Origin of the sequence: Corallococcus sp. bb12-1, assembly GCF_026626765.1 — a bacterium.
Lineage (GTDB): Bacteria > Myxococcota > Myxococcia > Myxococcales > Myxococcaceae > Corallococcus > Corallococcus terminator.
The window spans coordinates 1253976-1311646 of sequence record NZ_JAPNJZ010000001.1 but is presented as its reverse complement, the minus strand read 5'-3'; the positions used below and the strand labels follow the sequence as shown (position 1 = coordinate 1311646).

At 70.1% G+C, this 57671-nt stretch carries 48 protein-coding genes (2 of these 48 cut by a window edge); 27 read left to right on the top strand and 21 right to left on the bottom strand.

Annotated features, from left to right (window positions below):
- The 5 genes from OV208_RS05530 to OV208_RS05510 form a co-directional block, all read right to left on the bottom strand.
- Window positions 1–2155 carry the 5' portion of a hypothetical protein gene (locus OV208_RS05530; protein WP_267572742.1) on the bottom strand. Its footprint begins 572 nt before the window's first position, so only the first 2155 of its 2727 coding nucleotides appear in the window; its start codon is at window positions 2153–2155; its stop codon lies beyond the left edge, outside the window.
- Between the two features lie 56 nt (window positions 2156–2211).
- On the bottom strand, window positions 2212–5562 hold the full coding sequence (locus OV208_RS05525; RefSeq protein ID WP_267572741.1) for a carboxypeptidase regulatory-like domain-containing protein: 3351 nt from the start codon (window positions 5560–5562) through the stop codon (window positions 2212–2214).
- 439 nt (window positions 5563–6001) lie between these two features.
- The gene (locus tag OV208_RS05520; RefSeq protein ID WP_267572740.1) at window positions 6002–6811 is read right to left on the bottom strand and encodes a sigma-70 family RNA polymerase sigma factor; all 810 of its coding nucleotides are present in this window, start codon (window positions 6809–6811) and stop codon (window positions 6002–6004) included.
- Window positions 6792–7283: a DUF6691 family protein gene (locus tag OV208_RS05515; RefSeq protein WP_267572739.1), complete on the bottom strand. Its 492-nt coding sequence runs from the start codon at window positions 7281–7283 to the stop codon at window positions 6792–6794. The genes OV208_RS05520 and OV208_RS05515 overlap by 20 nt, the downstream gene beginning before the upstream one ends.
- Before the next feature lie 19 nt (window positions 7284–7302).
- Complete coding sequence (locus tag OV208_RS05510) at window positions 7303–7728, bottom strand: YeeE/YedE family protein (protein WP_267572738.1); 426 nt, start codon at window positions 7726–7728, stop codon at window positions 7303–7305.
- A 129-nt stretch (window positions 7729–7857) separates the two neighbouring features.
- Between OV208_RS05510 and OV208_RS05505 the strand changes: the two genes are divergently transcribed.
- Genes OV208_RS05505 through OV208_RS05495 form a run of 3 tightly spaced genes read left to right on the top strand, consistent with a single transcriptional unit; the run spans window position 7858 to window position 9775 of the window.
- Window positions 7858–8559, top strand: coding sequence for an MBL fold metallo-hydrolase (locus OV208_RS05505; protein WP_267572737.1), 702 nt, complete (start codon window positions 7858–7860; stop codon window positions 8557–8559).
- Window positions 8560–8593: 34 nt separating this feature from the next.
- Window positions 8594–8911, top strand: coding sequence for a rhodanese-like domain-containing protein (locus tag OV208_RS05500; RefSeq protein WP_267572736.1), 318 nt, complete (start codon window positions 8594–8596; stop codon window positions 8909–8911).
- A gap of 27 nt (window positions 8912–8938) precedes the next feature.
- On the top strand, window positions 8939–9775 hold the full coding sequence (locus tag OV208_RS05495) for a sulfite exporter TauE/SafE family protein (protein WP_267572735.1): 837 nt from the start codon (window positions 8939–8941) through the stop codon (window positions 9773–9775).
- 375 nt (window positions 9776–10150) lie between these two features.
- Here OV208_RS05495 and OV208_RS05485 read toward each other — a convergent pair whose 3' ends face one another.
- From OV208_RS05485 to OV208_RS05475, 3 genes are all read right to left on the bottom strand, one after another.
- The gene (locus tag OV208_RS05485; protein WP_267572734.1) at window positions 10151–13354 is read right to left on the bottom strand and encodes an AAA family ATPase; all 3204 of its coding nucleotides are present in this window, start codon (window positions 13352–13354) and stop codon (window positions 10151–10153) included.
- Window positions 13351–14601: a metallophosphoesterase family protein gene (locus OV208_RS05480; RefSeq protein ID WP_267572733.1), complete on the bottom strand. Its 1251-nt coding sequence runs from the start codon at window positions 14599–14601 to the stop codon at window positions 13351–13353. The genes OV208_RS05485 and OV208_RS05480 overlap by 4 nt, the downstream gene beginning before the upstream one ends.
- A gap of 255 nt (window positions 14602–14856) precedes the next feature.
- Window positions 14857–15318 (bottom strand): hypothetical protein, encoded by a 462-nt coding sequence (locus OV208_RS05475; protein ID WP_267572732.1) that lies wholly within the window; start codon window positions 15316–15318, stop codon window positions 14857–14859.
- A gap of 51 nt (window positions 15319–15369) precedes the next feature.
- Between OV208_RS05475 and OV208_RS05470 the strand changes: the two genes are divergently transcribed.
- On the top strand, window positions 15370–15681 hold the full coding sequence (locus tag OV208_RS05470) for a hypothetical protein (protein ID WP_267572731.1): 312 nt from the start codon (window positions 15370–15372) through the stop codon (window positions 15679–15681).
- A gap of 16 nt (window positions 15682–15697) precedes the next feature.
- Here the strand turns inward: OV208_RS05470 and OV208_RS05465 are convergent, their stop codons facing one another.
- Window positions 15698–17071 carry a sensor histidine kinase gene (locus OV208_RS05465; RefSeq protein WP_267572730.1) on the bottom strand — a complete coding sequence of 458 codons (1374 nt, stop codon included), beginning with the start codon at window positions 17069–17071 and terminating at the stop codon, window positions 15698–15700.
- Window positions 17072–17333: 262 nt separating this feature from the next.
- Between OV208_RS05465 and OV208_RS05460 the strand changes: the two genes are divergently transcribed.
- Window positions 17334–17954: a hypothetical protein gene (locus OV208_RS05460; protein WP_267572729.1), complete on the top strand. Its 621-nt coding sequence runs from the start codon at window positions 17334–17336 to the stop codon at window positions 17952–17954.
- A 3-nt stretch (window positions 17955–17957) separates the two neighbouring features.
- Here OV208_RS05460 and OV208_RS05455 read toward each other — a convergent pair whose 3' ends face one another.
- Window positions 17958–18695, bottom strand: a complete 738-nt coding sequence (locus tag OV208_RS05455; protein WP_267572728.1) for an SAM-dependent methyltransferase — start codon at window positions 18693–18695, stop codon at window positions 17958–17960.
- Between the two features lie 192 nt (window positions 18696–18887).
- Between OV208_RS05455 and OV208_RS05450 the strand changes: the two genes are divergently transcribed.
- Both OV208_RS05450 and OV208_RS05445 read left to right on the top strand, forming a co-directional pair.
- Window positions 18888–19676: an alpha/beta fold hydrolase gene (locus OV208_RS05450; protein ID WP_267572727.1), complete on the top strand. Its 789-nt coding sequence runs from the start codon at window positions 18888–18890 to the stop codon at window positions 19674–19676.
- Between the two features lie 46 nt (window positions 19677–19722).
- Window positions 19723–20157 carry a hypothetical protein gene (locus tag OV208_RS05445; protein ID WP_267572726.1) on the top strand — a complete coding sequence of 145 codons (435 nt, stop codon included), beginning with the start codon at window positions 19723–19725 and terminating at the stop codon, window positions 20155–20157.
- Between the two features lie 3 nt (window positions 20158–20160).
- On the opposite strand, the gene OV208_RS05440 is transcribed toward OV208_RS05445, so the two are convergent.
- Window positions 20161–21402: a radical SAM/SPASM domain-containing protein gene (locus OV208_RS05440; RefSeq protein ID WP_267572725.1), complete on the bottom strand. Its 1242-nt coding sequence runs from the start codon at window positions 21400–21402 to the stop codon at window positions 20161–20163.
- Between the two features lie 168 nt (window positions 21403–21570).
- Between OV208_RS05440 and OV208_RS05435 the strand changes: the two genes are divergently transcribed.
- Window positions 21571–21942 carry a hypothetical protein gene (locus OV208_RS05435; protein WP_267572724.1) on the top strand — a complete coding sequence of 124 codons (372 nt, stop codon included), beginning with the start codon at window positions 21571–21573 and terminating at the stop codon, window positions 21940–21942.
- Between the two features lies 1 nt (window position 21943).
- Here OV208_RS05435 and OV208_RS05430 read toward each other — a convergent pair whose 3' ends face one another.
- Complete coding sequence (locus OV208_RS05430; RefSeq protein WP_267572723.1) at window positions 21944–22648, bottom strand: molybdopterin-dependent oxidoreductase; 705 nt, start codon at window positions 22646–22648, stop codon at window positions 21944–21946.
- On the bottom strand, window positions 22641–23300 hold the full coding sequence (locus OV208_RS05425) for a cytochrome b/b6 domain-containing protein (RefSeq protein WP_267572722.1): 660 nt from the start codon (window positions 23298–23300) through the stop codon (window positions 22641–22643). The genes OV208_RS05430 and OV208_RS05425 overlap by 8 nt, the downstream gene beginning before the upstream one ends.
- A gap of 146 nt (window positions 23301–23446) precedes the next feature.
- On the opposite strand from OV208_RS05425, the gene OV208_RS05420 reads away from it, so the two are divergent.
- From OV208_RS05420 to OV208_RS05410, 3 genes are all read left to right on the top strand, one after another.
- Window positions 23447–23788 (top strand): hypothetical protein, encoded by a 342-nt coding sequence (locus tag OV208_RS05420; RefSeq protein WP_267572721.1) that lies wholly within the window; start codon window positions 23447–23449, stop codon window positions 23786–23788.
- A 153-nt stretch (window positions 23789–23941) separates the two neighbouring features.
- Window positions 23942–26545, top strand: a complete 2604-nt coding sequence (locus OV208_RS05415; RefSeq protein WP_267572720.1) for a right-handed parallel beta-helix repeat-containing protein — start codon at window positions 23942–23944, stop codon at window positions 26543–26545.
- Between the two features lie 204 nt (window positions 26546–26749).
- A complete protein-coding gene (locus OV208_RS05410) occupies window positions 26750–28558 on the top strand; it encodes a penicillin-binding transpeptidase domain-containing protein (protein WP_267572719.1) in 1809 nt (602 codons plus the stop codon).
- A 56-nt stretch (window positions 28559–28614) separates the two neighbouring features.
- On the opposite strand, the gene OV208_RS05405 is transcribed toward OV208_RS05410, so the two are convergent.
- The 4 genes from OV208_RS05405 to OV208_RS05390 are packed head-to-tail and all read right to left on the bottom strand — an operon-like array spanning window position 28615 to window position 32094.
- On the bottom strand, window positions 28615–29415 hold the full coding sequence (locus OV208_RS05405) for a hypothetical protein (protein WP_267572718.1): 801 nt from the start codon (window positions 29413–29415) through the stop codon (window positions 28615–28617).
- Entirely contained in the window at window positions 29415–30002 is a 588-nt protein-coding gene (locus OV208_RS05400; protein WP_267572717.1) for an imm11 family protein, read from the bottom strand. The genes OV208_RS05405 and OV208_RS05400 overlap by 1 nt, the downstream gene beginning before the upstream one ends.
- 12 nt (window positions 30003–30014) lie before the next feature.
- Complete coding sequence (locus OV208_RS05395) at window positions 30015–30971, bottom strand: AHH domain-containing protein (RefSeq protein WP_267572716.1); 957 nt, start codon at window positions 30969–30971, stop codon at window positions 30015–30017.
- Window positions 30972–30990: 19 nt separating this feature from the next.
- Window positions 30991–32094, bottom strand: coding sequence for a hypothetical protein (locus OV208_RS05390; RefSeq protein WP_267572715.1), 1104 nt, complete (start codon window positions 32092–32094; stop codon window positions 30991–30993).
- 554 nt (window positions 32095–32648) lie between these two features.
- On the opposite strand from OV208_RS05390, the gene mgtA reads away from it, so the two are divergent.
- The 12 genes from mgtA (at window position 32649) to OV208_RS05330 (ending at window position 48260) form a co-directional block, all read left to right on the top strand.
- Window positions 32649–35231, top strand: coding sequence for a magnesium-translocating P-type ATPase (gene mgtA, locus OV208_RS05385; RefSeq protein ID WP_267572714.1), 2583 nt, complete (start codon window positions 32649–32651; stop codon window positions 35229–35231).
- A 156-nt stretch (window positions 35232–35387) separates the two neighbouring features.
- On the top strand, window positions 35388–37871 hold the full coding sequence (locus tag OV208_RS05380) for an efflux RND transporter permease subunit (protein ID WP_267572713.1): 2484 nt from the start codon (window positions 35388–35390) through the stop codon (window positions 37869–37871).
- 32 nt (window positions 37872–37903) lie between these two features.
- Window positions 37904–39388: a serine hydrolase gene (locus OV208_RS05375; RefSeq protein WP_267572712.1), complete on the top strand. Its 1485-nt coding sequence runs from the start codon at window positions 37904–37906 to the stop codon at window positions 39386–39388.
- Between the two features lie 88 nt (window positions 39389–39476).
- Window positions 39477–40049, top strand: coding sequence for a glutathione S-transferase family protein (locus tag OV208_RS05370; RefSeq protein WP_267572711.1), 573 nt, complete (start codon window positions 39477–39479; stop codon window positions 40047–40049).
- 35 nt (window positions 40050–40084) lie between these two features.
- Window positions 40085–40297 (top strand): SDR family oxidoreductase, encoded by a 213-nt coding sequence (locus tag OV208_RS05365; RefSeq protein ID WP_267572710.1) that lies wholly within the window; start codon window positions 40085–40087, stop codon window positions 40295–40297.
- 97 nt (window positions 40298–40394) lie between these two features.
- The gene (locus OV208_RS05360) at window positions 40395–42302 is read left to right on the top strand and encodes a M23 family metallopeptidase (protein WP_267572709.1); all 1908 of its coding nucleotides are present in this window, start codon (window positions 40395–40397) and stop codon (window positions 42300–42302) included.
- Window positions 42303–42417: 115 nt separating this feature from the next.
- On the top strand, window positions 42418–42963 hold the full coding sequence (locus OV208_RS05355; RefSeq protein ID WP_267572708.1) for an RNA polymerase sigma factor: 546 nt from the start codon (window positions 42418–42420) through the stop codon (window positions 42961–42963).
- A complete protein-coding gene (locus tag OV208_RS05350) occupies window positions 42960–43667 on the top strand; it encodes a hypothetical protein (RefSeq protein WP_267572707.1) in 708 nt (235 codons plus the stop codon). The genes OV208_RS05355 and OV208_RS05350 overlap by 4 nt, the downstream gene beginning before the upstream one ends.
- Before the next feature lie 62 nt (window positions 43668–43729).
- Entirely contained in the window at window positions 43730–44236 is a 507-nt protein-coding gene (locus OV208_RS05345; protein WP_267572706.1) for a hypothetical protein, read from the top strand.
- A 1-nt stretch (window position 44237) separates the two neighbouring features.
- Entirely contained in the window at window positions 44238–47147 is a 2910-nt protein-coding gene (locus tag OV208_RS05340) for a CHAT domain-containing tetratricopeptide repeat protein (protein ID WP_267572705.1), read from the top strand.
- Window positions 47093–47473, top strand: coding sequence for a hypothetical protein (locus OV208_RS05335; protein WP_267572704.1), 381 nt, complete (start codon window positions 47093–47095; stop codon window positions 47471–47473). The genes OV208_RS05340 and OV208_RS05335 overlap by 55 nt, the downstream gene beginning before the upstream one ends.
- Window positions 47466–48260 carry an ABC transporter ATP-binding protein gene (locus OV208_RS05330; RefSeq protein ID WP_267572703.1) on the top strand — a complete coding sequence of 265 codons (795 nt, stop codon included), beginning with the start codon at window positions 47466–47468 and terminating at the stop codon, window positions 48258–48260. The genes OV208_RS05335 and OV208_RS05330 overlap by 8 nt, the downstream gene beginning before the upstream one ends.
- 25 nt (window positions 48261–48285) lie before the next feature.
- Here OV208_RS05330 and OV208_RS05325 read toward each other — a convergent pair whose 3' ends face one another.
- Window positions 48286–49791: a M12 family metallopeptidase gene (locus tag OV208_RS05325; protein ID WP_267572702.1), complete on the bottom strand. Its 1506-nt coding sequence runs from the start codon at window positions 49789–49791 to the stop codon at window positions 48286–48288.
- Between the two features lie 252 nt (window positions 49792–50043).
- Here OV208_RS05325 and OV208_RS05320 point away from each other — a divergent pair, with 252 nt between their 5' ends.
- The gene (locus tag OV208_RS05320) at window positions 50044–50781 is read left to right on the top strand and encodes a TetR/AcrR family transcriptional regulator (RefSeq protein ID WP_267572701.1); all 738 of its coding nucleotides are present in this window, start codon (window positions 50044–50046) and stop codon (window positions 50779–50781) included.
- A gap of 13 nt (window positions 50782–50794) precedes the next feature.
- Here the strand turns inward: OV208_RS05320 and OV208_RS05315 are convergent, their stop codons facing one another.
- From OV208_RS05315 to OV208_RS05305, 3 genes are all read right to left on the bottom strand, one after another.
- Window positions 50795–52198, bottom strand: a complete 1404-nt coding sequence (locus OV208_RS05315; RefSeq protein WP_267572700.1) for an amidohydrolase family protein — start codon at window positions 52196–52198, stop codon at window positions 50795–50797.
- Window positions 52199–52285: 87 nt separating this feature from the next.
- Window positions 52286–52924 (bottom strand): M23 family metallopeptidase, encoded by a 639-nt coding sequence (locus tag OV208_RS05310; protein WP_267572699.1) that lies wholly within the window; start codon window positions 52922–52924, stop codon window positions 52286–52288.
- Complete coding sequence (locus tag OV208_RS05305) at window positions 52921–53787, bottom strand: TolB family protein (RefSeq protein WP_267572698.1); 867 nt, start codon at window positions 53785–53787, stop codon at window positions 52921–52923. The genes OV208_RS05310 and OV208_RS05305 overlap by 4 nt, the downstream gene beginning before the upstream one ends.
- 461 nt (window positions 53788–54248) lie before the next feature.
- On the opposite strand from OV208_RS05305, the gene OV208_RS05300 reads away from it, so the two are divergent.
- From OV208_RS05300 to OV208_RS05290, 3 genes are all read left to right on the top strand, one after another.
- Entirely contained in the window at window positions 54249–56327 is a 2079-nt protein-coding gene (locus OV208_RS05300) for a molybdopterin-containing oxidoreductase family protein (protein ID WP_267572697.1), read from the top strand.
- A gap of 130 nt (window positions 56328–56457) precedes the next feature.
- Window positions 56458–56988: a type II toxin-antitoxin system HipA family toxin gene (locus OV208_RS05295; protein WP_267572696.1), complete on the top strand. Its 531-nt coding sequence runs from the start codon at window positions 56458–56460 to the stop codon at window positions 56986–56988.
- 79 nt (window positions 56989–57067) lie between these two features.
- Window positions 57068–57671, top strand: partial view of a Vps62-related protein gene (locus OV208_RS05290; RefSeq protein WP_267572695.1) — the beginning only. Its footprint extends 1157 nt past the window's final position; 604 of the gene's 1761 nt are visible here — the first part of the coding sequence; it begins with the start codon at window positions 57068–57070; its stop codon lies beyond the right edge, outside the window.

Here is a 57671-nt window from a genome sequence, read left to right as displayed (position 1 = left end):
GCTGCAACGTGTGGCGCGCATCCGCGCCCGGCTCGCCCGCGTTCAGCAGGGCGTCATAGGCCAGGTTGCGGATCTCCTTCGCGTCCGAATCCGCCAGCTCGTACACCCGCGTCTGGTAGCCCCACGCGCGCAGCTCCGAGCGGGCGATGGTCAGCGCGAAGCGGCGCACGTCGTCGCGCGCATCGAACAGCGCGGGCCACAGCTTCTCCGGCGTGTACGCCTTGCGAGGCGCCCGGGGCTTGATGTCGTAGGACTTCGACTCCGGCTGCTCCGGCCCGATGCCCGGATGGTGGCAGCGCAGGTACGTCTGCGCGAACGTGCGCACCGGGGCCGGCTGCTTCGCGCCCAGCGCCAGGTCGAACAGGCGCTCCAGGCCCTGCGCCGCGTCGCCCGTGTCGCTGAAGTCCGCGGGCACCACGTTCTCCAGCAGGTAGCGGTGCCCGAAGTCGTGCAGCGTCGGGTCCGCCCTGCGCGCCAGCGCCAGCAGCCAGGGCACCGTGAGCTGCCGCGCGGTGAAGAGCTTGCGGTTGCCCAGGAGCGCCAGCGCCGTCTCGCGGTGCTTCGCGCTGAACACCAGCGCCTTCACCCGCTCCACGTCCAGGCCCGGCAGGCTGTCCGCGCGCGTGAGCCACTGCGCCGCCTGACGGCCCAGGCGCGGATGCGACACGAGGTCCAGCAGCCACTCCGGTCCGATGTCCGCCGGCTTGTACGTGCCCAGCGCCTTCATCGCCGCGTCCTCCACGATGCGCGGACGCTTCGAGCGCTTGGCCTCCGTCAGCGTCTGCTTCCAGAACGACGCGGGCATCTCCCCGGCGGCGTACTTGGACGCGATGTAGCCCGTGGCCCACTTGAGCTGTTCCTGCTGCCCGAAAAGCTGCTCGCGGAGGAAGTCCTGGGTGATTTCCGCCCGGTCGAAGGACTGCTCCAACGCCTTCGCCGCGAAGCCCGCCGTGGCCTTCGTGACGAGCAGCCGGCCCAACAGCTCCAGCCCCAGGTCGCGCGGCTTGCGCTTCTCCAGCGTGGCGGCGGCGAAGGACACCACGTCGTCCTCACCGTTCTCCACCAGCTCCGCGAGCCTCTCCGCGGACATGTCCTGCGCGTGGCCGCGCGCGTACTCGATGGCGTACGCCCGGGCCTTGTCGCTGGGGGACTCCAGGAGCGCGAGCACCGCGTCGTGCAGCCCGACGGCGCGCAGCTTGCCCTGGTGGAACTCCGGCGAGCCCTGGAGCGTCTCCACCAGGAAGTCGTGCGCGGTGCCCAGGGGCCGGCGCGCCAGCCGGTCCAGCCACGCGGGCGTCACCTTGCGCAGCGCTTCCGGGAAGTCCTTGCGCAGGCCCTGGATGGCGAACTTCGCGGCCGGGTCCGAACCGCACGTGTCCAGCAGGCGCATCAGCGCGTCCGGCGAGCGCTTCCACGCGTCCGGGTACATGCGCTGCTTCACCATGTCCGCGGGCGGCTGGATGGGGAAGCGCGTCGCGGAGTAGTTGCGGCTGTTGTGCGCCCAGACGTGGTGCGCCACCCAGCAGGACGACCACGAAGTGTCCGGCTGGTAGTGCCGCAGCACCTCCACCGCGAACTGCGGGTAGAGCTCCGGGACGGCCGCGCCCAGGTGGCGCAGGAAGCGCCATGCGCGGCGCTGGAGGTAGGTGAGGGTGCCGCTGCCCACCTCACGCGAGCGGTGGCTGCCGCGCTCGGTGTCGAATCTCCACGCCAGCACGCCGAACATCTCCGCGTCGTGGCGCGCCTCGGCCAGCTTGTAGATGCGCTTGAGGCCGGCCCAGAGGCCGAACTTCAACGGCGCTTCCTTCACCAGCGTGAAGAGCGCGGCCCGCGCGGGCTCGCTGTTCTTCTCGTACAGGGACACCAGCATGTCCGCGAGCGCGAAGCGCGCGGGCATGGGCACGTCCTTCTGCGCGAGGAAGCGCTGCCACGCCTCATGCGAACCCTGGCGGCGGCCGGCCTTCTCACCGCGCTGCTGCGCCTGCGTGAGCAGGGACTTCAGCGCGTCGAAGTCGAGCGCGCCCTGCGGCAGCGGCGTGTCCGACGTCTTGTCCGGCTGGTCCAGGAAGGCCAGCACGGCCTCGGCGAGGTCGGGTGCCTCCGCCCTGGCCAGACGTTCGAGGTCCGTTGCGCTCAGCGCGTCGCTCGGGGTCATGGGTCCGGGGGTTTAACACAGCTCTCCATCACCAGAAGGCCCTGATGACCCAGGCATCACCAGGTGATGGTGGGCACCTGCACCTCCTGCTCGGCGGCGGTCCCCACCGTCACGTCCTGCCGGTACGTCAGCCACTTCCCGTTGCCCCGGTGGTGCAGCACCATCAGCGTGTAGGGCCCGGGCGGCACGTTGCTCCACGTCTCGTTGCTGGAGGCCGTGCGCAGGCCCTTCCCGCGCAGCTGCCCCGCCGCGTCATCCGAGCCCGGCAGCGGCACCATGCCCGGGAAGAGGAGCACGAGTCCCTGGGCCCCGCGCTCTCCCCAGCGCACCGTCACCGTGGCGCCCTTCGCGGCCGCGAGCAGCTCCACCCGGGTGACGCGATGCGCCTCGACGCGCACCTTCTGGTAGGGCGCCGCGTACGGGCCATCGCTGGAGCGCAGGCCCACCAGGTAGTCACCAGGCTCCAGCTCGCGGAAGACGGTCCGCGCGTCATCGTCGGGGAGATAGTCCGTGACCTCCTGGTCCCGCTGCGACCGGACCGACACCATGGAGGGGTAGGGCTTGCCCTGCGCGTCCTTCACCGTCACTTCCAGGCGGGTGTCGCCCTGGAGGCGCAGTTCGAGCGTGTCCTCGGTGGGGCCCAGCGCGCGCTCCAGCGTCGCGTACTCTCCCGCCCCGGTGTGCCGCGCGGTGAGCCGGTACGGCCGGGACTCCACGGAGGGCAGCGTGAAGGTGCCATCCCGGGCGGTGGTGGCGTCCAGGAAGCCGCCGGAGACCTCGTAGATGTCGTACTTCTCCCCCGACTCCTCCTCCGCCGCGGCCTTCAGCTCCTCGGGGGGGAGGGACAGGGAGAGCTCCACGCCCTCCAGCGGTTCGCCGGTCGCGTCGTCCACCACGCGGCCCCGGACGGCGTGCCCCGCTTCGATGCGCACCTCGCCCAGGTCCACGTCGCGTCCGGCGGGGACCCGCACGTCGCGCTGGGTGAACGCGTGGCCCGGGGCCTTGAAGGTCAGGTGCTGGAGGCCGGGCTTGTCCACGAAGACAGTGAAGGCCCCGCGTGGGTCGCGCACGGGCTCCTCGTTCAGGTCGAAGCGCGTGATGGGCGCCCCGTTCGGTTTCACCAGCCGCCCGGTGATGCGGCTCTGGGCGGTCAGGACGACGCGCACGGCCATGTTCCCCGCGCGAGCGATGACCTTGGGGTCTTCCTCGTCCGGCTCCCACCGGCCCATCCGCAGCCCCCCGAGCAGCTCCTCGGTCCCTTCGTCGTCTTCGTCGACCTCGGGCTCGGGCTTCGCGGGGGGCCGGGGCATCGCGTAGCCGGGCTTCGTCGCCGTCAGTTCGTAATCCCAGTCCCGGGCCAGCGGCTCCAGGGCGAATCGGCCGTCGGGCCCCGTCTTCGTCTCCAGGGGGGAATAGGAACGTCCCCCACTGCCCGCCTCCTCCTTGGCCACGGCCTCCACGGTGACGCCCCCCAGGGGCAGGCCCTGGCCATCCACCACCACGCCGGCGATGCGTCCATCCAGGTCCAGGTGCAGCGCGAGCTCCACGGTCTCCGAGCCCCGCACCCCCACGCGCTGGGGCATCAGGCGCTGGTAGCCGCCCTCGGAGGCCTGCAGCCAGACGGCGTAGTTGCCCGGTGGCACGCCCCGGATGGTGAAGGTCCCTTCCTCTTCGGTGGAGCCCGCGAAGGCGACGCGTCCGTGGTCTTCCGGGTCGTCCTCGTTCACGCCGCCCTTCGTCAAGGTGACGTCCACCTCCTTGACGGGGACGCCGCTGGAGCTCGTCACGGTGCCTCGCACCGTCGCGCCGGAATCCAGGGTCACCTTGAGTCCGGAGGTGGGGGCCTGGACCTGGAGCTCGCGTCCCAGGTAGCCCTCCGCTTCGACGGCGACGATGCCGGCCATGGCCTTCTCCATCTTGATGACGAAGTGGCCCGTGTCGTCGGTCGTGGCGTCGAAGGTGCGCGGGCGCCCGTGGTGCGTGCGGATCCGGTACCTCGGCGGGGACGCCGCCTCCTCCTCGGGTGAGGCCCGCAGCGACAGGGAGGCCTCCTTCACCGGCTGGCCCTGGGCATCCACGACCTGGCCCTCCACGATGACCGCGGGGGACAGGACGAACTCCAGGGGCGGGGTGTCGCGGCCCACGGTCCGCTCCTCGGTGAGGTCCAGCATCCGCTCGGCCTCCACCTGGAACCGGTAGGCGTGTTCCGCCAGGGGGCCCAGGCGCACGTGGCCTTCCGCGTCGGTCCGCTGGGTCTTGCTCGTGCTCAGGCCCACGCTCCACAGGCCCCGGTCGAAGGTCTCCTGGTCGACGGCGGCCACCACGGCGTCCCGCACGGGACGGCCCTCGGTGTCGCGCACGGTGGCGTCGACGAAGAACGCGGAGCCCAGGTGCAGCGTCACCTCGGCTTCGGGCTGGTGCTCCGTCAATTCCACCTGGGCCAGGGCCCGCTGCCCGTCGTGCTCCACGGTCATGCTGTAGGCGGAGGGCAGCAGGTTGTCGAAGGTGAAGCGCCCGTCGGCGTCGGTGACGGCGATGCGGTCACCGGCCTGCTCCAGCACGGAGACGCCCGGGACGGGACGCTCGCCGTCCAACACCTGGCCCACGATGCGCCGGGGCGGGTGCAGCACCAGGTCCTCTTCCAGGGCCTCCGGCCCCAGGTCCTGGAGCCACGTGGAGAGCTTGCCAGGGTGCGCCGCGGCGAGGGTGTAGTTGGCCTGGGGCAGGGGGCCCACGGCGAAGCGGCCCTCGGCGTCGGCGACCGCTTCGAAGTAGCGCGCGTTCCCGGTGTGCAGCACCGTCAGCCGGGTGCCGGGGAGCGGGGCGCCGTCCTCGTCCACCACGCGGCCGGAGAGCTTCAGGGCGGGGGAGAGCACCAGCTTCAGGTCCTGGGTGCCGGTGGCGACCTTCTCCTCCAGGGCCGCGCCTTCGGGACCCAACGCCCACACGGCGACGGTGCCTTCGGGCAGGCCCTCCAGGGTGAAGGTGCCGTCCTGTGCGGACGGGGTGCGGGTGAGCACGAAGGCCGAGCCCCGGCGCGAGGCCACCATCTCCAGCGCCCAGTCCCAGGCGGACGCGGTGTCGCAGTCCCCGGCCGACAGGGGGACGGCGGGATCCGTGTCGCACGGCAGCTCCGACAGCGTCTCGCCCGGCAGGGGCACCGAGGCGGAGACCTCCACGCCAGCGGCGGGCTGGCCCCGGGCATCCAGGACGCGGCCGCGCACCTGGAGGGCTCCCCGGGGCGGCGCGGGGGGAGGGGCCGACAGCGGCCGGCGCACGGGCCTGGACGTGGCGGAGGTCGCGTCCTTCGGGGCGGAGGCCGTGGGGCCCAGCCACCAGAAGATGCCCGCTCCGACGAGGAGCAGGAGCAGCACTCCCCCAATGACCACCGCCGACGGCTTCCGCATGGCGCCCCTCCAGGGTGGGCGACTGTAGCAGCAGGGCTGACGTGGACCGCGAGGGGGCGCGTTCAGCCCGGTGCGTCAGGGGGGCGGACGAAAAAAGCGGGGGCCGAACCAAGGATTCCAGCGGCCGACGTATTTGGAGATGAGGTGGGAGTGACGGTGGCAGAGCCGTCGTCGCTCAAGGGCTTCGGGCGCAGAGCGTCCTGGGCGGAGGGGGGAAGGGTTCTGGGGGTCGATCTTCCGGAACTCCTCAAGGTTTTCGACAGTCGTCGTCTTGAAGGCACAAGCAGGACGGAAGCGGGTCTTTGGGGGCCGCTTTCGATGAGGGGGACCCCTCGGGGGAGGGGTTGAGTCACTGGGAGCGCGTCGAGGGGGCGCGCTCCCAGTGTTTTTTCCAGGGGTCGGTCTGGATCCGCGCGGGGGCGCTGGGTCGGCCGGCCCTTCAGTCCGTCAGCGTCCGTGACATCGCCTGTCGCACCGCCGCCCGCACCGTCGCGGGCACCGCGCCCCCGGGAATCCTTCGACACAGGGACACCGTGCGCTGGAGTTCGTCGCAGGCTCCGGCACAGCGGGCGCAATGCGACAGGTGCTCCTCCAGGCGCACGCAGGTGGCCTGGTCCACCTCCTTCGTGGCGAACTCCGAAAGCTCCCGCGTCAGCTCCGGGCAGCCCGGGTTCGTGCCCTGGGCGCCTTCGCCCAGCAGCGTGGCCAGGTGTTCGCGCAGCAGCAGGCGTGCGCGGTGCAGCCGGCTCTTGAGCGCCCGCACCTCGATGCCCACCACGTGCGCGGCCTGCTCCGCCGTGAGGCCCTCCACGTCCCGGAGGATGAGCACCTCGCGCGCATCCTCCGGCAGGGCCAGGATCGCGGCCTGGAGGACTTCCCCCAGGTGCCTCGCGTGGGCGCGTGCATCCGGCAGGGACTCCTCCGCCGCGACCCGGCCCGCCTCGGGGGACTCCAGGCTCTGGAACTCCGTGGGGGTGCCCACGCGCTGGCGCCGCAGGCGCAGGCAGTGCGTGCGCGCGAGCTGGTACAGCCAGGTGGACAGCGCCGCGTCGCCCCGGAACGCATGCAGTTCGCGGAAGGCCGCGAGCAGCGTCTCCTGGAGCACGTCCCGGGCATCCTCCTCCGAACCGCACATGCGCAGACCGAACCGGTACACCTGGGGCTCATGACGGGTCAGCAACTCGTCCAGGGCCTGGCCGTCCCCCCGGCGCGTGGCCTCCAGCAACTCCTCATCGGTTCGCGTCGACATGGCCCGCTGTCTTCCCTTCCCCTTCGGGGAACACCCCCGCCGGTCTCCCGGATGCCGGGACGGCGGCCTGGACGCCCCGCGCCAGGGCCATGCCGGCGAACATCGCGGCGACGAAGAGGAGCACGGACGGCGCCCCGGTGGCGAGCGACGTGAGCGCGGGCCCGGGACAATAGCCGCCCAGCCCCCAGCCCATGCCGAAGAGGGCCGCGCCCGCGAGCAGCCTGCCGTCCACCCGCCGCGCCGGGAAGGTGGGGAAGTGCTCGGCGAAGAGGGGACGCTTCCTTCGAAGGATGAGGGGCCGGAGCGCCGCGTGCACGGCGACGGCTCCGCCCATCACCAGCGCGAGCCGGAAGTCCCAGTCGCCCGCGACGTCGAGGAAGGCCAGGACCCGGGAGGGATTTGTCATGCCACCCAGGCCCAGGCCCAGGGCGAAGAGCAGGCCGCTGAAGAACGCGCCGGACGCGGAACGCATGGGGGAGGCTCCTTTTTCTCTAGAAGACATGCCGGGCCACGAAGACGGTGAGGGCCCCGGTGGCCATGAAGGTGAGGGTGGCGGCCAGGGAGCGGGGGGCGCCCCGGCTGAGACCGCAGACGCCATGTCCGCTGGTGCAGCCGTTTTCCAACCGCGAGCCGAAGCCCACCAGCAGGCCCGCCACCCCGAGCAGGACGGTGCCGCCGCTGCCGGGAGGCACTGGGGGCGGAAGGGCCGTGGGAAGCCACCCGCCGAGCAGGGCACCGCCTCCGAGCAGCCCCCCCAGGAAGGACACCCGCCAGGCGATGTCCCCGCGCGAGGGCGACAGCAGCGCACCCGCGATGCCGCTGATGCCCGCCACGCGGCCCTGGGTGAGCAGGAGGAGGGAGACACCCAACCCGATGAGCGCGCCGCCCAGGAGGGGAAGGAGGAAGGAGGAGGTCATGCCCGTGAGAGCCAGGCGCCCGCGAAAAGGATTCATCCGGGGCCTTCCAGGCAGCCGGGCAGGGGGAAAAAACAGGGGGCCTGAATCCTCCGGACCCGCTCCTGGCTCTCACGTCCAGGAGGTCACGACATGATTTTCCGACAACTCTTCGACGCGGAGTCCTCGACGTACACCTACCTCGTGGGGGAGGAGGGGACACGGCAGGCCGTCCTCATCGACCCCGTGCTGGAGCAGGTGGAGCGGGACCTGCGGCTGGTGGACGAGCTGGGCCTCGTGCTCACGCACGTCCTCGACACCCACGTGCACGCCGACCACGTCACCGCTTCGGGCGTGCTGCGCGAGCGCACGCACTGCACGGTGGTGGGGGGCGTGGGCGGCGCCGCGTGCGCCAACGTCCAGGTCCGCCACGGGGACTCGGTGCGGGTGGGGCCGCTGACCTTCCAGGTGCTGGCCACGCCGGGCCACACGGACGACAGTGTCAGCTACCTGCTGGGGGACCGGGTCTTCACCGGGGACGCCCTGCTGGTGCGGGGCAATGGCCGGACGGACTTCCAGAACGGAGACGCGGGCCAGCTCTACGACAGCATCACCCGCGTCCTCTTCGCGCTGCCGGACGCGACGCGCGTCTACCCGGCCCACGACTACAAGGGCCACACGGTGACGAGCATTGGCGAGGAGACGCGCCACAACCCCCGCCTGGCGCACGCGGACCGGGAGGCCTTCATCCACATCATGGAGAACCTCCACCTGCCCCAGCCGAAGAAGATCGACATCGCGGTCCCGGCCAACCGCGCCTGTGGACGGGCGGCGTCCCCTCCCCAGGGCGCGTGAGCCCCGGGGCCCCTTCACCGAAGAGAGGTTGCACATGACGTATCAGGACATCGCTCCGGCCCGGCTCTCCACGCTGGGCCCCGACGTGCGGCGCATCGACGTGCGCGAACCGGACGAATACACCGGCCCGCTGGGGCACCTGCCCGACGCGGAGCTCGTCCCGCTGGGGACGCTGGAGGCGGCCTCCGCGGACTGGCCGCGTGACGCGCCGCTGCTGCTCATCTGCCGTTCGGGGGGACGCTCCGCGCGGGCGGCCCAGGCCCTGGCGCAGCGGGGCTTCCAGCGCCTCTACAACCTCGCGGGCGGGATGCTCGCGGTGCGCGAGTCGCCTCCTGGCAGCACGGGGGGCTGAGCGCTCGCGCGCCTGGAGCGGATGCCCATGCCCTTCGTTGGCTATGCCCTCGCGGCGCTCATCGGAGTGTCGCTCGGGTTGCTGGGGGGCGGGGGCTCCATCCTCACCGTCCCCCTCTTCATCTACGTCCTGGGCTTCGGCGCGAAGGAGTCCATCGCCATGGGCCTGGCCGTGGTGGGCGTCACCAGCCTCTTCGGCGCGGTGCACCATTGGCGCCACGGCAACGTCCAGCTCCGCGCGGCCGGGGTGTTCGGCGCGATGGCGATGGCGGGCACCTACGCCGGGGCACGGCTGGCCGTGTTCATCCCGGGCGCGGTGCAGTTGGTGTTGTTCGCCTCGGTGATGCTGGTGGCGGCCTTCTTCATGTTCCGCAACGGGCGCAGGGACGCGGTGCTCGCGGCGCGCAAGCAGGCGGAGGCCGGGCCTCGCAAGGCCCCCGTGCCGGTGATGGTGGCGGCGGCCCTGGCCGTGGGAGGCCTCACGGGTCTGGTGGGCGTGGGCGGTGGCTTCCTCATCGTCCCGGCGCTGGTGCTGCTGATGGGCCTGCCGATGAAGCAGGCGGTGGGCACCAGCCTGCTCGTCATCGCGCTGAATTCGTTCGTGGGCTTCGCGGGCTACCTGGGCCACGTCGATGTTCGCTGGGGCTTCCTCGCGGCGTTCACGGCCGTCGCGGTGGTGGGCATCCTCGTGGGCAGCCGGGCGTCCCACCACGTCTCGCCCGCGGTCCTCAAGCAGACCTTCTCCGTCTTCCTGGTGGTGATGGGGCTGTTCATCCTCTACCGGAACCACGACGCCTTCGGGCAACTCCAGCAGCCGCCCGAGGTCGACCGGTCCGGCCGCGCTACCTCTGGACGGAGAGGATGATCCAGCGCCGCGTGTCCACGGCGTAGGATGAGGCCACAATACTCCTGGCCATAGTCCCGCTCCTGGGCCCTGGGCAGGGTCATGACCGCCGGACATAGTTGATCAATGACGTCATCGATATCGCGAGACGGGGTGATGGCGTCCCATGGACCTCGGACCCACACCCTGTTGCTGCTTTCGTCGAAGCCGTAATCGCGCGAAGCAAGAGACGACTCAGGCCCTCCAGCACAGCCCAGGGCATAAAAGCAGAGGGCCGCGACGATGCGTGCGTGCACGTGGTTCTTCGAAGGACTTGATGTCGCGAGCAGCATCCCGGAGTCTGGCACGTGCTCCTGACAAGGACCCGGACCTCCTGAGTCCCGTACCCGGTTTCGCCTACCCCCCGGAGACCACCCGCAACGCCTGGGCTCCTTCGCGCGCTGGCAACCGCGTGGCTCCGGCCAGCTCCAGCACGTGCGCGCCTTCGGCCTCGAAGTGCGCGCGCAGCCAGGGGTGGCAGGTGAAGGCGATGACCTGGTGGTGTTCAGCCATCCGCGCGAGGAGGCGCACCGCGCCACGGGCCCGCTCCGGATCGAAGTTCACCAGCACGTCGTCCGCGATGAGCGGCAGCGCGCCGCGCGTCTCCCCGAAGTAGCGGATGACGGCCAGCCGGAACGCCAGGAAGAGCTGCTCGCGCGTGCCTCGGGACAACTGCTCCGCGCTCCAGTCCCTGGCCCCGTCGCTCACCCGCAGCTCCCGCGCATCCCCCGCCGGGATGTAGACGCGGCGGTAGCGGCCTCCCGTCATCTCCAGGAAGGACTCGCTCGCCAGTTGGATGACGCGCGGCTGCTGCTCTTCCTCGAAGCGCCGCCGCGCCCGTCCCAGCAGCGCCAGCGTCAGCCGGTCCGCCGCGTAGCGCGTGGCCAGCTCCGACGCCTTCGCCCGCAGCGTCTCTTCCTGGATGCGCAGCCGGAACACCCGGTCGTCGTTCTCCCATTGGGATAGCTGCGTCTTCAGGCTGCCCTGCTCGGTGAGCACCGCCTTGAGCCGCTCGCCCTCGGTGCGATAGCGCTCGCGCAGGCCGGACAGCCGCTCCTTCAGGCCCGCCTCCGCGCCCGCCGCGTGCACCTCCGCGCGCGCCACGTCCTCCTTGAGGCCCGTGAGCGCCTGCACCCGCTGGCCGTGCTCGCGCACCCGGACGACCAGCTCCGCGTACCGTCGCGCCTGCACCGCGCGGTGACGGAAGGTGGCCTCGTCCTGGCACCCGCCTTCCGCGAGCAGCGCGTCCAGCGTCTGGTCCTCGTCCAGCACCAGCTGATCCAACCGGGCCTTCTCCGCCAGCAATTCCCCGCGCTGTCCATCCAACTGGCGTTGATCCGCCGCCCTCGCGCGGACCTCCTCCAACGCCAGGGACACCCGCGCCGCCACCGTCTCCGCCGGACCCTGAGGCAGGGCCGCCGCATGGGCCTCGGCCAACAGCCGGGACGTCGTCGCGCCACACGCGGCCTCCGCCACGGTGAACTCCTCCTCGTCCGTGCGCAGATCCAACAGCCGCTGCCTCAGCGCGGAGGCATCCCGCCACAACGTCAGCGCCGACGCCGGGGCCAGGGCCACCGGGAAACGCCGCGCCACCAGGAATGCAGCCCACTCCTCGCGCAGCGCGTCCGCGCGTTGCTCCGCGCGCAGTCGTAGCTCCTCCACGCGCTGCTCCTCGCGCACCGCCCCGTCCCACGCCGTGCGCTGCGCGTCCTCCTCGCGCACGAGCAACTCGCGCCGTTCGGCCTGAGTCAGCCGCTCCGCCAGCAATGACTCCTGCGCGGCCAGGTCGGACAGCGACGCGCCCGGGGACAGGCCCGCCGCGCCGGAGGCATGCAAGAGCTCCCGCTGGAGCAGCTCCTCGCGCGCGGACATCGTCGCCTGCGCCGCGCGGAAGCGGTCCTCCTCCTGCTTCCGCCAGCGGTGCCGCGCCGCCTGCGCATCCAGGCTCGCATGCCGCGCCGTCTCCACGCGGTGGCGCACGAGCAGCAACAACCCCACCAGCAGCACCCCGCCCACCGCGCACAGCACGCCCACCGAAACACCCGCGAGCACCGCCGCGAGCACCGCGAAGCCCAGCGCCACGCCTCCCGCCGCCACCACCCATGACAGCGGCAGCAGCGAATGCAGGGGCACCGCGTCCGTGGGTGCCCGCACGCCGTCCATCTGCCGACGCTGCTCCAGGCGCTGCTCGGCCAGCCGCTCCAGGTCTCCGCGCACCGCGCGCATCCGGCCCACCGCCGCCTGCCGCTGGCGCACCTGCGCGGGCCGCTCGTCGGGCAGGGACTCCACCTCCACCTGGATCCGCGCCAGCGACGTCTCCAGCCGCGTCCGCTCCTCGCGCGTCCGCACCAGCTCCGTCTCCGCCGCGCCGACCGCGCTGTCCGAAGCGTCCAGCCGGCCCGCCAGCGCCTCCAGCTCCCCGCGCGCCCGGGCCCCCAGGTCCAGCGCGAGCAACCCGCCCGCATCCACCGCGAGCCCCAGCTCCCCCAGCGCCTGCTCCAGTTGCCGCCGCCGCGAGGCGAGCGAGGCCCTGCGCGCGGGCAGGGCGCGAAGCTGTTCCGAATGTCCCGCGAAGGCGGCCAGCGCCGTGCGCAGGGCCTCGGAGCGCTCGCGCACGGGCCAGGGCGCGGCGTGCCGTTCCCGCGCCTCGTCGATGGGCGCCAGCCGCTCATGCAGCTGCGCCTGCTGGGCCCGGTACGTCTTGCGTCGCTGGAGCACGTCCTCCAGCCGCGTCTCTCCGCCCGCGGGGAAGGTGTCCAGCACCGGCAGCTCGGCCAGCTCCGCGCGGTCGCGCGCGAGCACCGACAAATCCCCCAGCGCGGACTCCAGCCGCACCGCGTGGTCCAACTCGCGAGCGGCCTCCTTCTGCGCCACCTCCAGCGCATGGCCCTCCGCGATGCGCCCCGTCAGCCGGTCGCGCGTGGAGAAGTAGAGCGCGGGCCGGTCCCCCGCCTCGCGCAGCGCCTGCTGCACGTCCTCCAGGTCCTTCATCACCTTGTTCAGTTCGGGCTTCTGCCCTCGCGGCGCGTACAGCCCTTCCGCGTCCTTGCGCAGCCGCTCCAGCGCTTCGGGCAGCCGACGCGCGCCCTGCATGCCGGCGGCGAACAGCGCTTCGGACACGCCGCGCTGCTGCGCCAGTCGCTGGAAGGACGACAGCTCATCCAGCCGGAAGGCGAACACCTCGAAGAACAGGTCCCGGGGCACATCCGCCAGCGCCTGCGCGAGCAGCGTCTCCGGCAGCGGCTGCCCCTCCGGCGTCTGCACCGTGAGCGTGCCCTCCGACGCGCGCTTCCCCACGCGTCGGCGCACCACCAGCGGCCCCGCCTCCGTGTCCAACCACAGCTCGCCGCCGAAGAGCGCGCCCTCGGGTTCGTAGCGCTCCGGCTGGCCGCGCTTCTCGAAGCCGAACAGCACGCCGCGCAGGAAGGCCAGCAGCGTGCTCTTGCCCGCTTCATTGGGGCCATACAGCAGCGTGAGCCCCGGGGCCGGCGCCCCCGAGTAGCCCGAGAAGTGCCCGAACCCATCCACCTGGAAGCGGTTGATGCGCAGTCCTGGCTTCATGACGTCTCCTCGTGGAGTTGCTCCACGCCGCGCTGTCCCGCCTGCGCCACCAGCTCCGGACGGGGCGCTTCCAGTGCGTCCACGCCCAGCCGCTTCAAGCGCTGGCCCAGCGTCGTCAGTTCCTCGTCGTCCCACAGCGCCGCGAGCGCCGCGTCGTCCTGCTCCAGCGTCCGGGCCTCCTCCAGCAGCGTGCCCATGAAGCCGCCACCGGCCCGCACCGCCTCCAGGTCCACCTCCGGCCGGCTGCCGTCCCGGAGCGACTCCAGCAACACCGGCGGATGCGCGCGCGACAGCCGCTCCCGCAGGTCCGCCTCCAGTTGCGCCCGAGCCCCCGGCCGCGACAGCTCCCGGTGCAGCGGACCTCGGCCCGCCAGCGTGAGGCGCACCGCGTGCCCGTCGAAGTCCTCCGCGCACCGCCCCTCCACCACCTCCGTCGCCACCGCCTGGAGCGCGTCCAGCGAACCCACGCCGAAGAGCGGCACGTCCAGCCGGTGCCAGCGCACCCGGTCCACCGGCACGAAGCGCCTGCGCGCGACGCCGTCCTCCACGTCCACCACCACGCAGCCGCGCTCGCCCGTCTCGTGGATGTGCCGCCCCTGCGGATTGCCCGGGTACACCGCCACGCCGCCGCCGGGCAGCAGGTGCTCCGCGCGCGTGTGCACGTGGCCCAGGGCCCAGTAGTCCAGCCCGCCCGCCGCCAGGTCCGCCGCGGTGCAGGGCGCGTAGTTCGCGTGCCCCGCGTCGCCGCCCAGGTTCGCGTGCAAGAGGCCCACGCTGAAGTGCGTGCCGGTGCGGCGGAATCTCGCGGACAGGTTCTCGCGCACCTCCACGTCCGGATAGGACACGCCCTGCACGTGGCACAGGCGCCGGCCCTCGCGCCGCACCTCCACGTCCTCCCACTCCGGCCCGAACACCTTCACCGAAGCGGGCAGCCCCAGCGTGCCGGTGTCCCCGCTCAACGGATCATGGTTGCCGTGGACGATGAAGGTCTGGATGCCCGCCCGGTCCAGCCGGGAGAGCTCCGAGCGCAGCGCCAGCCGAGCGCGCACGGACCGGTCCTTCACGTCGAACAGGTCCCCGGCCAGCAGCAGGAACGTCACGCGCTCTCGCAGACACACGTCCACGATGCGCGCGAGCGCCAGGAAGGTGGATTGCTGGAAACGCTCCAGGAGGGGCCCGTGCGTGGCGACCCCCCGAAATGGCGTGTCCAGGTGCAGATCCGCGGCATGGACGAACGAGAAGCGCATCGTGTGGGCAACGTACCCGAGTCTCCCCGCACGCCCGACTTTCCCTCCCCGGAGGGTGATGCACCGGTGGACACACGGGATGTCCTGGAGTCGCACCGAGCGTCCGACTTCGGAAACCCGCCACGTCGTCCCGCGCCCACGGCCTCGCGTCGCGCGCTCGCGCCCTGCATGCCGCACGCAAAGCGGGAGGCGCGGGCCCAGCAGTCCACCCTGCCGGGCCCGCGCCTCTCGTCTTCCAGGACGATGCCCCGGCGACTAGCGCGTCGTTTCGTTGCCCGAGCCGCCCGTGTTGCCGCCGGTCCCGGTGGTGTTGTTGCCGCCGGACGTGTCCATGTCGTGGCCGGTGGCGCCGGAGCTACCCGAGGAGTCCATCGGCTCCTGCATCATTCCGGAGCCTCCGGTGCCGGAGTCCATGCCCATGCCGGAACCTCCCGTGCCCGCGTCCATCATGCCGGAGCCGCCCATGCCCTCTTCCGTGGAGCCCGACGTGCCGGTGCCCGTGCTCGGTGGGGGCTCCGTCTGCGTGCTCGGTGGGGGCTCCGTCTGGGTGGGGGAGTGCATGGTGTCCCCGGTGCTCTGGGTGCTGCCGGAGCCACCCGTGCCACCGCCCTCCTGGGGCGCCATGCTCTCCGACGAGCGGTCCCGACTCTGACACCCGGAGAGGGCCATCGCGCCCGCCACCGCCCCCACCACCAGCCATCGCGTGTAACCCGTCATTCGCGCTACCTCCATTGGATGTGACGAACCCAAGGCTGGGAGTGATGGCGCGTGGTGGCATCGTCCTGGCTGGCCAAAGCCGTCGGTTCGCCCACCCTGCCTGCCGCGAGGTGGGCGCTCGCCGGGTCGTCCACTTCAGGGCAGGCGTCAGGGTTCGCGACGGAGCACGAGCAGCGCGTACTCCAGCCCGCCATCCATCAGGCCCTGTTGCAGCCACAGGTGGTCGCGCTGCGACTCCACCCGCACGGCGTTGAGCGCGGCGCGCAGGTCGCGGGCGTTGGCGGGCGCGAGTCGCCGCTGGCCGGGAGCGATTCGCTGGCGCTGGCCCGGCCCGGTTCTCCCGGGGCGGGGTGCGTCTTGTGAAAGGCTCTCAGGGGCTTCATCGGTACTCCCGGGGCAGCAGGATGCGAAGCAGGGCTCCGCCGCCCGGCCCGTTGTGGCGATGCAGCAGGCCCCCGCTGGCGCGCAGCAGACACTCACTGGTGTAGAGGCCCAGGCCCGTGCCCTGGGGTTTGGTCGTGTGGAGCTCTTCCGCGGGCGCGGTGAGTCGCTCGGGGGGGAAGCCGGGTCCGTCGTCCTCGATTTCGACCTCCAGCCGTCCGCTGAGCGGTTCGGTGCGCGCGCGGATGAAGACCTGGGAGGCACCCTGTTCGCCATTGCCCTCGCATGCGTTGACCACCAGGTTCTCCACCACCCGGCGCAGCGTGACGGGTCCTCCGCGCAGCAGCGCGAGCTGGGGACGGGGCGGCTCCAGCTCCACGTGGATGTCCACGTCCGGGAAGCGTAAGGAAACCTGGGCCTGCACGGCCTCCAGCACGGGCCCCAGCTCCACGGGCTCGGGTTCGGTGCCGGCGAAGCGGCGGCCCTTGGCGCGCACCTCCTTCACCATCTCCTCGATTTGCCGGAGGCTGTCCTGGAGCTGTCGGGCCTGGTCCTCGAATTCGGAGCGCGCCAGCAGGCCGCGCTGTCCGCCGATGGCCTTCATCATGTCCGCCGCGCTGCCCGCGTGGAGCAGGGCCTGCTCCATGTCGTGGTGGTGGCGCAGCATCTCCGCCATGGCCTGGGTGAGCTGGCCCACGTCGCGCTCCTGCTGTTCGATGAGCTGCGCGTGCACGGCGGCGCGAAGGCGCTCCGCGTCGGCGCGGGCCTGGTCATGGCGCACGGCGAAGGCGCCCAGGTACAACTGGGCGAACAGGGCCGACGGAATCACGACGGCGAAGAGCACCGCATGGTCGGAGCTGACGCGCAGGGGCAGGGCGCACAGCATGCCCACGAGCGTGCCCACCGCGAGGAAAGGCTGGCGCCACGTCACGCGGTACTGGCGGCCATGCACGGCGGTGGTGAAGACGAGCACCAGCGCGAAGACGAAGGCCCCCGGCATCGCGGCGAGCGCCATGAGGCTCGCGAGGAAGAAGTGCAACATGGCCATGCAGGGCAGCCGCCAAAGCCAGCCCCAGGTGGACAGCCGCGTCCGGCGCGAATGCACGAGGGAGAATGCCAGCCCGTTGATGATGCCGGGCACGAAGCACGCGAACGCGGTGGAGAAGGGGATGGCGAAGAACGTGCGCGCGCCTGGGGCCCACGCGATGACGGCGAGCAGCGCGGTGCCAGCGAGGACGGTGCCCACGCAGGAGCCCACGCGTTCGGAGGCGAGGATGTGGGCCGCGTCCTGGGCATGCATCCAGCGGCGGAAGGCCGTCACCACCCAGGAGGACGCATCTGGCGGGGCGCTCCTGCGCGGACCGCGAGGCATGCGGGGGGCGCTCCGCGACGCGGCATCACCTGCGCGAGGCCGGCCATGGGCGTGCCCGGACGGATGGCTGTGGTCCTGTTGCGGCCTCATGCTGGTCACCCCCCGCACCAAGCACAGCCTTCTGCGTCGTGAAGCAAAGGCGAGCCCGGGTTCCCGGTCAAACCAGGGGGAGGGGCACTGTTGGCCAGTCCGCCGTGTGGGTCTGTCGTCCCAGTGCGTTACGCGCTTGGGTGCGCGTACGAGGCGGAGTAGAGGGGCGCCCATGCGTGACAGAATCCAGACGGTGTTGCGGCAGCTGGCCCAGTCCTCCGAGCTGGAGGTTCGGTGGCTGCATACGTTGTCGCTGCTGGAGTTCATCGGTGCGCGGAAGATTTCGCGCACGGTGGCGGACCGGCATCCGACGCTGGAGGTGTTGGGGCACCTGGCGGACGAGACGCGCCATGCCTTCACCTTCAAGCAACTGGCGTGCGAGGTGGCGGGCCGCGAGGACGTGACGGAGTTCCTGAGCGTGGGCGCGGCGTCGACGTGGTTCCAGTCGCTGGACCGTGAGCTGGCGACGTGGGCGATGCAGCTGACGGGAGAGACGGACGTGCACCTGCACTACCTGCTCACCACGGCGGTGGTGGAGCGCCGGGCGATGGTGCTCTACCCCCTCTACAAGGCGGCGACGCGGCACGCGGTGGTGCGCGAGGAGCTGGGCCGCGTGGTTGTGGAGGAGCAGGCCCACCGGCGCACCATCGAGGATGCCTGCGCACAGCGCCTGGCGAAGGTGGGCGCGACGCTGGAGCCCGCACTCGCGCTGGAGGCGCGCCTGTTCGAAACGTTCCTGGGCGTGCTGGAGAAGGACGTGGCGACGGCGCTCGAAGGGTCCCGAGCGGCCTGACCTTCAGTCCTCGTCCGGTGTGTCCCGAGGCTCCTCGCCCACGCCGGACAGCAGCACCAGCTTGGAGCCATTCCACGTGGCCTGGAGGTTGCGGGCCCGGCGGGCTCTCTTGCGGCTCAGCTCCACGCCCACCGCGTCCATGCCCAGCGCGTTGGCCACCGCGAGCGCCGTGCCGTGGCCGCAGAACGGATCCACCACCGTGCGCGTGCGCGTCTGCTCCAGGATGAAGCGGCACGCCACCAGACACGCGGACAGCCCCATGCCGCGCGTCCACGTCACCTCGCCGGCCTCCGGCAGCACGTCCGCGGTGGACTTTCCCGCGTCCGCCTTCAGCCCCTTGGAGAAGCACAGCAGGTGCGAATACGCGGGCCGCCCGAACGTCACCGTGCCCGGCGTCCGACGACACACCACCTTGTGCCAGAGCGTCTCGAAGCCCGCCGCGTCCGCCGCCTTGGACACCAGGTAGCCCTTGTCCACCCAGGCCCCGTCCTTCTTCACGTCGGACTGGTAGAACACCGCCACCCCGTCCTCCGGCACCCGCGACAACACCCGCGCCGCCGCCCCCACGAACCAGTCCTTCCACTGGGGCACCGTGAGCGAGGGGAACTCCGACACGTCCGGCATGGACGCCACCACCGAGCACCCCTCCAGCACCGGGCGTGCGTCCAGCCACGCCAGCGCGTCCTCGCAGTACACCGTGCGCTTGGGTCCCGCCGCTCCGCTCCGCTCGTCGTCCGTCATGACGCGACGCAGTCTGCCAGAGCGCACCCGCTCCCACCCTTCATTCCCGCCGAGCCCTACCCGCTGGGGAAGCCCGTCCATCCAGGGAACAGGCAACCCCCGAGCATATGGACGCCCCTGCTCGGTCGTGGCTTGCTACACTTTCCGTCTAACCCTGCTTCACCCACTCCCCCCGGAGTAAGGATTCCCCTCATGCCCACGACGACCGCGACGGATGGCACGCCTTTGCATTACCGGGTGCTGGGAGATGGACCCCGCACCGTGGTGCTGGTGCATGGGTGGATGGTGTCGGGCGCGGTGTGGGACGCGATGATCGAGAAGCTCGACATGGCGGGGCTCCGGCTGGTGGTGCCGGACCACCGGGGCACCGGCAAGTCCGGGCGTCCGACGTCTGGCTATTCGCTGGAGCAGTACGCGAAGGACGTGCTCGCGGTGGCGGACCATGCGGGAGCGAAGCGCTTCGCGCTCGTCGGCCACAGCATGGGCGGGCAGATCGCCAAGTGGGTCGCGTCCGAAGCGCCCGAGCGCGTGTCGGGGCTGGTGCTGCTCAACTCGGTGCCTGCTTCGGGGCTGCCCCTGCCTCCGGACGCGGCGGGCCTGTTCCGCACGTCGGCGGGGGACCGGGAGAAGCAGAAGACCATCCTCGGCCTGGCCTGCAAGCAGTTGTCGCCGGAGTCGCTGGAGAGCCTGTTGAAGGACTCCGGTGACGTGTCGAAGGACGCCATCGAGCAGTGCTTCGACGCCTGGACCGCGGGCGGCTTCGCGCACCGGTTGGCGTCCATCACGGCGCCCACGCTGGTGGTGGCCACGGATGATCCGTTCCTGCCGCCGGTGTTCCTGAAGCAGGCGGTGGTGGCCCTCATCCAGAACGCGCGCCTGACGCACCTGCCGGGGCCGGGGCACTACCCGCAGGTGGAGCGTCCGGCGGAGACGGCGGCGCTGTTGGGAGCGTTCCTCGCGGGCAACTCCGCCCAGGCCTGAAGCAGCATCCGCCAGTCGGTTGGACCGGGAAGCAGGAGCGAACGCGATGGCCTGGAGCATGTCCTTCGAACACGACGCCGAAAACGACGTGGTCACGGCGAACTTCACCGACTGCATCCTCGTGTCGGACGAGGACGTGTATCGCTGGCGGAGTGAGGTGGAGGAGCAGTTCGCGAAGTTCAGCGGCCGGGTGGATCTGCTCATCAATCTGGACGGGCTGGTGGTGCGCCACACCGCGGGGCGCACCTTCGGCAAGGAGCGCCGCGAGGTGCTGGAGCGCAACACGCACCGCTCGTTCCGCTACGGTGGTGATGAGACGACGCGCGTGTTCATCGCCACCAGCGGCGCCATCCACGGCGCGGCGGTGAACCACTACCCCACGCGCGAGGCCGCCCTGGCCGCGCTGCTGGCGGAGCGGGACGCCCTGCGCAAGGGCGGCTTCATGCCCTTCATGTCCAACTACCGCAGCACCAAGCTCTGAGGCTCAGGCGGCGGGCCGGGGCCAGCGCTTCGTCTTGACGTATTCGCGCTTCAGCTCCGGCTTCGGGTCGGGCGCGTCCACCGGCTCCTCCACGATTTCGAAGAGGCCGTTGTCAAAGGGCCTGCCGGGAGCCGGGGCCTTGGGAAGCAGTCGCTCCCGCACGCCTTCCGCGGCGCGGGCCTTCGCGCGGTAGTGGCAGTAGGGGTTGTTGCCCGGCCGGCCGAACAGCGCGTGCGCGGTGAAGCTGCACCCGGCCATGCACGTCTGGGCGAACGGACACGTGCGGCAGAAGCCCCACAAATCCTCCACCGTGCGCGTCCGCGTGAAGGCGAGCTGGGGCGTGTCGTCCCAGATGCGCTCCAGCGGCTGCTCGCGCAGGTTGCCTCCCACGTAGTGGGCGCTCTGGAGGGAGGGGCAGCCCTTCACGGCGCCGTTGGACTCGATGCCCATCACGTACCTGCCCGCCTGACAGCCCTGCCAGTGGTCCCGGCCTTCGGCGTGCACGGAGCGCAGCCGCGCCTCCTCCGGTCCGAAGTAGCCCAGGTTGTTGCCCGGCATGACGGTGATGCGGTCCTGGCGCGCGTGCAGCTTCAGCCGGTCGATGCGCGGCATCAGGTCCACCAGGTCCCACGGTTGCAGCAGCAGGTCCGGGCGGTCCGCCGCGCGTCCGAGCGGCGCGGTGATCTGCACCTGCCACGCCCCGATGCCCTGCGTGCGCAGGTGCGCGTAGAGGCCCTCCAGGTCGCCCTGGTTGAGCCGGTTGAGGTTGGTGTTGGCGGCGGTGCGCACGCCCGCCGCCTTCAGGAAGCCGAGCGCCGCCGTCGCGGAAGCGAAGCTGCCCCTGGCCGCGCGCATGAGGTCGTGCGTGGGCTCCAGTCCGTCGATGCTGACCGACGCCGCGTACAGCCCCGCCTGCGCCATCCGCGACGCCAGCTCCGCGGTGATGCCGCGTCCGCCCGTCGTCAGGCCCGGGCGGATCCCCGCCGCCTTCAGCGCCTGGATGATGTCGAGGAACCCCGGGTGCAGGTACGCCTCGCCGCCAATCAGCACCACCTCCCGGGCGCGCATGGCCGACAGCTGCGTCACCACCCCCAGCGCCTCCTCGGTGCTCAGCTCGCCGGGACGCGCGGTGCCCGCCCGCGAACCGCAGTGCGTGCAGGGTTGATCACACGCCAGCGTCAGCTCCCACACCACGTAGGCGGGGTGGTAGTCGGCGCGGCCCACATCGAGGCGACGGTTCACCATGGCGGCGCAGCCTAACGGGACACTCCTGTCGGTTGCATCCATGACACTCATGTCCTGCTGGGACGGTTTCCGGGGCCGCGCTGCTGGGGACTCCCGAGGGTGGCTCCTGGCACCCTGCTTGCTTTGAGCCGGCCGGCTTCAACCCCCACTCCGACAAGGATGTCCTGCATGTCCCCGCTGTCGAGCTGCCCGTCCTGCCAGGGTTTCAATCCCGCCGCCGCCCGCGCGTGCCTCCACTGTCAGCGCCCGTTGGGCCCGGGGCGCCCGCCTCGCAGGGCGTCGTGGGTGGCCACGCTGTGGACGCTCACGGGGGCCAGTGCGACGGCGCTCACGTTGATGGCCTGCTACGGAATGCCGCCCTGCGAGGACGGGACCTTCGATTGCGTCGAACCGCCGGACGCGGGCAACTGCGACGTGCGGGCGGAGGCGGATGGAGGCGACGTGGATGCGGGCGACGTGGACGCGGGCGACTGCGTGCCCGTGGCCGACGACGCGGGCGTGGATCCGGACGCGGGCGTGGAGGCCGACGCGGGGCTGTGAGCTACACGCCGGCGAACCACTCGTAGCCCCGGTCCTCCCAGTAGCCGCCGCTGGCCGCTGGGAGGAACCGGACGGTGGTGAGGTACTTCACCATCTTGTAGCCCAGCTTCACGCCCGAATAGAGCCGCAGGGGCGCGCCGTGGCCAGGCTCCAGCAACTGGCCGTTCATGCCGTACGCGAGGAGCGTCTGGGCATGCAGGGCGCTGGGCGCGTCCCACGACGAGTAGTAGCCGCTGTCGAACGAGCGGAACTCCACGAAGCCCGCGCGAGGGTCGGCGCCCACCGCCCGCGCCAGGTCGCTCACGCGCACGCCGTGCCATGACGCCACCGCGCTCCAGCCCTCCACGCAGTGGTGGCGGATCCGGTAGCCGGTGCGCGGCAGCCGCTGCAATTCCTCCAGTGAGAAGGAGCGCGGCTGGGACACGAGTCCGCCCACCTCCAGACGCCAGCCGGCCGGGGCCAGGGGCACGGTGTCGGAGATGAAGTAGTGGGGGAAGTCCCTGGGCGGGGTGAGCTGCTCGATGGGCTCCTCGGGAGCGAGCCGGGTGGGGCTGAAGAGGGCGGTCTGCGCGCGCTGGTTGAAGCGCTCCATCGCGCCGAGGAACCCTTCGCGCGGGCGGCTGGAGTCACAGGCGCTGGTGGCGAGCGCGGCGGCGCCCAGCAGCACGCGGCGGCGGGTGAGGACTCGGGGCCCGGCCTCAGACATGGGGCTTCCTCCCGCCGGTCACCATCTCTCCGAGGGTGCGCGGGTGCAGGGCGACGAGCACCACGTGGCCCACGGTGAAGAAGGCGAGCAGCGCGAGCAGCAGCAGGTGCACCGCGCGCGCCGGGTCGTAGCCGCCGAAGAGGGAGGTGAGCCAGCGCAACTGCACGGGCTTGTGGAGGGCGAGGCCGGACAGGACGGACAGCGCGCCCAGGACGAGCGCGGACGTGTACGCCAGCCGCTGGAGGCCGTTGTAGAGGCCGACCTGCGCGGGCGCGGGGCGGATCCGCAGGTAGTACGCGAGCGTGGCCACGGCGTCGCGCGCGTCGCGGTGGGGAAGGAACAGGCGGCGGCGCCACTCGCCACTGAAGGCGAGGTAGAGCACGTACACGACGCCATTGAGGGCGAGGAACCAGCCGAAGGCGAAGTGCCAGGCCCGTGCCCCCGCGAGCCAGTCTCCCAATCGCAGCCACGAAGGCGGGACGGCGCCCTGGAAGGGATAGAGCGCGTAGGCGTGACCGCGAGGACCCATGCGCGGATACGCCGCGAGGATCTGCAGGCCGCTGGCGGCGAGGATGGCGAGCAGCGGCACGTTGGCCCAGTGCATGAGGCGGATGGGCCACGGCTGGGGACGGCGCTGTTCAGGCGGGTGCACGCGGCGGAGCACAGCACCAGGGCTCGGGGCGCGGCTACGCGAGAGGGTGACGGCTGCGTGTTGGAGAACGTCGCTGGGGGATTTCGTCGGCCAGTGGATGGCGGACGTGCGCGCGGGGGTGGGGGCAGGGTGTTAGATTCCCGCGAATGGGAACCTTCCCGCGTCCGACCCACCTGCTGGCCTGGATGCGCCTGTGGTGTGCTCGACCTGGGATGTACCTGGTGGGGGCTCCCGACTTCCAGACGGTGAACGTCTCGTATCTGCGCATCTGGATCATGGGTTACGACCTGGCGCGCGAGGACCTGGGGCAGCCGTCGGAGCACGAAGGCTTTCGCGAATGGCTGTTCGCGCGAAGGCCCGAGCTTCGCCACCACCCGTTCTGGTACGGCGAAGCCCTCCTGCCGGAGCTGGGGAACGACCACGGGAGGGTGATTGCCCTGATCGCGCAGTGGGTCGAGCAGTATGCGAGCGAGCGAGGGCTTGCGTAGAAGTCGTGCCCGTCCAGAAGTCGCGGGCGAGTGGCATCCATTGGACGACGCGCCGCGCGAGAGGGCTCGGGGGGAGCCCGGTGAATTGGACGTGGCAGGGCGACCCGGTATCGTCTCCCTTTGCCCCCAGCGTCTTCCGAGGACGGTGCGACCATGCGACGAATCCATGCGGTGCACCTGGCGGGAGCCCTGCTGCTGACCACGTTCGGCTGCGTGCAGGAGGAGCCCTCCTTCGAGGTGGCACCGTCCGGCGGTGCGCGGCTGGTGGTCGCGCTGCCCCGCTCCCTGGCAGCGACGAGCGTGGCGGAGGTCACGTCCACGGCGACGAATGGCTCGGGGAAGGAGGCGTCGTCGAGCCTGGCCAAGGAGGACAACCTGTGGGTCGGCGAGATGGGCCCGGTGACGGTGGCGGGCGAAACCGTGGGCCTGCGCGTGGATGCCCGGGATGCCGCGGGCACGACGCTGGCCACGGTGAGCGTGCCGACGTTGGAACTGGCGCGGTATGGCGATGCGCTGGTGGTCGCGGTGCCACAGCCGGAAGCCGCGCCGGGAGAAGCGGGCGGCAACACCGCCCCGCGCATCGACGCGGTGGTGGCCTCGGTGTCCCGGGTGGTCGCGGGCCAACGTGTGGAATTGCGTGCGTGGGCGCACGACCTGGATGCCGGTGAGGTGCTGTCCTACGCGTGGAGTGCTTCCGAAGGTTCGCTGGAGTGCCCGGAGGACCCCACGCAGCCCACGTGCACGTGGACGGTTCCCGCGACGGCCAAGACAAATGTAGACGAGGTGCTGGGGCTCAGCGTCTCGGATCCGCGAGGCGGAGCGTCCTCGCTCAGCTTCCGGTTCGCGGTGGGTAAGGTGGGCGCTGTGGCTTCGAACGAGGACATCCAGTTCAACCGCGCCCCTTTCCTGGAGGCGGCCGTGGAGCCCCAGCAGGTGGGCGTGGGGCTACCCATCACCGTGGAGGCGAAGGCCACGGACGAGGACGGGGATGCGCTGACCTACGCGTGGAGTGCCACCTGCGTGGGCACCTTCGAGGGTGCCAACACGTCCAGCGTCATCTTCACCCCCACGGAGGAGCCCGATGACTGTGGCTGCCAGGTGGAAGCCCGGGTGGAGGATGCCTTCACGGGCGCGGACACGAAGGTGGTCGCGAAGCTGTGCGTGCGGCACAGCGAACCGCCCGTCATCGGCACCCCGACGCAGTCCGCCCCCAGTGCCCTCGCGGGCGAGCGCGTGACCTTCACCGCGACGGCGACGGACCCGAGAGGCGAACCGCTGACCTTCACCTGGACGACGAGCGCGGGCGCGGTGGGCACGGCGGTGGGCGACGGCACGACGAGCACGGTGGAATGGACGGAGCTGTCCTGCGTGCCGGCGGACGTGACGCCCACGGTGGAGGTGACGGTGACGAACGCGTCAGGTTCGAGCGCGCGGCACACCTTCACGGTGGAGTGGACGGACCGGCGCTGCGGCGCGCTGGCCGGAGCGTGCGCATTCACGATGGCCCCGTCACAGGTGACGCTGTCCGCGGACTGCGTGACGCAGGGGCCGGTGTTCATCCCGGACGGCTTCACGTTCGACGGGGCGGCGCACACGGTGACCGCGGTGGAGGACGTGGACGCGGGGGAGCACTTCCAGGGTGCGGTGCTGCGCAACCGGGGGCCGGTGGTGGGCGTGCACAACGTGACGGTGACGGCGCGGAACCTGTCGGATGTGTGTGACACGGGCGCGGCCCGGCTGCGCGGCATCTTCCTGGAGGGGGCGAGCGGCGTGGTGGTGGACACGGTGGTGACGGACCTGCACCAGAAAGGAAACCTGAGCGGGTGCCAGGAGGGCGTCGCCATCGAGGTGCGCAACGACGCGGCCGGCGCCATGCCGGTGAGGGTGGACGTGCTGCGGAACCGGGTGACGGGCTACCAGAAGGGGGGCGTGGTGGTGGTGGGGCAGGTGGAGGCGACGGTGGAGGCCAACATCCTGGAGGGCGGAGGGCCGGTGGACCACATCGCGCGCAACGGCCTCCAGGTGGCTTACGGGGTCTCGGGTCGGGTGGAGGGCAACCTGGTGACGGGCCACGCGTACATGGGCCCGGATATGGCTTCCGGCATCCTGGTGGTGGGAGGTTCGTCCTACGGCGCGGGACGCTCGCTGTGCCACGACCTGCTCATCCAGGGCAACGACGTGACGGGAAACGACGTGGGCATCAATCTGGCGCAGGGCGAAGGGGGCAGCTTCAGCGCTCCTTCGGAGCCCACCCGCATCCAGGTGCTGGAGAACGTGCTGCGCAATGACGCGTTGACCAATGGGTACGTCTATCAGGCGGCCATCGCGGACTACGGGACCGGCAACCTCATCAGCCTCAACAAGATCAGCGGTGATGGCTACGACCCCGAAGCGCATCCGGACAAGGCGTTCTCCGTGGACGTGGTGGCGGTGAGCGCGCAGCGACTGGTGGCCTTCGCCACGCCGGCACGGACGGTGGATGGGGAGACCTGCTCCGAAGCGCTGGTGGTGCAGGGGCGGGATGTCGCGGACAACCTCGCCTCGCTGGTGGATCCGACAGTGGAGCTGACCGCGTCGGAAGGCGGAACGGCGTTCCACCTGCAACCGGATTGCTCGGATGCGGCGGTGACGTCGGTGGATCTCGCGGGTGCGCAGCGCGAAGCGGTCTTCTACGTCCGGGCCGGAGCGGCGGGCGTGTTGACGGTCACGGCGACCGGCGACGGCGTGAGCACGACGCAGGACCTGACCGTCCGCTGATCCGGAGCGGGGCGCGCCTCATGCTCCGCGTGTGCGTGACACGCGTGGGTGCGCGACGGCTGGTCCGGGAGGGACAGGGGTCGGCACATCGTTGTCGCCTCGGAAGCCACGGCGCGGTACACGGGGCGCGTGCACGGACGGGCGGTCATCACGTGGGTGGGGCTCTGCCTCCTTCTTCTGCTTCCCTCCTGTCTGCCGCGCGCCGTGAAGAAGGGCGTGCCGGGTGGACCGGAGGACGTGGCCCGCGTGTACCTGGAGGCCTGGGCGCGCAACGACCCTGACGCCCAGCGACAGGCGCTCGTGCAGGTGCCCGAGGACTTCGACGCGCAGGACGCGCGGTGGAGGCAGGGCCTGGGCGTGGTGGCCTCGCGCTTCGAGGGGCTGGACCTCGAAGCCGAGGATGACCGCGTCGCGGTGGTGGTCTTTCGCGGCGTGCACACGCTGCGGGGGCTGGGTGACTGGGAGGTGGAGTCGCGGCTGCGCTTCGAGCGCAAGGGCCAGCGCTGGCTCCTGCGCTGGACGCCGGAGGTATTCCATCCGGAGGCGCGCGCCGGAGACAGCTTCGGACGGCTGCGAACGTGGGGCCCGCGCGCCGCGCTGCTCGACGCCAGCGGAGCGCCGCTCACCGTGCCCGGAGAGGTCATCAGCATCGGTGCGTATCCGGGGAGGGTGAGGGACGGCACGGCCGTGGCCAGCGCGCTCCAGTCACAGCTCGGAGTGGATCCCGCCAGGGTCCAGGCCCTCCTGAAGTCCGCGGCCTCTCAGCCCGAACAGTTCGTGGCGTTCATCGACGTGCGCCCGGAGCGCTATCAGCAGGTGCGCGCCGTGCTGGCGCCGGTGCCCGGAATCTTCTTTCGCAAGAAGGCCGCGCGCCTCACCCCGGCGGAAGGCTTCGCCGCGCACACGCTGGGACGGGTGGGCGAGGTGACGGCGGAGGCGCTCCAGGTCCTGGGCCATCCCTATCAGGCGGGAGACCTCGTGGGCCTGTCGGGCCTGGAGCGGGCGCAGGAGAGGATGCTAGCCGGGAGCCCCGCAGGAGAGGTGCGACTGCTGCGCCGTTCGGGAGAGGCCGTGGTGCTCTACCGCTTCGAAGGCGCGGCGGGGACGCCGGTGCGCACCACGCTGAGAAGGGACGTGCAGGCCGCGGCGGAGGCAGCGCTCGCGGACGTCACGAGGCCGGCGGCGCTGGTCGCGGTGGACACGGCCACGGGCGAAGTGCTGGCGGTGGCCAGCCGTCCTCTGGGAGAGGCATTGCACCGGGCGCTGACGGGGCGCTACCCCCCGGGCTCCACGTTCAAGGTCGTGACAGCCGAAGCGCTGCTCGCGAGCGGTGTGAAGCCAGACAGACGCGTTGACTGTCCCGTGGAGGTGACGGCGGGCCGCAGGCGCTTTCGCAACTTCGAAGCCGAGGCTTTCGGCGAGTCGAGCTTCCGGCAGGTGTTCGCGCTCTCGTGCAACACCGCGTTCATCCAGCTCGCCGCGAGGTTGGGGCGGAACGCGCTGGAAGACGCGGCCAGGCGCTTCGGCTTCGGGGTCCGCTACGACGTGGGGCTGCCCTCGCCCGGTGCCTCCTTCCCGGCGCCCGGGGACGATGCCGACCGCGCGGCGGCCGCGATGGGGCAGGGGCGAGTGCTGGCCACGCCGCTGCACATGGCCACGGTCGCTGCGGCGGTGGACACCGGCGTCTGGCACGCACCGCGCTTGCTGGCGGACGCGGAGGCGGGCCCGGAGGCACGGCTGAGCGCGGGCACCCCGGCGGGCCTCCGCAACCTCATGCGCGCGGTGGTGACGGAAGGGACGGCGAAGTCCGCGGTGAGCCTCCAGGGGCTCATGGGCAAGACGGGGACGGCGGAGTTCGGCACGGCGCTGCCGCCCGAAACCCACGCCTGGTTCATCGGCCTGCGCGGAGGCATGGGCTTCGCGGTGTTCGTGGAAGGTGGCGGCGTGGGAGGCCGCGTCGCCGTCCCCATCGCGGCGCGCTTCCTCCAGACGCTGGATGCGTCGGCGCGGTGAGCGCGGCGGTCGTCGCGTGAGGCGGCTCAGCCGATGCGCTTCACGGTAGAAAAAGACTATCGCTCCGCGTTGTGAGCTTCGGCCGCAGGGGGCTTCGAGCCCTGGTTCTCCAGGGGGAGCCTGGCCATGGGCGGACAGTAGGGATGGGCTTCGCAAGGCCCTGGGAGGCCTGTGCGCTCCCAGATGCGGAGCAGGGCAAGCCCCTCGAACCAGAGGAATCGATAGGGAGCGAGCTTGGGCTCCGAGGCCGTCAAGGCCTGCACCTGGCGTTCAATGTCCTCCTGATGGAGGACGCAGAGCGCGGAGAAAGAATCGTTGAGTGCGAGGCCCTCTCGCGAGAGGAGGCCGCGAACCCATGATTGTCGGTGCTCGTTCAGTTCGCCCCCCAGGACCCCGAGTCGTGCAAGCAAGGTGTCGAGTCGAGGGCCCCTACCGCCATGCGTGAGGACGAGTTGCTGGAGGATCTGGGCCCAGCACGCGTCGTCCTCGTACTCCTCCTTCTCTTGCCAGCGGTCTGGTGAGGTTTCCGCAAGCTGGTGCGCGAGCTCCCAATGGCCGGCGAGGATGGCGCCGAGAAGTGGCTTGTTTCGACTGATTGCAGGAGCAGCCCACTGTCGGGCTCTCTGATGCTTCAGGAAACGAAGCCAGTGACTGGCGGCGTTGTGGAGTTCCTCGCGAAACCTCGAGGGGCTCCCCTCGACCAACAAGGCACCCGCGGCCAGGGTGTGGAAATGCAGAGACACCCCTTCGAAACCCTGGAGGGTTTCCTGCCGGCCGCCCGTCAGGTCCAGGCGGGAGAGAAGCCAGGGGATGGCTTCCTCCGAGCGCTGGCAAAGAGAGAGCAGGTCGATCCGCATCACAAGGCGAATCCATTCCAGCCCTCTGCTGGGAAGGCCTTGAGGCCTGTCACTCCGGCGGAGAGGAGCGCCTCATGGAGCGATGCATGGAGGAAGATTTCGCGCATGCGAGTCCGGGCTCGGAAGAGCAGCGCCCCGGACTCGACGTCCTCTGCCTTCACCGCCAACCGCTTGATGCGGAAGATCTGACTCGGGTCAAATGGGCTGGAGACGTAGTCCGACCGCTCCATGTCGATGATGTCCTGGACGTCTAGGACATTGAGGATGGAATGCTCCGTGGAGGCGGCGCGCCCTTTGTGGTCCAGCAGCGTGACGGGGAGGGTCTCGAAGCGATTGGCTCCGAACTGGACGAGTACATCCACCATCTTGGCCGAGACGATGGGGAGCCCCAGGGTGTTGGTGACGAAGTCGAAGACGTTGATGAAGTTCGGGTAGTTGTTGGAAAAGCCCATGGCGCCACCCCGAGGGAAGCGATCTCCCAGGGGCATGGCTTCGAAGAAGTCGGGATCGTCAGGGCTGCCGGCGGGCAACGTCTCGAGCACGGCCCCATCGTTCACGCTGGCAGGAGTCAAGACCCAGTAGCTCATGCGAGATGGCTTTCAGCCAATGACACCGAAGAGGTGCCGGGTTTTCATGCCCTTGGCGTTGGTGGTCCAGAATTTGATTATTCCACCGTAGGCATGAATGTCTTCTTCCTTGATTACGCCGAAGGCTACGGCCGCTGCGGCATTGCTCAGAATGATGACGAAGGACCAGAATTCGTCCTCGAGCGTGTGAAACGCCTTCAGGATGGCCTTGAAAAGCGCGAGATGCTTCTTGGTGCGCTTGGCCTCGTTGAAGATCTTCTTGAGCGCCGTGGCGACCTCCTTCATTCGGGCCTTGAGCTGGAGGGTATAGGCTGGGTGATCAGAGAAGTGGGCGCTGAGCCGATGAACCGGGCTGTACTTCGGATCCGCGGGCAGCATGATGATGTTATGCCCATTGTTGATATTGTAGAAGGAGCGCTTCAACACCATCATCATGTCGTCGTCAAATGGCGAGTTCTTTTCGAAGAACACAGACTGGGGGATGAGGTGGTGTGCCTGCCATGGATAGGGATGTCTCTGGCCATTGGGTGATAGGTTGGAGAAGTTGCCGCGTTCTCCCGGAAATGTACTGCCCTGTTCGGGGAACGCAGCCACACGCATCCACTTCTCCCGGCTGGCGGTGACATACAGGGGCGGCTCGTCCGTGACGCGACGGCCATTTTTGAGATAGAAGAGGACGCTCGCCGTGCTGAAAACCGAGCGGTTGAAGTCGTTGTAGATCTTCATCCGTGGCTCGTCCTGGAAGATGAATCGAGGCCCTCGATAGGAGTAGTGGTCACCGCTCGTAAGCAGCGAAGTCTCCGGCTGATTCGGGTCGGCGTGGAACGCATCGGAGTCAGCCAGTTCCTGGCTGTAGCTGTCGGGATAGCCGTTCTTCAGCTCCGGGAACTTGCTGTCCTTGGGCGGATTGCGCGCCCTGAGGCTGGCTTTTCGCTCTTGCTTGAGCGCACTCTTGTTTCCTGCGGGCATGGGCGTTCCTCCAGGGGCTCTATCGAAGCGGGGAGACCACGATGGCTGCGCGCGCGCCCTCGTCGGAACTGGAGAGAATGACTGGCGTTGGGGTGGGGCTGTAGCCGCGCTGAAGACCCCTGACGGCCGCACACAATCCGAGCGCCCCCGAGGCCGCACCCGTGTCTCCGAAGCCGATTGCTGGGAGCCAGGATGCAAGTCGTTCGTGCCCCATGCCCGCGGCTCGAAGGTGGAGCATCAACATGCCCCACTCACGGGCTCGAAACTCTTCACCGTTGTGATCTCCGATGAGGAGGAGACACGCGTCATCCGCCTCGGCCGTATGGAGCGCGGAGGTCAAGCATTTCGCAAGCATTCGACCGTCAGGAGGCAGGTCGCCTCCCCGGATTCTCTCATCATCTCCCAGAGCGACGGCCCGCAAGGTGACGCGCGGCTCTTTTCCCCGTGGGACCAGGGGCGCCTGCTGCTCCGAGGACAGCCAGAGTGCGACACTGCCCTCCCCCGGGATGAAGCCTGTGGGGGTGTCGGCCGTCTTGAGCCTGCGCTGTTCGAGGAGCCCCGGGAGCACATCAGGGCCGCAGAGGCTGTCGACCGCGATGATGAGGCAGTGCCCATGGCTGCGTTCGACGAGTGCGTCCATCGCGGCCTTCAGTGCCTTGGGGAAGGCCGCGTGCCCCCCACTTGCGATGCGCCAGGCCTTGGCCTTCCAGGAGACTCCTGCCACCTCGAACGCACGCTCCAGCACGAGTCGGCCAAGTGCCTCATGTCGCCGGGGCTCATCCTCTTCAAGCTCGGGGGTGAGGGGAAACCCGCGCTCCAAGGGGTCTGGCAATGCAAGGACGACGAGGGCGTCCCCAGGCAGGCTGGACAGGTTGACCCGAGTGCCGAGGTCCTCCAGCGCCGCGGCGACCAGGGCTACCAGCCTTCCGACATTCGAGAACCCCAGTGTGATGACAGGCACCTCGCATGTCATGACGGATTGCCCGAGGCTCTCTCGTTCGCATGCATGGGTCAGATAGGGTGACGGACGGGTTTGGGAGATGCCTGCCCGAAGCGCGGCGCAGCCCTGGATCAGCGCTCCAAGGGGGCTTGCCATCCCAAGTGCCTGAATCACGAGACTCATGGAGGAACTCCCAAGATGCGTCGCCGACAGCGCCGATGTCAGGGCACCGGACTCTCGCAGATGGGCTGGATGGAGTCCACTCTGCATTCACCGCTTGAGAGCGCCCAGGAAGCAAAGGACACACGTCTGACGCCTGGCCCGGCTTCAGCCAACTGGAGTCACCGCGCTGCTGCTCGACCACGGGGTCGTCGGTGGCTTCGGCACCGAGTGACACGGTCCTGAAGGGCCGTGACGCTGAGTTCGATTACGTGCCTCGCTTTGGCCCCGTCTCCCTGTTCGTCCCGAACTCCAGACCGCTCGGCCAGCACGTGCGCGCCCGGCTCCAATACGCAGCCAACCGCATGCGAGGCGGAGACGTCATCCCCATCTGCGCCGTGGCGCGTCTGGGTTTCGGACTGTTGCGCAAGCTGCCGGAGTCCAAGCCGAGGACCCGAGGGGCAGGACGACAGGCGCTCCGCTCCCTCCATGTGAGGTCAGTGGTCATCCCCGGAGGCGCTGTCCACCCTCGGGGTATGGCCGACGAACGCCCGAGCGGCCGTGTTGCCGAGCCCGCGGTGCGACCCCCTGTCCCAGCCCGCCCTGGCCGCAAGCGGCGAGGCCCGGCCCCGAAGCGCGCGGGCCCGCCTGCCTGGAGCGAGCCCCTGGATCTCCTGTGCGCCCGGTTGGGCACCACGCCCCAGGGGCTGTCACAGGAGCAGGCGGAGGAGCGGCTCGCTTCGGGGGGGCCCAACACGGCTGAGGCTCGGCACCGGCGCTCGCTGCCGGTGGAGATCCTCCTGCGCTTCGGCAACCCGCTGGTGCTCGTGTTGCTGGTGGCCTGTGGCGTGTCGGCCGTCGTCCATGACCTGACCAGCTCCGCCATCATCGCCGTCATCGTGTTGATCAGCGTGGCGTTGGACTTCGTCCAGGAGCACCGCGCCAGCAACGCGGCGGAGCGCCTGCGCGGCGCGGTGGCCCTGCGCGCCCGCGTGCTGCGCGACGGCGTGGAGCGCGAACTGCCCGCGGTGTCCCTGGTCCCCGGAGACGTGGTCCTGCTCGCGGCCGGCAGTCGGGTCCCCGCGGATGCACGCCTCCTGGCGTCGCACGAGCTGTCCGTCAACGAATCCCCGCTCACCGGTGAGCCCTATCCCGTGGAGAAGGCCCCGGCGGAGGTCCCCGCGGACGCGCCGCTCGCGGAGGTGGGCAACACCGTCTTCGCTGGCACCTCGGTGCTGGGAGGCACCGGCCGGGTGCTTGTCTTCGCCACCGGAGGAGACACGGAGGTGGGCGGCATCGCCCGGTCGCTGGAAGCACCCGCCGCCTCCACCGCCTTTGAACGGGACACGCGCCACTTCTCCGGGATGTTGATGCGGCTGACGGTGCTGATGGTGCTGTTCGTGCTCCTGGTGAACCTGACCCTGGAGCGACCATTGCTGGAGTCCTTCCTCTTCGCCGTGGCGCTGGCGGTGGGGCTGACGCCGGAGCTTCTGCCCATGGTCGTGTCGGTGACGCTCGCGCGAGGCGCTCTGCGGCTCGCGAACCAGGGCGTCATCGTCAAGCGGTTGAGCGCGGTGCACGACCTGGGCTGCATGGACGTCCTGTGCACCGACAAGACGGGAACGCTCACCGAGGCGAGCATCCGGCTGGAGCGCCACGAGGACGCCTCCTGCGAGCAGAGCGAGCGCGTCCTGACCTGGGCCTATCTCAACAGCCACTTCGCGACCGGCCTGCGCAGCCCCATGGACGAGGCCATCCTCGCGCGCGCCCTGCCGTGCACGGAGGGCTGGAGCAAGCAGGACGAGCTGCCCTTCGACTTCGAGCGTCGCCGCGTGTCCGTGCTGCTGGAGAAGGCCGGCCGTCGCGTCCTCGTGGTGAAGGGCGCGCCGGAGGACCTGCTGTCCCGCTGTGACGCGCAGGAGGACGCGGACGGGACGGTTCGCGCCCTGGATGCGACCGCGCGACAGGGATTGCAGGCCCGTGTCGACGCGCTGGGGGAGGAGGGCTTCCGCGTGCTGGGCGTCGCTTGGCGCGAAGGACTGCTTCCGGGGGAACCGGCGACGCTGGAGGACGAGGCGCGGCTCGTCTTCGCGGGCTTCGTCGCCTTCCTGGATCCGCCCAAGCAGAGCGCGCGGCCGGCGCTGGCGGCGCTCGCCCAGGCGGGCATCGCGGTGAAGGTGGTGACGGGTGACAACGCGCGCGTGGCGGTGCACGTCTGCCATGAGCTGGGATTGGAGGTCGAGGACGTGCTCACCGGCGCGGAGGTGGCCCTGCTGGACGACCCGGGCCTGCGCGCCCGCGCCGGGTCCACCACGGTCTTCGCGCGCGTGTCCCCCGCGCAGAAGGGCCGCATCCTGCGCGCGCTGCGGCAGCGGCGCCACGTGGTGGGCTATCTGGGGGACGGCATCAACGACGCACCGTCGCTGCACGAAGCGGACGTGGGCATCTCCGTCGAGGGGGCAGTGGACGTGGCGCGCGAGGCCGCGGCGTTGCTTCTGCTGCGACAGGAGCTGGGCGTCCTGCACGACGGCGTCCTGGAGGGGCGGCGCACCTTTGGCAATGTCATGAAGTACATCCGCATGGGGACCAGCTCCAACTTCGGGAACATGTTGAGCATGGCCGTGGCGTCGCTGGTGCTGCCGTTCCTGCCCATGCTGCCCATCCAGATCCTCCTCAACAACATGCTGTATGACGTTTCGGAGCTGGCCATCCCACTGGACACGGTGGACGCGGAGCAGTTGGAGAAGCCCACGCGCTGGGACATGCGCAACGTGCGCCTGTACATGGCGGTGTTCGGCACGCTCAGCTCGCTCTTCGACGCGGCCACCTTCGTCGTGCTGCTGCGCGTCTTCCACGCGGACGCGGCGCTCTTCCAGACAAGCTGGTTCATGGAGTCCCTGACCACGCAGGTGCTGGTCATCTTCATCATCCGCACCCGGGGAGGGCCGGGGCGCAGCCCTCCTTCGCGCTGGCTGCTGCTGTCATCGCTCAGCATGGTGATGGTGGCCAACGTGCTGCCCTTCACGCCCCTGGGTGCCCTCTTCGGCTTCGTGTCTCCACCCCCGGTGGTGTTGCTGTCGCTCGCCGCGCTGGTGGTGCTCTACCTGCTGTGCGCGGCGTTGCTCAACCGCGGGTTCCTCCGCCGCTTCGGCACCGCGTGACATGGTCCTGGAGGGCAGTGCCTCCGCCTCCTGGCGGACACCCTCCTGCCCCACGTGTCCTGCACCGGGCGCGTGACGCGGAGGCACCGGGACGCCCCGCCGACCCGAGGGCTATCGCAGGAGCAGCCCGGGTGCCTGCACGGGCCAGGAGCCTTGGTGTCCACGCGTCACGCCGAACGTGAGAGTCCGTCCCGCGACCTGTTCGCGCGTGCCTTCGTCGGCGGACTCGTCCGACACCGCCACGTCATCCTCGGCATCGCGGCGCTGCTCACCGCCGTGGGCGCGGCCCTGACCGTCTCCCTCTACGGCGACCTGCGCAGCGAGGTGGAGGAGCTGCTGCCCTCCACGGCCCCCAGCGTGGTGTCCGCCCGGGTCCTGGGCCCCCGGCTGTACGACGTGAACCACCTGTCGGTCGTGCTGGAGGGCGACGACCCGGCCGCGCTCAGACGCTTCGCGGATGCCTTCGCCGCCCGGGTGCGCGCGCTGCCCCCATCCCAGGTGCGGGAGGTGGAGTATCGCAGCGACGCGGAGCTCGATTACGTGCGCCGCTTCGGCCTCTTCTACCTGTCCGTCCCCGAACTCCAGACGCTCCTCCAGCGCGTGCGCGCGCGGCTCCAATGGGAGGCACGCCACGCGAATCCCTTCGTCATGGACCTGGTGGGAGACGACGCGCCCCCGTCCCTGGACCTCTCCGTCCTCGCGCCGTCGTCGGGAGGCGCGCTCGCGTCCGCGGAGCGCTTCAAGGAGGGCTATTTCCAGAGCGCCGACGGCAAGCGGCTGGTGTTGCTCATCCGCCCGCCAGAGGCCACCACCGGGTATGCCTTCAACCACGCCCTGCTGGAGCGCGTGAAGGCCGAAGCCCAGGCCCTGTCCGCCCATTTCCCGGGAGCCCCCTCCCGCATCGGCTACGACGGCGAGGTCGCCACGATGTCGGAGGAACAGGCCTCGCTCCGGCAGGACCTGGCCCTGTCCGGCGTGCTGGTGGTGTCGGGTGTGTCGCTGGTGCTGTGGCTGTACTTCCGCCGGTGGAGGGCCCTGCTGTCCATTGTCGGTTCGCTGGCCGTGGGGTGCGCCATCACGTTCGGTCTGACGCAGGTGCTGATTGGCCACCTCAATGCCAACACCGCGTTCCTGGGCTCCATCGTGGTGGGCAATGGCATCAACGCGGCCATCATCTTCATGGCCCGCTACCTGGAGGAACGCCGCGGGGGCGTGTCCGTGGACGACGCCCTTCCGCTCGCCTGGAGCCGGACGCTGGTGCCCACCTTCATCGCGTCCTTCGCGGCGGGGCTGGCCTATCTGGCGCTGTCCGTGACGCGCTTCCGGGGCTTCAACCAGTTCGGCGTCATCGGGGGGCTGGGCATGGCGCTCTGCTGGATGTCTGCCTATGTCGTGCTGCCGCCGCTGCTCGCGACGCTCGAAGGCCGGCGTCCCATGGACTTCTCCCGGGTGCACGGCGCGGCCCGGCTCACGGCGGCCCTGGCCCGCATGGTGGAGCACCGGAGGCGGTTCGTGCAGGGCGTCGCGCTGGCGCTGTTGGTGGCGTCGGGTGCGGCCATCGCGACGTACCGGGGAGCGCTGGTGGAGTCCGACTTCAACAAGCTCCGGGCCCGAGACAGCCAGCGGAACGGCTCCATCTACTGGGGACAGCAGGTGGACGCGGTCTTCCAGACGTACCTCACGCCCATCGCCATCGTCGCGGACACCCCGGCGGACCTCCAGCGCGTCGTCGCGGCCCTGGACGCGAGGCAGCGGGCCCTGGGAGACGCAGCGCCGTTGCGGGAGGTTCGCACCGCGAACACGCTGCTGCCGGACGCTCCGGAAACGAAACTGCCGCTGCTGCGGGAGCTGCGCCAACTGCTGCCCGACTCCCGGGTGGCGAGTCTGCCTCCGGACGCCCGCGAGCAGGCGTCCCGCTACCTTCCGCCCGTGGACGCGCGTCCGCCCCGTTGGGAGGACCTGCCGCCCACGCTCCGCCAGCCGCTCACCGAAAGGGACGGCACGGTGGGACGCATCGCGTTCGCCTACCCCAAGCACGTGGGCACCATCGACGCGAAGTACGGACGCGAGCTCACGGACATCATCCGGGGGGCCATCCAGGACGCCGGGGGCCGGGCACTGGTGACGGGCCGTCCGCTGCTCATCACCGACATCACCGAAGCCATCCTGCATGACGGCCCCCGGGCCACGCTGCTCGCGTTCGCGGTGGTGACGCTGCTGGTGTTCGGGGTGGTCCGGAGGCCGAGGCCCGCGGCCATGGTGTTGAGCGGGTTGTTGATGGGCGTGGTGTGGCTGGTGGGGCTGGGCGCCGCGCTGCGGTTGCGGTTGAACTTCCTCAACTTCGTGGTGCTGCCCATCACCTTCGGCATCGGCGTGGACTACGCGGCGAACCTGGTGCTGCGCTTCCGGCAGGAGGGACCGGGCTCGTTCGCTCGGGTGATGGACGATACGGGGGGCGCGGTGGCGCTGTGCTCCTCCACGACCATCATCGGGTACGCGTCGCTCATCTTCTCCAACAACCAGGCGCTCGCGGGCTTCGGGCTGCTGGCGTCACTGGGCGAGGTTGCCTGTCTGTCCGCCGCGCTGCTGGCGCTGCCCGCGTTCTTCTTCGCGCCGTCCATGCAATCGCCTGACCGCTGATGCGTGTGGAGGAGCATGAGCGGAGAGACCGAATGAACTGGAACCCCGTGCGCCTCTTGAGCGTCCTTGTTGCCCTCCTGCTGTTCGTGCCCGTGGCGGGGGCTGCTCCGAAACCGCAGGAACTGGACCGGCTGGTCACGCAGTACCACCAGCTGCGCCAGTTCAACGGCGCGGTGCTCGTCGCCAATGACAAGGGGGTGCTCTTCAAGAAGGGCTACGGCTCCGCCAACTTCGAATGGAACGCGCCCAACACGCCGGACACGAAGTTCCGGCTGGCCTCCGTCACGAAGCAGTTCACCGCGATGGTCATTTTGCAGCTCGTCGCGGAGGGGAAGCTCCAACTGGACGACCCGCTCGCGAAGCTGCTGCCGGACTACCGCCAGGACACGGGCTCGCGCGTCACCCTCACGCACCTGCTGAACCACACCTCGGGCATCCCCAGCTACACGTCCGCGCCCGATTTCTTCTCGAAGGTGTCGCGCAATCCCTACAAGGTCACGGACTTCGTGAAGCAGTTCGCCAGCGGCGACCTGGAGTTCGAGCCCGGCTCGAAGTTCGCCTACAACAACTCCGGCTACTTCCTGCTCGGCGCCATCATCGAGCGCGTCACCGGGAAGACGTACGCGCAGGCGGTCCAGGAGCGCATCTTCGACAAGCTGGGGATGAAGAACTCCGGCTACGACGTGTACGCCACGGTGCTCCCCAAGCGCGCGAGCGGCTACGAACTCAAGCCGGAGGGCTACATCAACGCTCCCTACCTGGACATGTCCATCCCGTACGCGGCCGGCTCGCTGTACTCCACGGTGGAGGACCTCTACCTCTGGGACCGCGCGCTCTACACGGACACGCTGCTGCCCGAGGCGCTCAAGCAGAAGATGTTCACCCCGGGCCTGGAGAAGTACGGCTTCGGGTGGACCATCGAACCGATGAAGCTCCAGGACGACAAGACGGAGCTGGCCGTGGTGACGCACAGCGGCGGCATCAACGGGTTCAGCACCCGCATCTACCGCGTGCCCGCGAGCCGGGAGGTGGTCATCCTCCTGGACAACACGTCGCGCGGCGACAAGCTCAAGGAACTGTCCAACGGGTTGTTCAGCGTCCTCCATGGCATCACGCCCAGGGCGCCTCGGCCCGGCATCCGGGAGACCTTGAGCGCGACGCTCGACAAGGCGCCCGTGGCGGAGGTCATCGCCCGGTATCGCGACCTGAAGGCGAAGAAGGCGGATGCGTATGACTTCTCCGAGGGTCAGCTCAACGGCCTGGGCTACCAGTTCCTCCGCACGGGGCGGGTCCCGGACGCCATTGAAATCTTCAAGCTGAACGTGGAGATGTTCCCGAAGAACGGGAACCTCTATGACAGCCTGGGCGAGGCGTACCTGGCCCACGGCGACAAGGAGCGGGCCCAGGTGAACTACCGCAAGGCGCTGGAGCTGGAGCCGGGCATGCCGAGCGCGGAGGCGGCGCTCAGGGCGATGGGGACTCCGGCGGTGGCGCCCGCGTCGAAGGCCATTCCCTGAAGGACACCCCGGGGAACGAATGGACCCGTTCCCCGGGACGTTCTGCTAGGTGGATGCCCGACGTTCGTCTCCTTCCGGAGGTGCCTGGATGAAGCTCTATTTCAATCCGAAGAGTCGCGCGGTGATCGCCAAGTGGATGCTCGATGAGTGCGGCGCCGAGTACGAGATCGTGCCCATCAGCTTCGAGAAGGGCGAGCACAAGCAGCCGGAGTTCCTGAAGATCAACCCGGCCGGCAAGCTGCCCGCGTTGGTGGACGGAGCTACCCGCGTGTTCGAAGGCGCGGCCATCTGTCTGTACCTGGCCGACAAGTATCCCCAGGCGAAGCTCGCGCCGAAGCTGGATGCGCCGGAGCGGGGGCGCTACCTGTCCCTGATGGTGTACTCGACGTCCCAGCTTGAACCGTCGATGGGCGACTTCCTGATGAAGGCCCCGACCGCGCCCTCGCGCGGCTGGACGGACTTCGATGGAGCCCTGAACGCCATCGAGAACGAGCTGGGCGACGGGCCCTACCTGTTCGGAGACTGGTTCACCGCGGCCGACGTGATGATCGGCTCGATGTTCATCTGGCAGCGCATGTTTGGTTCCAAGTCGGGACGTCCGAAGATCGATGCCTACGTGGACCGGCTCGCGGCCCGCCCCAAGGGCATGAAGCTGGGCTGACGTGCCCGGGGCGCGCCTTGATTCAAGTGCGCCCCGTGTCTTCCCCTGCTGGCGCCGCGAACCCACGCGCCAGCCAGTCCATGCTCGACGGCAAGTCGCCGGAGGTCGTCGAACGCATGGCGAAGATGAACCCCCTGGAGCGCCTGGGCACCCCCGAGGACATCGCCGCGTCCGTCTCCTTCCTCGTCGGCCCCGACGGCGGGTGGATCAACGGTCAGGTGCTGCGCGCCAACGGCGGCATGGTCTGAGGCTTTTCTCCCAGAGGAGGTGAGGGGAAAAAAGGGGCCATTTCGTTGGGTGGAGGCAGGCGCGAAACCAGCGCCCCCCTTCCAAGGAGCAGCACCCATGTCCTCCCGCCTTCGTTCCGCCGTCCGGCTCACCGCCGTGGCCGTCGCCACCGTCAGCGTCGGAGCCTCCGCGCAGACCTATGCTTTTCCCGGCAGCAGCGCGGACCTCCCCGACGGCAGCCATTGGTGGATCTCCAGCGACCACGACGGCACGGAGAACCGGGACCTCAAAGCCGCGCGCTTCGACGCCTCCGTCAGCAAGTTCACCGGCGTGAAGATTCCCTTCGCGGACTACGCCGTGAACCCCAAGAACTCCGACTGGGTCATCTACGGCCTGCCCGTCTCCGCCATCGCGGACGGCGAGGTCATCACCTGCTGGCGCAACGCCCCGGAAGGTCTCAAGCCCGCCGTCCACGGCGGCGACGACGTGCCCAACCCGGGCCGCGCCGCGAATCCGCCCACCATCCCGCGGTCGGGCAACCACCTGAACATCCGCACGTCCGACGGGAAGGTCATCCTCTACGCGCACATGCAGCCGGGCAGCATCCCGGAGGCGCTGTGTCCCTTCAACGCCACCAACGTGGTGAACGCGGAGGACCGCATCGGTGACCTTCCCCGCGAGGTGATGGTCCCCGCCGCGCAGCGGGCGTTCGTGAAGCGGGGCCAATTCATCGGCCGTGTGGGCAGCTCCGGCGCTTCGTCGGGTCCGCACCTGCACGTGCACATGAAGCCGATGCTCAGCGAGACGACGATGGGGGAATCCCTGCCGCTGACCTTCTCCCAGGCGTGGCAGAAGGACGGGGCGGTGGCGTACGACTCGTCGCTCGACTTCGTCCCGCTGCGCGCCGAAGCCCTGAACCAGTTCCCCTCCGCCATCCACCCCGACCCGCTGCTGCGCCGGGGCTCCATCACCGGTGACGCGGCGATGGAGGTGGCGATGACGTCCTCGGGCGACACGGTGGTGACGGCCACGCGCGACACCTCCGGGCGGCTCGTGATGGGCTCCTGGCGGCTCGCAGGGGACGGCACCTTCACGAAGCTCTCCGGCACCACCACCGCGGACGCGTCCACCTACGTGTCCATCGCGAACCCTGGCCTGGGCCGCGACGTGGTGACGGCCGCGCGGGACGCCGACGGCAAGCTCCAGCTCACCGCGTGGCGCGTGTCGTCCGGCGGCAGCTTCTCCCGGCAGGCGGAGGCGGGCGGTGACGTGGTCTCCAGCCAGATGGCGCTCGCGTCCATGCCGGGCGGGAGCCTGGGCGTGGTGAGCGCCGTCCGCGACTCGGCGGGCCGCTTGAAGGTCAGCACCTGGGAGACCTCCGCGACCCTGGACACCATCACCCGCCGGGGCAACGGCTTCGGTGAGGATGCCACCCAGGTCTCGCTCGCGGCCGTCGCCAATGGCCGCGTCGCGGGGGACACGGGCAGCAGCTTCAAGGGCGTGGTCACCGCGGTGCGCACCCCGGCCGGCAAGCTGAGCGTCACGGCCTGGGAGATCGGCTCCACGGGCCTCGTCTACAAGCGCGGCACCTACCTGGCCGGCGACGTGGCGGACGTGGCCATCAGCAGCATGTCCATCACCAACGTGCGGGACCTGGTGGTGGTCAGCGCCCGGCTGCCCACGGGCGTGCTGCGCAACATCTCCTTCGACATCACCACGGCCGGACAGCTGGTGCGCCGTGATGACGAGGACGCGGGCGGCGTCTCGGATGTGCAGGCGGCGCGGGTGGTGGGACAGCACCTGGTGACGTCGGTGCGTGACTCGGCGGGCAACCTGCGCGTGTTCACCTGGGATGTGGACGCGAACAGCCAGGTGCACCGCACCGGGCAGGAGCTGGCGGGCGACATCCTGGACGGCATGGCGGTCACCTCCACCTATGTGGGCGCACGCTTCGTCATCACCGCGGTGCGCCTGGCCGCGAGCGGGGACGTGCGGTTGATCGCCTGGGACGCGAACCTTCCGTAGTGGGTGTCCTCCCCCGAGCACCGTCTCGGGGATTTGCCCGGTTCGCCTGACTCCGCCTTGCCGCCGATGAGGCTTTCAACGACCATCGGCGCCCTTTCCCAAAAGGGGATGCATCTTGGAGCTGCGACACGGTCACTCCGCGAGTGACTCGCCGGATGCCGGACTGGAAACGCTGCGGCGTGACCTGGAGAAGGCCCTCGCCCGCGTCTGCCCTCCGTCCCTCGCGGACCGGCGGGACGACCTGTTGCAGGTGGCGATGATGCGGGTGGTGGAGCTGCGCAAGCGGGACCCGGAACACGCGGCGCTCTCGTCCGCGTACCTGTACCGGGTGGCCTACACGGCGCTCATCGACGAGCTGCGCCGGGTGAACGCTCGCAAGGAGGTGTCGCTGGAGGAAGTGGAGCAGGCGCCCGTGCAGCCCGTGGCGCCGGGAGACCCGGAGCGCTCCGCGGGCGCCGCGCAGATTGCCCGGGCCGTGCGCGACTGTCTCCAGGGGCTCGTGCAGGACCGCCGCCTCGCCGTGACGCTGCACCTTCAGGGGCACACCATCCCTGAGGCCGCGGAGCTGCTGGGCTGGGAGAGCAAGCGCACCGAGAACCTCATCTACCGTGGCCTCAGCGCCCTGCGCGCCTGCCTCTCCACGAAGGGAATCACGCCGTGAGCGACCACCGCCCCGAGGATGACTCCATCGACGACGCGGGCGTGGAGCGGCTGCGGACGGCGCTGCGTGACGACGACGCGGCGCCCGGAGAGCCGGTGGACGCGGACCTCATCTGGCGGGCCGTGACGAAGGAACTCCCGGCGGAAGAGCGCCGGGCGGTCATCGAGCGCGTCGCGGCCGACCCCGCGTGGGCCCAGGCCTGGCGGCTGGCGTTGGAGATGTCCCGTGCGGCCGCGAAGGTGGAGGCACCGGCGAAGGTGCTGTCGCTGACGGACCACAAGGCGCGGGGGAAGCGCTCCTGGGGGGGCCGGCCCATGTGGGCCGCGATGGCGGCGGTGTGGGTGGTGCTGGTGGGCGTCGTGGTGGTGCTGCGGCAGCAGCAGGGGAAGGACCCGGAGCGGATCCGGGGCGGCGAAGTGGAGGCCATCACCTCCACGGTGCCGGAAGCCACCGCGCTGCCTCGCGACGGCTTCGTGTTGCGTTGGAGTGGGGTGCCCCAGGCGACGCAGTGGAGCGTGCAGGTGTCGTCGGAGGACTTGAAGCTGTTCCACCGCGCGGAGCGGCTGGCGCAGCGGGAGTACACCGTGCCGGCCCCGGTGCTGGCGGAGCTCTCCTCGGGGGCGAGGGTGCTCTGGCAGGTCGAAGCACGGTTGCCGGATGGAAGCATCCGGCGAAGCAGCACGTTCGTGAACCGGTTGCAGTGAGCGCGCGGCAGGGGCCGTGTGCGGTTGGAAATCCATTCAATGACAACGCAGAGGGGGACGTGATGAAGACAATCAATGCGCAGGGGGGATGGGTGCGGGCGTTGGCGGTGGCGGCGCTCTTGTGGGGTGTGACGGCGGCGGCCCAGGCCGCGCCCCCTCCTCAAGTGTCGGTGGTGGTGACGACGGAGGCGCTGGTGGGGGCGGCGAACGACACGGTGGTGGCCTCCGTCGTGGACGCGGGCTTGCTGCGCGGAGGGGCCTCGGTGCCGGTGACCTTGCGCATCCTGGGTGACCGGGGCGTCGTGCTCGCGACCATCACGGGAACCGTGAGTCCGGGGTCTCCCCTGCGGGTGACGGCCCGGGCGCCCTCGACCGCCGGTGTGCGCGCGCAGCTCGTCCTGCTGCCGAGCCGCCTGCAGATGTCCGCCGGCGTCCTGGTCATCGAACGGGAGGATCCGGCCACGCCCCCTCCGAAGCAGGCCGTCTGCCTGTCGCCGGCCCGGGATCCGACCACCACCATGCCGGAGCCCGTCTCGGTGGAGGGCTGCTGGGTGGAGGTCGAGCAGTAACGTGTCAGGAGGGCCGCGACAGCGCGCGAGGCGACCGGGGCTCCCCACCTTCGTGGTGGGGCTGACCCTGTGTTGCCTCGCGGGGGCCGCCCCTCCCGCGGAGCCCTCCGCGCTGGCCCGGTGTGAAGTGCGCTTCCTCGCCCACCCGGAGGACTCCGACGCGGCGATGTGCTTCTTCCGCGATGCCCAGGGACAGCAGGGGCGCGACGAGGCCCGGCGCAGGCTCCAGGCCCTCATCGCGAGCCATCCGGATCGTCCCTGGCTCGCGCTGGCCCTGGGCCACATGGAGCTGATGGCCGAGCCCCGCCTGGCCGAAGCGTCCTACCGTCACGCGGCCCTCGCCTTCCGGCGCCTGGGGGACGCGGAGGGCGAGGTGCTGGCCGGCATCAACCTGCGCAGCGTGCTGGGGATGCTGGGGCGGACGGAGGAGGCGCACGAGTGGGTCCTGCGGGTGGGCGAGGTGGCCCGGAGCTCCGGCGACGCGCACCTCCAGGTGCGAGCGCTCATCCTGGAGGCGGCCGAACTCTCCGACCTGGGCCAGGACCTGGGGCGCGCCTACCTGCTCCTCAAGCGCGCGGAGGCCCTCACCTTTCCTGGGGGCACCGACGGCATGAAGAAGCAGCTGCTGAGCCCCCTGGCCACGGTGAGCATGAACCTGGGGCGCCTGGACGAGGCGATGGACGTGTACGCGAGGCTCGCGGAGCTCGCGCGGCGCACCCGGGACGCGGGCACGGAAGCGCGCGTGCGTCTGTCCGTCGCGAACCTCGCCCTGCGGCGGCACGAGGAGCGCCCCGAACCGGGAGGCCGTCCGGAGCTGCTGCGGCTGGCGAGGGAGGCGCTCGCGGCGGCCGAGCGCGCGGGCGGCAAGGCCTTCGAGGCGATGTCCCTGCGCCTCGTGGCCGAACTGCTGGGGGACGGTCCCGAGGAGCGGCGCGAGGCGGAGGCGTTCCTGGAGCGCTGCATCGACATCTCACTGAAGACGGGGCTGCCCGAGCGCCGCATCTCCTGTCTGTGGACGCGCGCCGAGCGCCGCGCCCGGGGGGATGCCGCCGCCGCGGAGCGCGACGCGGACGAGGCCCTGCGCCTCGCCGCCGAACACGACAACCCGCTCTACCTCGCCCCGGCGTGGAGGGCGTACTCGATGGTGGCCTTCCACACGCGGCCCCTGCCGGAGGCGCTGCGACAGGCGGAGCGCGCGCTCGACGCGGTGGAGGTGCTGCGCCAGTCGCAGCGCGACGCCTCCAGTCAGGCCGAGCTGTTCTCCGGTTGGGCCAGCGACTACCACCGGCTCGCCGGACGCACGCTGGAGGCCGGTGAGGCCTCCGTCATCCCTCCCCGGGAGGCGCTGGAGCGCGCCTTCACCGTGAGCGAGCGCCTGCGGGCGAGGACCTTGTTCGAAGCGCTCGTGGCCTCACGCGCGCTCTCCGCCGGGGAGGACGCGCCGGAGCGCCGGGAGCAGCGGGCCGGCGTGCTGCGCGACCTGTCCTCCACCCAGCGGCGGCTGCTGGAAAAAGGGCTGGCCGCGCCCGAACGCACGCGTCTGCTGGGCGAACTCCAGGAGCTGGAGCGCCGGGAGCAGGAGCTGCGTCCCGTGCCCCGTCACGCGTCGGTCCAGTTCGCCTCGCTGGGACAGACGGAGCAGCGCCTGGGCGACGACGAGGCGCTGCTCGTCTTCCTCGTGGGCGCGGACCAGGACCTCCAGGCGGAGCGCGCGGGAGGCGCCTGGGTGCTGGCCGTGACCCGCGAGGGCACGCGTGCGTACCGCATTCCTGAACGCGCGCGGCTGCGTCCCGCCGTGGCGCTCCTGTCGGGTCTCATCGAACGGCGCGACGGTTCGGAGGCGGGCGCCGCCGCCGCGCTGTATGCGCAGCTGCTCGCCCCCGCGCTTCGGGAGCTTCCTCCGCGCGTGTCCCGCCTGCTGCTCGTGCCGGATGGGCCGCTGCATGACCTGGCCTTCGCCGCGTTGAGGGAGCGCGCGGACGGTCCTCCGTTGATTGCCCGCCATGAGCTCGCGCTGGTGCCCTCCGCGAGCCTGCTGCACCACTGGAGGGAGCGGTCCGCGCGGCCTCCGGGAGGCGAAGCCCTGGTCCTGGCGGATCCGGACCGCGACGCCACGCCGGCGGGCGCGACGGTGGTGGCCACCGCGCGAGGGGGCGTATTCGGGGAGACCGCGAGTCTGGGCGCGCTCCCCGAAGCAAGGCGCGAAGGACACACCGTGGAGGCCACCCTGGAGGACACTGCCGTGAGGCCCCGCCTGTTGGTGGGAGCGGAGGCCTCCGAGCAGGCCCTCAAGGCCGCGGCGTTGGATGACGTGCGCATCCTCCACCTGGCCGCGCACGCCGTCGTCGACGTCGAGGCCCCCGAGCGCTCCGCGCTGGTGCTGGCTCCGGGCGCGGCGCAGGAGGACGGCCTGCTCCAGCCCCGGGAGATCGCGGAGCTGAAACTGCGGGACGCGCTGGTGGTGCTCTCCAGTTGCCAGGGGGCGTCCGGCGCGCTGCTCGCGGGAGAGGGAGTGCTGAGCCTCGCGCGGGCCTTCTTCGAATCCGGCGCCCGCGCGGTGGTGGCCAGCCTGTGGCCCCTGCGTGACGCCGAGGCCGCGTGGCTGCTGGAGCGCTATTACAGACATCTGGCGGAGGGGCAGGGGGTGTCCCAGGCCCTGCGCTCCGCCCAGCGCGAGGCCTGGGAGGACGGTCAGCCCGCCGCCGCCTGGGCGGGGCTCGGGGTGATGGGGGACGCGGCGCTGGTCCCCGTGCCTTCCTCCGACGTGAACGCCGCGCGCCTCCCGGGCCTTGGACCTGCCTGGGTCCTGCTCGCGCTCGCCTGCGCCCTCTTCCTGACCGTGGGCGGCCTCTGGCGGTGGCGCAGGGCCCACGCGAGCACACGGCGGGCCAGCTCATCCCGGAGCTGCTGAGGGCGGAGAAGGTGGATGTCTTCCTCACCGAGATGAGCACCCAGTGCCTGGTCGTGGTCGGGACGAGTGACACGCCCATGGCCCGCCTCCAGAAGTCGCTGGGCCTGGACCGGCTCCAGCTCGCCAATGGGGGCCGCGCCGTCCAGGTGTACGAAACGGGCGAGCCCTTCATGACGGGCCGTCAGGAAGAGGACCCGGAGGAGCTTCCCGGCATCAAGCACCGGCTGGGGAGCCGCTCCTCGCTGACGGTGCCCCTGCCCATCGGGCTGGCAGGCGGCCCTCGCATGCCAGGGGGCCGCGCACTAGGGTGCCGGGGCGATGAGTGACACGAGCCGTGAGTCGACGCCGAAGCTGACCATCGAGGTGAAGGACCTCTACAAGTCCTTCGGCGGCCAGCCGGCGCTCCGGGGCGTGAGCCTGGTGGTGCCGGAGGGCACGACCTGCGTGCTGATGGGCGTCTCCGGTTCCGGCAAGACGGTGCTGATGAAGCACATCATGGGGCTCATCCGGCCTGACTCGGGCGTGGTGCTGGTGGAGGGGGAGGAGGTGGCGAAGATGAACGAGCCCGCGCTCAACCAGATGCGCCGCAAGCTGGGCATCCTCTTCCAGGCCAACGCGCTCTTCGACTCGCTCAACGTCTTCGACAACGTGGCGTTCCCGCTGCGCGAGCGCACCAACACGCCCGAACCGGAAATCACCAAGATGGTGAACCAGACGCTGGAGAAGGTGGGCCTGTCGCACGCGGCCACGCGCTTTCCGGGAGAGCTCTCCGGCGGCATGCAGAAGCGCGTGGGCTTCGCGCGCGCGACCATCCTCCAGCCGAAAATCCTCCTCTACGACGACCCCACCGCAGGTCTGGATCCGCTCACCACGGCGGCCGTCAATGAGATCATCACCACGGGCAAGCAGCAACTGGGCGCCACGTCGCTGGTCATCACCCCGGACGTGGCGTCCGCCTTCGGCACCGCGGACAACCTGGCCCTGATGCACGAGGGCCAGGTGGTGGAGTACGGCCCGCCGGAGCACTTCAAGCAATCGCAGCACCCGGAGGTGAAGGCCTTCCTGCGCAACTGGCTCCGGCGCCGCTCCGAACAGCGCCCGCCCAAGGCCTGAGCCCGGGGCGGGCGACGGTGGGCCACTACCAGCCGTTGTTGAACCAGGAGTGGCGCAGGGTGTTGTCCGTGCCGCGATAGAAGACATCCAGCCGGCCGGGACCCCAGCTCGCGACATCCGGCGCGGAGGTCATCTCACCGCCCAGCCACTGCCAGCCGCTCCAACCGGAGCCCGCCCACGTGTTCACCCAGAGGCTGTTGTCCGCGCCCCGGCCGAACACCTCCAGACGGTCGAAGCCGCGCGAGACCGCCGCCGGAGCGGAGGTGAAGGTGCCGCCCAGCGAAGCCCAGGCGCTCCAGCCCGTGCCAGTCCAGTACTTGTGGAGGATGGAGTTGTCGGAGCCCTTGGCGAACAGGTCGATGCGGTTGGGTCCCCAGCTCACCGCGGCCGGATCCGACGTCACGACGCCCGGAATCACGGTCCACGCCGTCCAGCCCGTCCCCGTCCAGGCCTGCTGGTAGAGCTGGTTGTCGTTGCCCCGGCCGAACACGTCCAGCCGGTTCGCGCCCCAGGACGCCACGGCCGGGCCGGAGGTGAAGGCGCCGCCCTGCGAATACCAGGGGCTCCAGGTGGAGCCATCCCACGCCCTGTGGAGCATGGAGTTGTCCGTGCCGCGCGCGAACACGTCGATGCGGTTGTAGCCCCAGCTCACCGCCGCCGGATCGGAGGTGATGGCGCCGCCCCCGAGGAGACCCCAGCCGCTCCAGCCCGCGCCCGCGTAGTATTGGTGGTGGAGCTGGTTGTCCAGGCCCCGGACGAACACGTCCAGCCGGTTCGCGCCCCAGGACGAAGCCGCCGGGCTGGAGCTCAAGCCGCCGCCCAGCGACTCCCAGGGGACACCGTAGGTGATCTTCGCGCCCTGGACGTCCGTGGCGCTCAGGTTGCCATCCCCGTTCCAGGCCGGGTTGCAGTAGTTCATCACGGAGCCCAGGTCCCACGGCCCGATGAGCCAGTCACCCGAGGAGCCCTGCGCGGGTTCGGTGCAGGTGGAGGGCCGGTCCGGACGGTTCTGCTCGTGGGCGTAGCCCAGCGCGTGACCGAACTCATGCACCGCGATGGCGTCGATGCAGTACTTGAGTCTGCTGGCGCACGACTGTCCCCAGTTGGCGAACGTGAAGTTGAGCACCATGCCCTGGGCCATGCCGTTGAGGCCGTTGCCCAGCGCCTTCACGTGCGGGCCCACGTCGCTGATGTTGATGCGCACGCCGCTGGACGAGAACGGACACGTCCCCCAGCCGTAGAAGCGCACACTCGAGTTCGCCTCCCACGTGCGCGTCACCGCGTCGCGCACCCACTGCCGCTGGGTGGCATTGCCGGCGGCCGGGTTCTCCCAGCACACGGGGATGGTCAGCGGCCACCACAAGGTGGAAGACGCGACGTAGAGTTCGGCCTCGCTGTGCCGCAGCTCTCCTGGAGGCGTCTGCTCGGAAGGCATGGATGCCTCCGGCGCGCTTCCACAGCCCATCAACGACCCGAATCCGAGCGTCGCGATCAACGCCATCCCCAGGCGCTGCGTGTTTTTCTTGAACATGTTTTCCCCTCTTGTGTCCGCCCGCTCCTCGGACGGGGCCTGTATGGCCCACGCATCCCCGGGCAGGACACGCCATGTTCTGACACAAAGCCTGACGTACTGGAAGTGTAGACAGGCAAATCCAGCGCGTGCAGGAAATTCTCCAGATACTGGTTTCGAGGAAGCGTTGCACCTGTCTCGTGAATCACAGTCTCTTCTGGCGGGCGGGATATGCTCTGTCGCATGACCTCCGGCAAGAGCAGTCCCCGAAGCGTGCGTAGGCGTCGGCCGCGGCTGTCGCGGGACACCGTGGTGGAGACCTCCGTCGCGCTCGTCCGAGAGCAGGGGTTTCGACAGCTCTCCATGCGGGCGCTGGCCGAACGGCTCCGGGTCACGCCCATGGCCATCTACAAGCACGTCGCGAACCGGGACGCACTCGTGCTCCTGTGCGCCGAGGCCCTCCTTCAGCCCCTGGTGTTGTCCGTGGAACAACGTCTGGTGTTGCCTGTGGAGCAACGTCTGGTGTTGCTTGCGGAGCAACAGGACCCGGTGGCGTGGCTCCGGCAGCTCGCGGGCCGTCTGCGCGCCGTGGGTCTGGCGCACCGGGGGCTGATGGCGTTCCTGTTGGAGCAGGGCCCTGTTGTCCATTCCGCGCTCGTCATCCTGGACCGGACGGTGAGCAAACTGCATGCCGCCGGCATCCCATGGAAGGAGGCGGGGGCCCTGCACAACACGTTCTTCTCCTGGCTGGCGGGGGCCATCCACCGGCAGGAGCCGTGGGACGTGGGGCCTCCGGGGACGCCCCCTCCGTTCGAGCGGTTCTTCGCGGCGGCCCAGGCGCTCCCCGCCAGGGACTACCCGGGGCTCGCCCACAGCGTGCCGCACATGCGGGCCACCGACGTGGAGCGGGAGTTCGAGGCCAGCCTGGGTTTCATGCTGGAGGGCATCCAGCGGCGCATCGACGCACGACAGGTCCCCGCGCGGAAGCGCCCCTCACGTCGCCAACGTTGAGGCTGGCTTCGCGTCACGAGTCCTTCGTGCCGCCAGCGCTTCCCATGTCCCAGTGCGCGGAGAGCTCCGCCCGTTCGCCCAGGAGCGCGTCCGGTCCACCCACGCGGGCGAGCACCGCGTCGCGGGCTTCGATGACCCGGCGCCGGACCGTCGTCAGGTCCACGTCCACCAGGGCGCCCTGGAACTTCGCCCACCGTCCGCGCACCATCACCGATTCGACGTTGCCCGCATGCGCCTGGAGCACCACCGCGTCGCGGGGACGGTTGAGCGGCGTCAGGTTGAGCGCATCGGCGGCGAGGACGATGAGGTCCGCGTCCTTCCCCGGCCGCAGCGAGCCCGTGACGCGTCCCAGCCCCAGGGCCTCCGCGGCGTCGAGCGTCACCATGGGCAGCATGCGCGCGGCCTTGAGCGCGAGGACCCGGGACAGCCCGTCCTTCTCATGGGCCCTGGCTCGCTCCACCTGGAGGGCCAGCCGCATCGCGGTGAACAGGTCCCCGCCGTTGCTGGAGACGACGTCGCACCCGAGCGTGGTCCGGACCCCCGCGCGCAGCGCGCGTCCGGTGACGGGGAAGCCCATGCCCATCTGCAGCTCTGTCTCCGGCGTCACCGCGACGGCCCCGCCGCTGTCGGCGATGCGCCGCAGGTCTTCGTCGGAGCTCCACGTGCAGTGGACGAAGAGCACGTCCGGACCGAGCAGGCCTTCGGCCGCCATCCGCTGCACTTCGCTCGGGCCCGACACGGGCCACGCGGAGCAGTGGGCGGTGATGGGGACACCCAGCTCGCGCGCGGAGAGGAGCTCCGCCCGGCTCTGCTCCCAGGGGACCTGCATCTCCGTCAGCGCGATGCCCATGCGGACGAGCCCGCTGTCGGAGGCCAGCCGGGTGGAGCGCAGGCGTCGGGCGTCCTGGAGTCGGCTCGCGACTGTCGGCAGCGCGGTGCTCTCTTGGGGACCCGCCGCGTAGCCGTAGGCGAAGAGGGCCCTGATGCCGGAGTCCTCCAGCGCCGTGAGCGCGGCGTCCGCGTGCGCGGGTGACTCCACGCAGTGCGAATAGTCCACGAGCGTGGTGATGCCCGCGTCCAGGGCCTCCAGCGCCCCGGCCAGGTTGGCGGCATGCAGGTCTTCCGGCTGGAACGCGGGCGACAGCTTCACGCGCACCGCCGCCAGATAGTCCATCACCGTCCAGTCCGCGCCCAGGGCGCGCAGCGGCGTCTGCCACGTGTGCCGGTGCGCATCGATGAGGCCCGGCAGGAGCAGCTTCCCGCGCAGGTCCACGACGCGACAGTCCCCCGCGTGCAACTGAGGACCCATCGCGACGATGCGCCCGTCCTCCACCAGGACGTCACCTCGCGGCAGGTCCGCCTGTTCGGGGTCGCAGGTGATGATCTCCGCCCCACGCAGCAGCCATCGGTCGCCCATGCGGTGTTCCTCCTGTCAGGCCCAGCGGGTATACAGTGTATACCCGCTGGGCCCGGGAAGGCTTCCCGAGGGGACGACAGTGGCGGTCTACTGGCAGGTGATGCCGGGGAGGCCCCGGTAGGCGCCTTGCGCGGTCCAACGCGTGTAGGGCGTTCCGCAGGAACCCGCGTACGGGTCATCCGTGCCGTAGCCGGGGACCCAGTACTCGAAGTGCAGGTGCGGGCCGGTGGAGGCGCCGGACGAACCCACCCGGGCGATCCAGTTTCCGCAGGTGAGGGTCGTGCCCCGCGCGAACTGCTGGGTGTATGCCTTCAGGTGCCAGTATTTGGTCTGCGTGTTGTCCGGGTGCCGCATGATGATGTAGTTGGCCGTGTAGAGGCCGCAGGCGGCGTAGGGGTTGGCCTGGTCCCAGTAGTTGCACCGGTCGAAATAGCCATCCACGGACGCCTCGACGTAGCCCCGGGCGGCGTTCATGGCCCAGACGCCGTAGTCCATCTTGCTGAACCCGCCGACCAGGGCGTAGTCGATGCCTGTGTGGCCGCTGTAGCGCACGCCACCGCAGGCGTAGTCCCGGCCGCCATAGTCCTTGTAGGCGCTCACCACGCAGCCGCCGTTGCCACACTGGTCGGCGAGCTGTGAGGCGGGAAAGCGGAACATCGTCTGGGCGGAGGACACCGCCGGGAAGGCCAGCAGCGCGAAGGCCAGCGCGAGGGTCAGGGTCTTCACGGCTCACCTCCCACATCCGGAGCCGCATGGCCCGTGCGCACGTTGAGCTTCCAGAACGCACCGCCGCCAGCGTTGTAGCGAAGCACGTCCTCGTTCAGCCACTCCATGTGGTGGGTGGAGACGGGCGGGGGCACGAACTCCTTGGGCGGGCCTCCGAACAGCATCCAGTTCTCCAGGCCGACGTTGGTGAGCTGCCGGGCTGCCGCGCCCTCCACGTTCGTCACGTAGAACGACGCCACGCTGGTCCGGCCGGACACGAACACCACGGTCCTGCCATCCGGGGAGATGCTGGGCGTCGCGTCCACGCCAGGGCCGTCCGCGAGGACCTTCACGCGACCCTGGAGGTCGATGATGCCCACGGCGGTCTCATGCGGTCCCTCGCTGCTCATCAGCAGCGTGGCGACGAGCGCGTCTCCCTTCGCGGTGGGGAACAGGTCCCCGCCCACGCCTCGTGCGAGCACCCGGTCCTGGCCATTGGCGTCGCGCATGCGCAGGGTGCCGTCACCCTCCAGCAGCGCCACGTCCGTCCCCACCGAGCGGGCTTCGCGGTACTTGAACTCGCGGTCCACCACGCGCACCGCGCCGGTGGCTTCGTCGTAGCGGACGATGGCCAGCAGCGGCAGCTCGTCCGTGCCCAGGGGCTCCGTCGGAATCTCCGCGACGACGCCCGCCAGCATTCCCCGGCCCTGGCCGAAGAGGTGGATGAACCGGGCCTTGGGGCCGAACTCCTTCGCGACGGCGGGGACCAGGGACTCACGCGCCTTGGTGACACGGCGCAGATCCGCCGGATTCAGGCGGTCCGCCGCCAGGGCGCTGGTGGCCGCCAGCGTCAACACGGTGAGTGTCAGGAATTGCTTTCGCATCTCGCTCCAGGGGAGGGGGAAACAACGGGTGAGGATGTGTCGACAGGGTTTTCTCGCAACCCGTGAATGAGTTGCTTTGAAAGTGGTTATTCGCGTAATGCTTGAAAATTACATGTTTGTCGTCAGGGGGCCCACGGCTGAGCTGTCCCCTCATTTGAAGGTTCTCCTCGGAGGCTCCATGGGCAGCCGAGGGAGCAGGCTCCGAGGGAAAGCTGAAGTACCGCCCCGACTTCCCCCGCGCCCTCGGCTGCCTTGAGGACGCCCGTGGCTTCTGCCGCGACTTCTTCCGCTGGTACAACGAGCGGTTACCGGCCAATGCCTTATCTCTCATCGGTTCGTTCTGCTGCCCCATCCCGTCACGTCCTGTTCTCATCCGCGCTGAAGGAGCCGCACCCACAGCCTGTCGGCGGCGACGTGGCTGTCGAGAAAGTGCCGAACGACGGTGTGGTAAATTGTTTCGGATGAGCGCCACAATCACCGAAGACCCAGGAGCGACAGTCGTGCGGAGCGTGTGCCCGCACAACTGCCCGGACACCTGTTCCATGCTGACCACGGTCAAGGCTGGCCGAGCAGTCGAGGTACGAGGCAATCCCGACCATCCGACGACTCGGGGCTTCCTCTGCGCGAAGGTCTCTCGGTACCTGGAGCGTACCTATCATGCCGGCCGCGTGCTCCACCCGATGCGCCGCGTGGGCGCTAAAGGTGAGGGGCGCTTCGAGCCGATCTCCTGGAAGGAGGCGCTCGACGAGATCGCGCACCGGTTCAAGGAGATCATCGCGGTGTGGGGGGCGCAGGCAATCCTGCCGTACTCGTTCAGCGGCACGCTCGGGCTCCTACACGGCAGTTCGATGGATCGACGGTTCTTCCACAAGCTCGGAGCCTCGCTCCTCGATCGCACGATCTGCGGCTCCGCCGGTATGGTCGGCATGGCCTACAGCGTGGGTAGTTCCATGGGCATGGATACAGAGTGCTTCGAAGGAGCGCGCACGATCCTCCTGTGGGGCACCAACACGCTGACCTCGAATCCCCACCTCTGGCCGTTCGTCACTGCGGCGCGCAAGAGAGGGGCGAGGGTGATAGCGATTGATCCACGGAGGACGCGGACCGCAGAGCAGTGCGATGAGCATATCGCGCTGCTGCCAGGGACTGACGCGGCGCTGGCGCTCGGGATGATGCACGTCATCTTCCGTGACGGCCTGGGCGACGAGGATTATATGGACCGATATTGCGTGGGCCGGACCGAGTTGGCAGAGCGCGCCGCCGAGTACCCGCCTGAGCGGGTCGCGGCCATCTGCGGGATCCCAGCGGCGACTGTCGAGGCCCTCGCGGTTGAATACGCGACGAGCAAGCCTGCAGCCATCCGCCTGAATTTCGGGATGCAGCGCCACGCCGGCGGAGGGATGGCGGTGCGCGCCATCTCGTGCTTGCCAGCGGTGACCGGCGCATGGCGCTCCGCATCTGGCGGTGTCCAGCTATGGACCTACGAAACCTACCCGGTCAATCATGCCGCGTTGCAGCGTTTTGAGTTGATCCCGCCCGGCACCCGCACTCTCAACATGGTCGAACTCGGGCGGATCCTCACGGAGGTCACCGACCCACCCGTCAAGGCCCTCTTTGTCTACAATTCGAATCCAGCCAGTGTGGCTCCCGACCTGGAGCGCGTAAAGGCCGGGCTCCGGCGCGAGGATCTCTTCACGGTCGTTCACGACCAGTTCCACACGGACACGGCCAACTTCGCGGATCTCCTCCTCCCGGCGACCACGCAGCTTGAGCACGTGGATATGCACATCGGTTACGGTCACCTGTATGTCATGTGGAACGCGGCGGCAATCGCGCCGCTCGGCGAGGCCGTCCCGAATACGGACCTCTTCCGGAGGCTCGCGGCGCACATGGGCTTCAGCGACCCGTGCTTCCAGGACAGTGACGAGTCCATGGCACGGCAGGCGCTGCAGAGCGAGCACCCATGGCTCGCGGGGATCACACTTGAGCGCGTTCAAGCCGAGGGATCGGTGCGCCTGAATGTTCCGACGCCGTTCGCGCCGTACGCCGAAGGAGGCTTCTCGACGCCCTCCGGCAAGTGCGAGCTCTTCTCCGCGAGGATGGCCCGCGACGGCCATGACCCGCTGCCGACATGGACTCCCCCACGGGAGAGCAGCGCGTCGAGCCCTGAGCTCTTTGCACGCTATCCGCTGGCGCTGATCTCACCGCCCGGTCATTACTTCTTGAACAGCACGTTTAGCAATGTGCTGGCGCGCTTCGAGAAGGGCCCGCACCTGGAGATCCACCCCATCGACGCGGCAGCGCGCTCGATCATCAGCGGCCAGAGGGTACGTATCCGGAACGATCGCGGTGCGTTCCTGGCCGAGGCCGTCGTGACGGAGAAGGCGCGACCGGGGGTGGTCGTCGCTCCGTCGCTCTGGTTGAGCGCGCTCACACCTGACGGGCGGAACGTGAACCACACGACTTCGCAGGCGGTGACCGACATGGGCGGCGGGGCGACGTTCTACGATAACCTCGTGGAGGTCGAGGGAGCGAGCTGAGCGGGGAACTCGGCGACGCGAGCGCAGCCTCGGTCTGGCGCATCCACGCTTTCATTCGCGGCGCTCCCCCAAGCAGGTGAGGAGGAGGCGAGAGCGGGAACGAACGGAGCGCGGCTATCTGTGACACCGGATGGTCAGTGCCCTGACGGTGCTCCGCGCCGATGAGAGTCCACGCGTGGGTCCGAATGAGCGCAAGACGTGGTCATACATCCTGTTGGCGGATGAGTTGAAACGCTGGGTCAGCGAACCGGGAGAAGTCCTGCGGGAGTTGTTCCGCCGGATGGTGTTCAACGCGCTTGTTTCGAACATCGACGACCATCCGAGGAATCATGCGCTCATCGCATCCGGGGCCCATTGGCGTCTGTCGCCTGCCTACGACCTGACGCCAGCGCCGCAGGCCAGCACCGAGCGCGATCTGGCGATGGAGGTGGGACGCGCGCAGCCTCGCCGAGCCAATCGCCGCAACCTCTTGAGTGAATGCGTACGCTTCCGACTGTCGAAAGAAGAGGCCACCCGCATCATCGACACGATGCATCAGCACGTGTCACTCCGGTGGCGTGACGTCGTCCGAAGCTGTGGGGGCACCGAGGCGGACGTGAGCGCCATTGAACGGGCCTTCGACTACGAGGGCTTCGAGTACGGCTCCGACCCTCGGGGGTGAAGGCCGCACTCAGGGTATGGTCCCGGGCTCCCCATTCCCCCGGGTTCCCATGGTCCCAAGGCAATTCCTTTCCCTCGTCGTGTTCGCGACGACTTCACTCCTGGCGAACACAGCCCAGGCCAACACTGTCTACGGCGCGTGGCAGGGCTCGGGTGGACAGAGTCCCTCGAGTCCGGGCAACCGGGTGTTCCTGCTCGATGCTCAGGCGGCCTCCGCGGTGACGTTCACGCTGACGTCCGCAGCGGATGCGTGGCTGTACCTGCTGGATGTGAATGGCACCATCCTCGCGCAGGACAACAACGGCGGGGGCGGCACGAACTCTCGACTGGCCGTCACGTTGTCCCCGGGCAGCTACAAGCTGGTCGCGGCGACCGCGCTGGCGGGGCAGAGCGCGGAGTTCACCTTGAGCGCGGACACGGTGGCGCTGCGCTATCCGAAGTCACTGGAGCTCAAGCCCACGAGCCGCTTCGCCTGGATCTACGATGATCACGGCACCGGCGCGACGAACGACATCTCCGTCTGGCGCCCGGACCTCTCCCAGTCCCCCGGCTTCTTCTCGCTGGGCGATGTCGCCATGTCCAACCGGGGACAGGCCCCCGCGACGACGTTCCTGGTGCGCGGCGAGGGCGAACTGCTGGCGCGTCCGTCCAACTACAACTGGATCTGGAGCGACTCCGGCTCCG

Bases quoted from the DNA above. Each gene is read 5' to 3' on its own strand.
- OV208_RS05390 (WP_267572715.1), bottom strand. From the start codon at position 32,094: ATGAGTCTCGTGATTCAGGCACTTGGGATGGCAAGCCCCCTTGGAGCG.
- OV208_RS05295 (WP_267572696.1), top strand. From the start codon at position 56,458: ATGGTCAGTGCCCTGACGGTGCTCCGCGCCGATGAGAGTCCACGCGTG.
- OV208_RS05430 (WP_267572723.1), bottom strand. From the start codon at position 22,648: ATGTCTGAGGCCGGGCCCCGAGTCCTCACCCGCCGCCGCGTGCTGCTG.
- OV208_RS05465 (WP_267572730.1), bottom strand. From the start codon at position 17,071: ATGCCTCGCGGTCCGCGCAGGAGCGCCCCGCCAGATGCGTCCTCCTGG.
- OV208_RS05415 (WP_267572720.1), top strand. From the start codon at position 23,942: ATGCGACGAATCCATGCGGTGCACCTGGCGGGAGCCCTGCTGCTGACC.
- OV208_RS05395 (WP_267572716.1), bottom strand. From the start codon at position 30,971: ATGCCCGCAGGAAACAAGAGTGCGCTCAAGCAAGAGCGAAAAGCCAGC.
- OV208_RS05315 (WP_267572700.1), bottom strand. From the start codon at position 52,198: ATGGGCGACCGATGGCTGCTGCGTGGGGCGGAGATCATCACCTGCGAC.
- OV208_RS05450 (WP_267572727.1), top strand. From the start codon at position 18,888: ATGCCCACGACGACCGCGACGGATGGCACGCCTTTGCATTACCGGGTG.
- OV208_RS05305 (WP_267572698.1), bottom strand. From the start codon at position 53,787: ATGCGAAAGCAATTCCTGACACTCACCGTGTTGACGCTGGCGGCCACC.
- OV208_RS05460 (WP_267572729.1), top strand. From the start codon at position 17,334: ATGCGTGACAGAATCCAGACGGTGTTGCGGCAGCTGGCCCAGTCCTCC.
- OV208_RS05300 (WP_267572697.1), top strand. From the start codon at position 54,249: ATGAGCGCCACAATCACCGAAGACCCAGGAGCGACAGTCGTGCGGAGC.
- OV208_RS05435 (WP_267572724.1), top strand. From the start codon at position 21,571: ATGTCCCCGCTGTCGAGCTGCCCGTCCTGCCAGGGTTTCAATCCCGCC.
- OV208_RS05360 (WP_267572709.1), top strand. From the start codon at position 40,395: ATGTCCTCCCGCCTTCGTTCCGCCGTCCGGCTCACCGCCGTGGCCGTC.
- OV208_RS05325 (WP_267572702.1), bottom strand. From the start codon at position 49,791: ATGTTCAAGAAAAACACGCAGCGCCTGGGGATGGCGTTGATCGCGACG.
- OV208_RS05510 (WP_267572738.1), bottom strand. From the start codon at position 7,728: ATGACCTCCTCCTTCCTCCTTCCCCTCCTGGGCGGCGCGCTCATCGGG.
- OV208_RS05440 (WP_267572725.1), bottom strand. From the start codon at position 21,402: ATGGTGAACCGTCGCCTCGATGTGGGCCGCGCCGACTACCACCCCGCC.
- OV208_RS05475 (WP_267572732.1), bottom strand. From the start codon at position 15,318: ATGACGGGTTACACGCGATGGCTGGTGGTGGGGGCGGTGGCGGGCGCG.
- OV208_RS05495 (WP_267572735.1), top strand. From the start codon at position 8,939: ATGCCCTTCGTTGGCTATGCCCTCGCGGCGCTCATCGGAGTGTCGCTC.
- OV208_RS05330 (WP_267572703.1), top strand. From the start codon at position 47,466: ATGAGTGACACGAGCCGTGAGTCGACGCCGAAGCTGACCATCGAGGTG.
- OV208_RS05420 (WP_267572721.1), top strand. From the start codon at position 23,447: ATGGGAACCTTCCCGCGTCCGACCCACCTGCTGGCCTGGATGCGCCTG.
- OV208_RS05400 (WP_267572717.1), bottom strand. From the start codon at position 30,002: ATGAGCTACTGGGTCTTGACTCCTGCCAGCGTGAACGATGGGGCCGTG.
- OV208_RS05375 (WP_267572712.1), top strand. From the start codon at position 37,904: ATGAACTGGAACCCCGTGCGCCTCTTGAGCGTCCTTGTTGCCCTCCTG.
- OV208_RS05485 (WP_267572734.1), bottom strand. From the start codon at position 13,354: ATGAAGCCAGGACTGCGCATCAACCGCTTCCAGGTGGATGGGTTCGGG.
- OV208_RS05520 (WP_267572740.1), bottom strand. From the start codon at position 6,811: ATGTCGACGCGAACCGATGAGGAGTTGCTGGAGGCCACGCGCCGGGGG.
- OV208_RS05500 (WP_267572736.1), top strand. From the start codon at position 8,594: ATGACGTATCAGGACATCGCTCCGGCCCGGCTCTCCACGCTGGGCCCC.
- OV208_RS05405 (WP_267572718.1), bottom strand. From the start codon at position 29,415: ATGCGGATCGACCTGCTCTCTCTTTGCCAGCGCTCGGAGGAAGCCATC.
- OV208_RS05505 (WP_267572737.1), top strand. From the start codon at position 7,858: ATGATTTTCCGACAACTCTTCGACGCGGAGTCCTCGACGTACACCTAC.
- OV208_RS05525 (WP_267572741.1), bottom strand. From the start codon at position 5,562: ATGCGGAAGCCGTCGGCGGTGGTCATTGGGGGAGTGCTGCTCCTGCTC.
- OV208_RS05345 (WP_267572706.1), top strand. From the start codon at position 43,730: ATGAAGACAATCAATGCGCAGGGGGGATGGGTGCGGGCGTTGGCGGTG.
- OV208_RS05370 (WP_267572711.1), top strand. From the start codon at position 39,477: ATGAAGCTCTATTTCAATCCGAAGAGTCGCGCGGTGATCGCCAAGTGG.
- OV208_RS05455 (WP_267572728.1), bottom strand. From the start codon at position 18,695: ATGACGGACGACGAGCGGAGCGGAGCGGCGGGACCCAAGCGCACGGTG.
- OV208_RS05515 (WP_267572739.1), bottom strand. From the start codon at position 7,283: ATGCGTTCCGCGTCCGGCGCGTTCTTCAGCGGCCTGCTCTTCGCCCTG.
- OV208_RS05480 (WP_267572733.1), bottom strand. From the start codon at position 14,601: ATGCGCTTCTCGTTCGTCCATGCCGCGGATCTGCACCTGGACACGCCA.
- OV208_RS05445 (WP_267572726.1), top strand. From the start codon at position 19,723: ATGGCCTGGAGCATGTCCTTCGAACACGACGCCGAAAACGACGTGGTC.